Below are 43,480 nucleotides of genomic sequence, written 5' to 3' on the forward strand. Positions count from 1 at the left end.
GAATAATTTCCCCTAAAGATGAAATCTTAATCACTGCCGGCGCTACCGAAGGCATTTTTGCCACCATCCAAGCCTTGGTCAAAGCCCATGAAGAAGTGATTGTTTTAGATCCGAGCTATGATTGCTACGAAGCACCGATTTTGTTGAGTAACGCTAAACCTATTCGTGTTTCCTTAAACAGTGACTTTACTCCAAACTGGGAAGTAATAGCAGCTGCCATAAACGAAAATACCCGACTGATTATCATCAATAATCCACACAATCCTACTGGAAAAATGTGGACAGAAAATGATTTCGAACAATTGGAAAAACTCGTCGACGCCTACCCTAACCTTTTGGTCTTGTCTGACGAAGTATATGAATACATTACGTTTGAACAACCGCATATTTCCGTGCATCACCGACCCCAATTATGGCAACGCAGCATTTCGATATCTTCCTTCGGCAAGTCGTTTCACATTACGGGGTGGAAAATTGGTTACGCAATTGCACCGGAACATTTGATGCGGGAAATAAAAAAAGTACACCAGTTTTTGGTGTTCAGTGTGAGCAGTATTGCCCAACATGCCTTAAATGACTACATAGATTTAGTCGACGTAACAGCTTTAGGAAAATTTTACCAACAAAAAAGAGATTTTTTTCTAGGCTTGATGAAAGACACCAAACTCAAACTATTGCCTTGCGAAGGCACTTATTTCCAAGTGGCTTCTTATGCCGGTATTAGTGAGGAAAACGACATCGATTTCACCAAAAGATTAGTCACCGAATTGGGCGTAGCGACCATTCCGATTTCTATTTTTTATGCTCATGGCTATGATCCTCAATGCATTCGCTTTTGCTTTGCCAAAGACGATCAAACTTTGATACAAGCTGCCGAAAGACTTCGCCGTTTATAATTAAAATAATATATTTACTAAAAATAAAAACTATATGGATTTTTCAGCAAAAATGTTACGCGATAATGCCTTAGCAGACAAAGTAATTGTAGTAACCGGTGGCGGAAGCGGCTTGGGTAAAGCCATGACGAAATACTTTTTAGAATTGGGCGCAAAGGTCGCCATAACCTCTCGTGATTTAGAGAAATTAAAAACTACCGCAGCCGAATTGGAAACCCAAACGGGCGGAAAATGTTTACCATTGCAATGTGATGTGCGCCATTATGACCAAGTGGAAGCCATGTTGGCGGAAGTGTTAAAAACCTTCGGTAAAGTCGATGTGTTGTTGAACAACGCCGCAGGAAACTTCATCTCTCCAACTGAAAGATTATCGGCTAACGCTTTTGATACCATCATCGATATCGTGTTGAAAGGCTCCAAAAACTGTACGTTGGCCTTCGGAAAACATTGGATTAATACCAAGCAAACCAATTGTAATGTATTGAACATAGTAACGACTTACGCTTGGACCGGTTCAGGCTACGTGGTGCCGAGTGCTACTGCTAAAGCCGGCGTTTTGGCCATGACACGTAGTTTGGCAGTAGAATGGGCTAAATACGGCATCCGAATGAATGCCATTGCTCCCGGACCATTTCCTACCAAAGGCGCTTGGGATAGATTATTACCGGGCGACTTAGCCGAAAAATTCGATATGGCCAAAAAAGTGCCGTTACGTAGAGTGGGCGATCACCAAGAACTAGCCAACTTAGCTGCGTATTTGGTTTCTGATTTTTCTGCTTATGTCAATGGCGAAGTGATTACCATTGACGGAGGCGAATGGTTGCAAGGCGCAGGACAGTTCAATATTTTGGAAAAAATCCCTCAGGAAATGTGGGATATGTTAGAAATGATGATTAAGAATAAAGGAAGTAAATAAAAGTGATCAGTCTCCGTCTCAGTCGGTAGATTACTATTGGTCAAATAACTAACTGAAAACTGTGACTGCGACTGTAAAACTCCTCTTGGAAAACTTTACCTAAATGTTAACAAATAAGCCTTGACAAAGCCATAATTAATCGTATTTTTACGGCTTAAAATTGATTAAAAATAAATGGGTAAAATCATTGCAATTGCCAACCAAAAAGGGGGTGTCGGGAAAACAACTACTTCAGTAAATCTTGCCGCATCATTGGGTGTTTTAGAAAAAAAAGTGCTGCTAATCGATGCTGATCCGCAAGCCAATGCCAGTTCCGGATTAGGTATAGATGTGGAAAGCGTTGAAATCGGAACTTACCAAATTTTGGAACACAGCAATTCTCCTGAGGAAGCAACTATTAGTTGTTCAGCTCCAAATGTTTCGGTAATTCCGGCTCACATCGACTTAGTAGCGATTGAGATTGAATTGGTAGACAAAGAAAACCGCGAGTATATGCTGAAACAAGCTTTGGAAAGCATTAAAGACCAATACGATTATATTTTAATTGATTGCGCACCATCGTTAGGCTTGCTGACACTTAACGCTTTAACCGCTGCCGACAGTGTGGTTATTCCTATTCAATGCGAGTATTTTGCTTTGGAAGGTTTGGGTAAATTGTTAAACACTATCAAAAGTGTACAAAAAATTCACAACCCGAATTTAGATATTGAAGGTCTTTTACTCACCATGTACGACTCACGTTTGCGTTTGTCCAATCAGGTAGTAGAAGAAGTGCAAAAGCATTTCAACGATATGGTATTCAAAACCATCATCCAACGCAATGTAAAATTGAGCGAAGCACCAAGTTTCGGGGAAAGCATCATCAACTTCGACGCCACCAGCCGGGGTGCAACCAACTATTTAAGTTTGGCGCAAGAAATCATCAAGAAAAACAGCAACTAAGCCATGGCAAAAGCAATAAAAAAACAAGCCTTAGGAAGAGGATTATCGGCTTTACTGAAAGATCCGGAAAACGACATCAAATCAGTAAACGATAAAAATGCCGACAAAGTAGTCGGAAACATCATCGAATTGGATATTGAGGCCATCGAAATCAATCCGTTTCAACCCCGAACCAATTTCAACGAAGAACAATTACAGGAATTGGCATCCTCTATTAAAGAATTAGGGCTAATCCAACCCATTACGGTTCGCAAATTAGACTTCAATAAATACCAATTGATTTCGGGAGAGCGCCGTTTGCGTGCTTGCAAAATGGTTGGCTTAACTACAGTGCCGGCTTACATCCGAATAGCCAATGACAACGAATCGTTGGTGATGGCTTTGGTAGAAAACATCCAACGCCACGATTTAGACCCGATTGAGATAGCACTTTCTTACCAACGTTTGATTGATGAAATTCAATTGACTCAAGAACAAATGAGTGAGCGCGTGGGTAAAAAAAGGTCAACTATTGCCAACTATTTGCGTTTGTTAAAATTAGATCCGATTATCCAAACCGGAATTCGTGACGGATTCATCAGTATGGGTCACGGACGCGCTATCATCAATATTGAAGACCAGGACGTTCAAACCGATATATACCACAAAATCATCAGTCAGAATCTATCGGTTCGTGAAACGGAAGCTTTGGTGAAAAACTATCAGGACAGTCGCAAACCGACTCCTGCTAAAGCTAAAAAAGGAGAAAGTTTTACTGTGGCGGAAGACCAGAAAAAAACAGTTGCCAATTTCTTTGGCACTAAAATCGATGTGAAAGTAGCAGGTAACGGCAAAGGAAAAATTACCATTCCTTTTCATTCTGAAGAAGATTTCAATCGCATCATCAAACTAATCCAAGGATAGTGAGTCGCTTTTTTTACATACTTTTTTTCTGCTTTCTTTTGGGAAAACCTTCGGTTTATGCCCAGCAAATTGCGGAAGGATTAGTGGCAAAAGACACCACTAAAATGAGAGAGATTGACCCGTTAACACCTTCAAAAGCTGCTTTTTACTCCGCTGTATTGCCGGGATTAGGACAAGCTTACAACAAAAAATATTGGAAAATCCCCATTGTATACGGCGCCTTAGGAACTAGTATGTATTTTTACTTGGACAACAACAAAAAATACCACAATTATCGTGATGCTTACAAAAGAAGATTGGCCGGATTTAATGACGACCAATACCAATATTTAGACGATAGTCGCTTAATACAGGCACAACGATTTTACCAAAGAAACCGCGATTTATCTTTGATGGTCACTTTAGGCTTTTACATTTTAAATATAGTGGATGCCAATGTAGATGCGCATTTGATTCAGTTTAACGTAAATGAAAAACTCTCGGTAGCCCCAGATGTTTACCAAAATGATTTTACCGCTAAACCCAATCTCGGACTAACCTTAAACTATCGATTCTGATGAAAATTGCATTATTAGGCTACGGAAAAATGGGAAAAGTAATTGAAAGAATTGCTTTGGAAAGAGGTCATGAAATTGTTTTAAGAAAAAATGAATTTGATCCCTACGATGGTTTATCAGAAGCCGATGTAGCCATAGATTTTAGTGTACCAACAGCAGCTGTATCCAATATTACGACTTGTTTTTCAAAAAACGTTCCCGTGGTTTGCGGGACAACCGGTTGGCTCGACCGTTATGACGAAATGGTTCGTTTGTGCGAAGAAAAAAACGGTACTTTTTTGTATGGTTCCAACTTTAGTCTTGGCGTTAATTTATTCTTTGAATTGAATGATTATTTAGCCAAAATGATGGCTCGTTTTGCCGAGGTATACAAGGTATCGATGGAAGAAATTCACCATACCCAAAAATTAGATTCTCCCAGCGGCACTGCCATTTCATTAGCCAAAGGAATCATTCAAAACACAGCTTACGATTCTTGGACTGAAGAGCAAGCTGGAAAAAATCAAATTCATATTGAAGCCAAACGCGTCGAAAATGTCCCGGGAACACACAGCGTTTTTTACCACTCCGACGTAGATTTTATCGAAATCAAACACGTGGCGCACAACCGTGAAGGTTTTGCTTTAGGTGCCGTTTTAGCCGCCGAATGGGTTCAAAACAAAAAGGGTGTTTTCTCTATGAAAGACGTACTCAATTTAAAATAGCTAATCAATAATTGTAACAAATACCGGTTATTTTAAACATATAACTGCATAAATTTAAAAACAAGCATTATGTCAGCAACACAATGGTTAATTTTCGTTTTGATTGTTCAAGTCATTCATGGCTTGGGAACTTGGAAACTTTACGAAAAAGCAGGTCGGAAAAGATGGGAAGCTTTTGTCCCGGTTTACAATGCCATAGTGTTGATGAAAATTATCGGAAGACCGACTTGGTGGACCTTATTGTTGTTCATTCCCATCATTAACTTATTAATGTTTCCGGTAGTTTGGGTAGAAACTTTGAGAAGCTTCGGACGCAATTCCACAGCCGATACCTGGTTGGGCATATTGACATTCGGATTGTACATTTATTACATCAATTATACGCAAGAAGTAACTCATATTGTGGAGCGCGATTTAACGCCAAAAACCAAAACCGGAGATACGATCAGTTCATTATTATTTGCGGTTATAGTGGCTACTTTAGTACACACTTACGTAATGCAACCTTATGTAATTCCGTCTTCCTCTTTAGAGAAATCGTTGTTGACCGGAGATTTCTTGTTTGTGAGTAAATTTCATTACGGCGCCAGAACACCAATGACTTCGGTAGCTGCGCCTATGGTTCATGATACTTTGCCTTTAATCAAAATTAAATCGTATTTGTACAACGACCACGATGCCAATTCATGGGAAAACAAATTGCAATTGCCTTACTTCCGTTTTCCGGGATTTGAAAAAATTGAGAATGCCGACATCGTAGTTTTCAACTGGCCGCGAGATACTTTATTCCACATGTACAAGCCGGCCGATCGCCGATACAGCAAACCAATTGACAAAAAAACCAACTATGTAAAACGTTGTGTAGCCATTCCGGGCGATCAATTAGAAATCAAAAAAGGTGTGGTTCACATCAACGGAAAAGAGTTGATTTTGCCGGAAAGAGCCAAACCGCAATTTGGGTTCAACATTAAAATGAAAGAGCCGATTACACAAGCGTTTGTAGACCAATACAGTATAACCGAGTTCAATACTTTAATCCAAATGGAAACCAAGTTATGGGATAATAATTTGGTGCAACAATACTTGGACAAAGAAGGCTATAATTTTGCCGTAATTGAAAAAGACTCCACTAATACCTTCCTAATTGGTGCAGTTGACAAGGATTTGGTAGACAAGTTAAAACTAACATCCTCAAACCTGATGTTCCAGGCTAATCTTACCCAAGAGAAAGCTGATGCATTGAAAACCGACAGCCGTGTAGCCGTAGTTGAACGCTACTTAAAAACCGGTGCGGAAGATGGTATTTTTCCTGATTTCAAAGACGGACATCCTTCGACTACCCGCAATTGGAACAGTGACAATATGGGCCCAATTTACATGCCGGAAGCCGGAAAAACAGTGGCTTTAAACCAGGAAAACTTATCCTTGTACAAAATTATCATCACCGAATACGAAGGCAACACCTTGAAAGTGGTTGGCGATGATATTTACATTAATGATGTAAAAACCAACAATTACACCTTCAAACAAAATTACTTCTGGATGATGGGAGACAACCGAAACAACTCGTTAGACGCCCGTTATTTCGGGTTTACGCCGGAAGACCACATCGTTGGAAAACCGGTGTTCATTTGGATGAGTTGGGACAGCAATGCTTCTGGCCTCAACAAAATCCGTTGGGACAGATTATTCACTACCGTTAGTGGCGAAGGCCAACCACAATCCTATTTCAAATATTTCTTAGGGTTATTGGCATTGTACTTTGTGGGTGAATATTTCTGGAAAAAGAAAAAAGCCAATTAATTTAGAGTATTGGTGAAATGAATAACATTCTGATTCATCCCGGTTATTTTCCTTCTATCAGCCATTTTGTGGCGATTGCTCAAAGTGACTTGGTGACTTTTGAAATGGACGATAATTTTCAAAAACAAACCAATCGCAACCGGATGTATATTTACAGTCCGAATGGTATTCAACTATTAAACATTCCAGTAAAGCATTCCAAAGAAATCCATCAAAAAACCAAAGACGTCAAACTGGAAACCGCATTTGACTGGCAAAAACAACATTTCAAATCCCTTGAAGCCGCCTATCGCACTTCGCCTTTCTTTGAATATTTTGAAGATGATTTGTTGCCTATTTTCCAAAAGAAACATACTTTTTTAATGGATTTGAATTTTGAAACAATGTCGGTGGTGTCTAAATGTTTGGGATTGGAATTCGATTATAACGAAACTACAGAATACTTCCACGAGGTTTCGGATAAGACCGATTTTCGAACTTTAATTAACGGCAAAAAAGACACTTCGGTATTCGAATCTTATACTCAGGTTTTCGAAGAAAAACACGGGTATTTGAACAACTTAAGCATCCTTGACTTATTGTTCAACGAAGGAAGATATGCGTTGGATTATCTGAAAAAACAAAAACTATAACTAGTTTACAAATGCCAAACGCGTCATGATTGGGAAGTGATCTGAATTTTCGAAGCGGGAAAAACTTTTGAAACTCTTTACTTTCATGCGTTTATCGGCAAAAATATAATCAATACGCGCCGGATAATACTTAAAACGATACGTTTGTCCAAAACCCAAACCGGCTTCTTCAAAACAATCACTTAAATCGCCTTTAATATTTCGATAGATATACGAAAAAGCGCTGTTGTTCATATCGCCGCAAATAATAACCGGATAAGAACATTGCTTTTTATGGTTGACTAACAACTCTGCTTGTTTTTGCTGTTTTTTGAAAGCTTCTCTGATTCTGACAAAAAGTTGTTGCGACTTGTTCTTATCAATGGCGTCTACATGCGACTCAATCTCATTGACATCCGGTGAAATCTTTATCGATTGCAAGTGAATGTTGTAAACGCGAATAGTATCTTTTCCTTTTTTGATATCGGCAAAAACCACATTATTCCCTAAATCCGGAATTTTGAAATCGCCTTGATTAAAAATGGGGTATTTGGAAAAAATGGCCTGACCAGTTTTGATTTGCTTGCCTTCCATGAAAATAGCTTTGTATTTATAAGCTCTCAGATTGATATTAGCACTTTCGGAATATTCCTGAAGACAAAGAATATCGGGATTTTTATCGTTTACAAAAGACAAAATGGTATCGCCTACATGATCGTTAGGTAACCATTCGAATAAATTAAATAAACGCACATTGTAACTCATTACCAAAAAATCTTTTTCTTCCTCCGGCAAGTCACGCGAGGAGAATTTGTAAAACTTGTTGATGAAGGTTATACCCAACAGTAAAACCAAACCTGACAAAATAACTTGTCGCTTGAGCTGCATCAACCAATACAAAAAAAACAAAGCGTTTAAGATAAGAAATAAAGGTAAAATGAGCGTCAGCACCGACAACAACGGAAATAACTTTGGCGCTAAGAATGGCAAAGCATAGGCTACGAACGTCAATACAGTCAACACTATATTGAATCCAAACATAACTTTATTAAACCATGATAGCTTTTTCATTGGCACTTATTTTCCGGCTTTGAATAGGAATTCTTTTTCTTCTGTCGTCAAACTGTCGTAACCGGATTGACTGATTTTGTCCAAGATTTCATCAATTTGTTGTTGGGTTTTATCTTTAGTTACTATCTTACTTTCTCTCTTAACCATTGGCTTTTTGGGGTTAACGTGCACTTTTTTGAAAGGCGTAGATTTTTTAGGCGAGAATAGATTCGCGAAAAAATCAATGGTATTGCTCACAAACCGACTCAAATCGGTGCCGTTTTGCAACAACTTGATGTAAATATAACCAAAAAAAGCACCGCTCAAATGGGCTATGTGTCCGCCCGTATTCCCCAATTGAATTTGCAATAAATCGAGTAACAATAAGACGCCGGTAATGTGCCATAACTTGACATTGCCAATTAACAAGAGTCTGATTTCCATTAAAGGCTGATAAGTTGTGGTGGCTACTAAAAGTCCCATGATAGCCGCAGAAGCGCCAACCATAGTAGAGGAAAATCCCAACAAGTAAAAACTCAACACATAAATTAATCCGGCAAAAACGGCGCTCAACAAATACAAGCCCAAGTATTGTTTTTGGGTAAAATAGGTCAAGAACAAACGACTCGAAAAGTGCAACACCATCATATTGAAAAACAAATGCATAAATCCTTGATGGAAAAAAGCATAGGTAACCAGAGACCAAGGTTGGTAAAGTGCCGTCATCGGTTCGGAAGAAACGGCTAACCATGTCGGATAATCAAAAACTCCGGTTTTAAATTGATAGAACAACGGTATCGACAAAATAAAAAGGCCAACATTCCAATAAATCATTTTATTGGTAATGCCACCGATTCGGTATTGCCATTTAAGGTCTTCTAGTATACTCATTTTTAATCCCAACGATTTTTATTGAATGAACTTTTCTTCCAATACCACATCATGATGAAGCCCGTTAAGGCACCGCCTAAGTGTGCAAAGTGAGCTACTCCGGTTCCGCCGCTGCCAAAAATAGAGCTGCCTTTGAAGCCCAAAACCAAATCCAATACCAACAAACCCGGCACAAAATATTTGGCTTTAATCGGCACCGGTATGAATAGCATCATTAATTCGGCATTCGGGAACATGAAAGCAAAAGCAATCAACAAACCGTAAATAGCACCGGAAGCACCTACAGCCGGTGTATTATAGGCATGATACATAGCTTCTAAATCCGATAAGGAAATTATTTCCAATATAGCATTGCTATACTTGCCTTCTTTTACAATTGTATTAATAACGTCTGCCGGAACATTGGCTTGTTGCAAAATTTCCAATCCGTGATGGTATTGATAATAATTCACGCCCATATGCAATAAAGCTGCACCTAATCCGCAAGAGATATAAAAGAAAAGAAACTTCTTTCCACCCCAAAAATGCTCCAAAGCACTACCAAAGGAAACTAGCGCAAACATATTAAAAACAATATGCATCAAATTTGGAAAACGCGCATGCATAAACATACTCGTTAAAGGTTGCCAATAACGGAAGTTAACATTGTCAGGAGAAAAAAGGGCAAACAATTGATAGGTTATATCGCCTACATAATTGGACCCGATGTAAAAAATAACATTAATAATCAGTAACTGCTTAACAGTTTCGGTCATTCGCATCATACGCTGAATTTTTTATCTAAATCTTCCACACTCATGGTGATGAAAGTGGGTTTTTGAAATGGTGATACATTTGGTTCTTTACAAGCAAATAAATTGTGTACCAAATTTTCCTGTTCTTTTTCGGTCAAATACGTTCCGGTTTTGATGGCCAAACTGCGCGCCATCGACTTGGCTATGGTGTCATTTTGCGAAAAACTATTGTCCGGAATACCATCTTCCAAATCACGCAATAACTCTTCCAAAACAATGGCAATCTCACTTTCGGTCACATTGACAGGCAAACCCGAAATTAAGACATGGTCGGCTTCCATCGCTTCGAATACAAAGCCGGTGTTTTCTAAGGAAGTTTTTAATTCTGCTAACAAATCTATTTCAACAGAAGAAAAATACAATGGCAACGGAAATAGTAATTGCTGACTTGAAGCTTGATGCACCGTCATACTGGTGAGAAACTCTTCGTACAAAACCCTTTCGTGTGCGCGGTTCTGATTGATAATCACCATACCGGATTTGATTGGACTGACGATGTATTTTTTATGGATTTGATAAGTACGTTTGACTTCCTGCTCGACTTCAGTTTCTTCAAACAAAGAAGAAGTGACCGCTTCGTTCTCAAACACCATTTCCGACAATTCTTGTCCGGATTGTTTCAAACCAACATACAAACTCTCCCAATTAGGCTGGGCTTCAGCTTTTTTATAAGAAGGTGCCGATGAAAACGACTTATTGGGTTTATCGTCGGCAAACGGATTATAACTTCTGTCTACTTGAATGGTTGGATATTCCGCATCTTTATTTTGGTATTGATAAGGTGTATCTAAATTCGGATCTCGATCGAAATCCAATACCGGTGCTACGTTAAATTGTCCCAAACTGTGTTTGATAGCAGAACGCAAAATGGCGTACAAAGCGTGTTCGTCATCAAATTTGATTTCTGTTTTAGTAGGATGAATATTGATGTCGATGGTATGCGGCGGTACGTTCAAATACAAAAAATAACTGGGTTGCGCACCATCTTTGAGTAAGCCTTCATAAGCCGCCATTACGGCGTGATGTAAGTAACCGCTTTTGATAAAACGATCGTTGACAAAAAAGAATTGTTCTCCTCTGTTTTTCTTGGCAAATTCGGGTTTGCCCACAAATCCTTGTAAGTTTAGAATATCGGTTTCCTCTTTAACAGGCACCAACTTTTCATTGGTTCTCCCCGAAAAAATATTGACAATGCGTTGTCTAAAGTTCGAAATCGGCAAATTGAACATTTCACTACCATTATGGTACATCGTAAAATGAATATTCGGATGTGCCATGGCTACGCGTTGAAACTCATCTACTATATGGCGCTGTTCAACCGTTTCCGATTTTAAAAAATTACGCCGTGCCGGAATATTGAAGAACAAATTCTTCACGGCAAATGAAGTGCCTTTGGGCAAGACCGCCGGTTCCTGTGACATGAATTTACTGCCTTCAATTATGATATGCGTTCCTAATTCTTCCTGGTCTTGTTTGGTTTTCATTTCCACATGCGCAATAGCCGCAATAGAGGCCAATGCTTCACCGCGAAAACCTTTGGTATGCAGTGAAAATAAATCTTCCGCTTGTCGAATTTTAGAAGTGGCATGACGCTCAAAACACAAACGCGAATCGGTGACACTCATACCAACGCCATTATCAATCACTTGTATTAGTGATTTTCCGGCCTCTTTGATGATGAGTTTGATATCGGTGGCTTTGGCGTCAACAGCGTTTTCCAACAACTCTTTGACCACCGAAGCCGGTCTTTGCACTACTTCACCGGCTGCAATTTGATTGGCCACATGATCCGGAAGCAATTGAATGATACTCGACATTTTTTAGTGTTCAGTGTTCAGTAATCAGTGTTCAGTGGAGCTACCGAACTTAGCAAATTTAAGCAAAAAGAATTGGGATTTATAGTTAATCATTCCCTAAAAATAAAAAACCTATTCAAAAGCGAATAGGTTTGTAATATTATCCTAAAATAGAATGGGTTACATTGTTTTTCTTCGCAAATCGGCCATTTTGATAGCGGCTATGGCTGCTTCGGTTCCTTTATTTCCATGTATGCCTCCACTCCTGTCGATGGATTGTTGTTCATTATTATCCGTTAGCAAACAAAAAATCACCGGCACATCGGTTTGTACATTTAAATCTTTGATGCCTTGCGTTACGCCTTCGCACACAAATTCAAAATGCATCGTTTCGCCTTTAATCACACAACCAATAGTAATAACTACATCTACTTCTTGGGTAACAATCATGCGTTGCGCTCCGTAAACCAACTCAAAACTTCCGGGTACATTCCAACGAATTATATTTTCAGGTAAAGCACCACAATCCAACAATGCGGCCTCGGCGCCTTGGTACAAACCATTCGTAATGTGATCATTCCACTCGGAAACGACTATCCCAAACTTAAAGTCTTTGGCATTGGCCAATTGCGACTTGTTGTAATTAGAAAGATTTTTATTAGCTGTAGCCATAATTTATGCTTTTAAACTAAAAAAGGATTAAAGATACACTCCTTAATCCTTTAATGGTATTATTTCATTGTGATTTATTGTGCTAAACCGATTAAAGCATCAACTTGTTGAGCTTCCGGAGCTGAATCAAAATTATCTTTAATATCGGTAAAATACTTTAATGCTTCTGCCTTGTTACCCATAGCTAAAGCAGTTTTACCGGCTTTCATTAAATATCTAGGTCTGGTAAAATCGTTAGTCTGACTGGCATCAGCCGCTTTTACGTAAAACTCTAAAGCTTCTTTTTGCTTGTTTTGTTGCGCGTATGCATCTCCGATAGCTCCTTTTGCTAAAATACTTAAAGTAACGTCTTTTGAATTGAATTTTTCCAAACTGGCAATAGCCTCGGCATATTTTCCTGTATTCAAGTAAGCTACTCCTGCCATAAAATTAGCTTGGTTAGCAGCATCAGTTCCTGAATATTCTTCAGCAATTTTAAGTACTCCAAATTTACCTTCAGAACCATTTAATACTAAATTGTACAAAGAATCTGCTTTCACATCACCATCAACCGCTTTTTGAAAATTTTGCTGTGCAACAAATAATTCTTCAGAAGCTTCTTGTTGGTTTGGCTCAGCGATAAATTTATCATAAGCAAAATAGCCAACCACTACTACCACAACAGCCAATAAAGAACCTAAAATCACTTTTTGATTTTTGGCAATAAAATCTTCTGCTTTTGATGCTGATTGGTCTAAGGTATCAAATGCTTTTGCTGTAGCGCTGTCTTTTTCATCAACATTTACATCTTCAATGAAAGTTTCATCTACTTTTTCTGCTTTTTCTTTCGGTGATTTATATCCTCTTTTGTTAAAAGTTGCCATCTATTTTTAATTTAGTGTGCGCAAAAATAAAATTTTTATTCAAACTCACATAAAAAAATCGACTTAATATTTACTTGAAGAAGAAAATAACTGTTTTTGAAACAGGTTTGGTTGCTTGACTGAGAAAGAAAACACACAAACACTAATTATCTCAATATTTTTAAATAATTTGCAAGGCTTTCTTTTACTTGCTTTGAAAGAAATTAATCTTTTGTAAATAAGATATTTGTATACTAATTTTAAGCGAAACCAAATTGTTTTTAAAACGTCTTTCTGTTCTAAACTATAAAAATTTTTCCAATGCTGCCTTCGAGTTTGATACCAAAATCAATTGCTTCGTAGGCAAAAATGGCATTGGAAAAACCAATATTTTGGATGCGGTGTATCATTTGGCTAACGGCAAAAGCTATTTCAATCCGCTGGCGGTACAAAACATCAAACACGGAGAAGAATTTTTTGTGGTAGACGGTGAATTTGAAAAAAACAATCGCACGGAGCAAATTTTGTGCAGTTTGAAGAAAGGACAAAAAAAAATCCTCAAACGCAACGGTAAACTCTACGAAAAGTTCTCTGACCATATTGGTTTCATTCCGCTGGTGATTATTTCTCCGGCCGACAGGGATTTGATCATCGAAGGCAGCGAAACCCGACGCAAATTCATAGACAGTGTGATTTCGCAATTGGACAGCGGTTATTTACAGCAGTTGATCCAATACCATAAAATCATCAGCCAACGCAATGCACTGCTGAAATATTTCGCCTTAAATCACGTTTTTGAAAAAGACACCTTATCCATCTACAATGAACAATTGGATGCTTTAGGCCAAGTCATTTTTGAAAAACGAAAAGCTTTTTTGGCCGACTTTGTGCCGATATTCAACGCCTATCATCAAACCATAACCGATTCTGCCGAAACAGTGCAATTGGTTTATCAAAGTGATTTGTTCGAGAAAAACACCTTGGCTTTATTAGAAGAAAACCTCAGCAAAGACAGAGCTTTACAATATACTTCCGTTGGGATTCACAAAGATGATTTGTCTTTTGAAATCGACCACTTCCCTATCAAAAAATTTGGTTCTCAAGGACAACAAAAATCGTTTTTGATTGCTTTGAAATTGGCCCAATTCGATTTCGTCAAAAAACAAAGCGGTGAAAAACCCATCTTACTTTTTGACGACATTTTCGACAAACTAGATGAGTTTCGGGTGAGTAAAATTGTGGAGATGGTTAATAAGGAAGAATTTGGCCAACTTTTTATCTCCGATACGCATCCGGAGCGCACTGAAAACATTGTAAAAACCACTCACCAGAGTTATAAAATATTTAACCTTTAATGTTGCGGTATTTTGTACTTTAGCTAAAATTTTTAGATCATGAAAACCCGATTATTTTCCCTGATTTTTATCAGCTTTTTATTCCTTAGTTGTCAAGGACAAACCGCTAAACCGGTGCAAACATTGGATGTAAAAACCTATGCCGAAAAATTAAAAAATATTGAAAAACCGCAATTATTAGACGTTAGAACTCCGGAAGAATACAGCGTTGAACACATAGAAAATGCCACCAATATTAATGTGAACAGTCCTGATTTTGCTGCTAAAACAGCACAATACGACAAATCAAAACCCATTTTTGTGTATTGCAAAGTAGGCGGAAGAAGTGCACAAGCCGCCGATAAATTAGTGGCTATGGGCTTTACCGAAGTGTATAACTTGGAAGGCGGCATTATGAAGTGGACGGCTAACGGTATGCCGATAGCGGGTAAGACCACTAAAGCAGGTGGAATGACAGCTCAAGATTATCAAAAACTAATCAGCTCCGATAAAAAAGTACTGATCAACTTTACGGCCGTTTGGTGTGCGCCTTGTCAGAAAATGAAGCCTTATATTTTGAAAATGCAAGAGGAGTTAAAAGACCAAGTTAAAATTGTAAGAGTTGATGCAGATGAAAATAAAAGCCTAACCGAAGAAATGAAAATTGATGGTTTACCAATGATTATCATTTACGAAAACGGCAAAGAAGTTTGGCGCAATTTAGGCTATATTTCAGAAGAAGATTTAAAAAAACACCTCTAATATGATTACGAAAGAAGCGCTGCAATTTTTAGAGGATTTGATAGCCAACAACAACACCGATTGGATGCATGCCAACAAAAAAAGGTATGAGCAATATAAAAAAGATTACCATGCCTTTATTGCCGGTTTATTGGCTGAGATGAAACTGCTCGATCCTAAATTAGATGATTTGGAGGTCAAAAATTGCACTTTCCGAATCAACCGAGACATTCGTTTTTCAAAAGACAAATCACCTTATAAAACCAATATGGGTGTTTGGTTTACCCAAAATAAATTCCGTAAAAACAGTCCGGGTTATTATGTGCATTTCGAAAAAGGCAACTGTTTTATTGCCGGCGGTGTTTGGTGTCCGGAACCTTCAGAATTAAAACAAATTCGCAGAGAGATTGCTTTTTTTTATGATGATTTAGAGAAAATTGTGGTTGAAACTAATTTTAAAAAGGAGTTTGGTGATTTATCACGAGAAGCAGACAACGTACTGAAAAAAGCCCCAAAAGACTTTGACCCGAACCATCCGGCGATAGAATTTTTAAAATTGAAGAGTTTCACGGCTTCGCATCGTATAGATGAAACACTATTTACCGATAAAAATTTCAATACAACGGTAGCTAAAAAACTGATTGCCCTAAAACCATTAAACGACTTTCTTTACCGCGCTTTGGAAACTGAAGAATAAACTATCCTTTACAAACTCATGCAAATTCAACCCAATTTTTCTTTAAAAGCATTCAATACTTTCGGCATTGAAGCAAAAGCCAAAAGCTTTGTGGCTGTACATACTTTAGACGAATTAAAAACAGTTTTAGCCAACAATACTGCTGAAAAAAAATTCATCTTAGGTGGCGGCAGCAATATGTTGCTTACCCAAGACATTGATGCTTTAGTGATTCATATCGACTTAAAAGGGAAAAAAATTATAGAGGAAGACAATGATTTTGTTTGGGTGGAAAGTATGGCCGGAGAAAACTGGCATGAATTTGTGCTTTGGACCATAGACCAAAACTTCGGCGGTTTGGAAAACATGTCGCTTATCCCTGGGAATGTTGGAACTACTCCGGTGCAAAACATCGGAGCTTACGGGACCGAAATTAAAGATACTTTTGTGTCGTGCGAAGCCATGAAAATCGACAACCAATCGATGAGAACCTTTAGTAAAGAAGACTGTCGTTTTGGGTACCGAGAAAGTATTTTCAAGCAAGAAATCAAAAACCAATACATCATCACTTCGGTGGTTTTTAAACTCACCAAACGCAACCATAAAATCAACACTTCTTATGGAGATATCTTGAAGGAATTGGAGTTGCAAAAAGTAACTGTTCCTACTTTAAAAGATGTTTCTAACGCTGTGATTGCCATTCGCCAGAGCAAATTACCCGATCCGAAAATATTGGGCAACAGTGGTAGTTTCTTTAAGAATCCGGTAATCTCAAGAAGTCATTTTGAAAAAGTACAGGCGCAATACCCGGAAATTAAATTCTTTGACGTGTCGCCTACCGAAGTTAAAGTTCCCGCCGGATGGCTCATTGAACAAGCCGGTTACAAAGGTTTTCGCAAAGGCGATGCCGGTGTACATAAAAATCAAGCGTTGGTTTTAGTCAACTACGGTTCGGCCACAGGACAAGAAATTGTAGCGCTTTCTCGAGAAGTGCAACAAGCGGTATTCGACAAATACGGCATTGCTATTGAAGCGGAAGTGAATGTGATTTAAATTGATTTCCATGTATATACCTGAACTCTATAAAAACGAAAACCGTGAAGACATAGAAAACTTCATTCATCAAAACGGTTTTGCTGTTTTGGTCAATCAAACGCAGGGAAAATTGTGGGCAACACATACGCCTTTACTATTAGAAACCAAAGCCGACGGAACACTCATTTTGGTTGGTCATATTTCCAAACTCAATCCGCAAGCTACCGCTTTTACAGATAATGAAGAGGTATTGGCTATTTTTTCGGGCGCTCATGCTTATGTTTCTTCCTCATGGTACGATCATGAAAATGTACCGACTTGGAATTATTTAGCCGTACACATTTACGGAAAAGTGCGCCTTTACAATCATGAAGAAGCTTTGGGTTTTCTGAAGAAATTGGTCGACAAATACGAAACCCCATCGGAAAATCCGGTTCGAGTAGAAAACTTATCCGAAAAAACCATGCGGGAAGCGCGAGGTATTGTAGCTTTTGAAATTGAAATTACCGGTATCGAAGCCCAAAAGAAACTTTCTCAAAACCGAGACGATAAAAACTACCTTAATATTATCAAAGAGCTCGAAAAAACCAAGGAAAATCAAGCGATTGCTATAGCTGAAGCCATGAAAAAAAACCGATAGGAATTTGTTAAAATTCACTTGATTATTGGTTACAGAATCCCTACATTTGCAGACCTTTTTAAAGATAAAAAAACGCTATGTTATTATCCGTTTTCTGCTTATTCATTGCCGTAGTTGTTATTCAATTTTTGTATTACATTGTCGTATTCGGTAAATTTTCATTTGCCAAACCACAAACTGTAACCCCTAAAAGAGTGCCGATTTCTGTTATTGTTTGCGCTAAAAACGAAGAAGAAAACGTGAAGCAATTTGTGCCACTTTTGGCTGAACAAAACTATCATACCTTCGAAATTGTATTAATAGACGATGCATCAAGTGATAACACTTTGGAAATCTTTGAAGAATTCGAAAAACAATACCCAAACGTTAAATTGGTGAAAGTAGAAAACAATGAAGCGTTTTGGGGCAATAAAAAATTCGCGTTAACTCTAGGAATCAAAGCAGCAAAGTACGAATACTTGTTGTTTACCGACGCTGATTGTTATCCAACCTCCAAAGATTGGATTACCTCGATGAGTGCTCAGTTTACCCAACAAAAGAACATTGTTTTGGGCTATGGCGCTTATGAAAAAATCAGCAATTCTTTTCTGAATAAAATCATCCGTTTCGAAACATTACTTACGGCAACCCAATATTTTTCTTGGGCTAAAATCGGCAAACCGTACATGGGAATTGGTCGTAACATGGCTTACAAAAGAGAAGAATTTTTTAAAGTACGTGGTTTTATGGATCATATGAAAATCCGTTCCGGCGATGATGATTTGTTCATCAACCAAGCTGCTAATGGCGACAATACTACTATTTGTTACGTACAAGACAGTTTTACCTATTCTAAACCCAAAACGAGTTTTAAAGATTGGTTTACCCAAAAACGTCGTCATGTATCGACTGCCAAACATTATAAATTATTTGACCGTAATCAATTGGGATTGTTTTACTTATCACAGTTGTTATTCATCTTGCTGCCAATAGTCTTGTTAGCTTTTCAATACCAATGGATTGCGGTGGTGAGTATTATTGGATTCCGTTATTTATTGGCTTGGCTGACTTTAGGTTTTGCGGCCGGAAAACTCAAAGAAAAAGACGTGATGTATTGGTTTCCGATTATAGAAATTGTTTTGATTTTTACCCAACTAAATGTATTCATCACCAATACGTTTTCTAAACCAGTTCATTGGAAATAAAAAAGTACATAGAGAAAGCGATAAAAGGAGATCAGGTAGCCTTTACCTTTTTGCTCGACCATTATTGGAACGAAGTTTATGGTTTTATGCTCAAACGTACCGAAAACGAGACCGATTCTGAAGACATTACCATAGAAACTTTCTCTAAAGCTTTTGATAAAATAGCAACATACAACTCCGAATTTCAGTTCAACACCTGGTTGATTGCCATTGCCAAAAATGTACATATCGACATGTTGCGCAAGAGAAAATCAAATGTTTTTGTAGAAATTACGGATGAAGAAGACCAACAAGCCTACAACATAGCCGACAGCTCTCCTTCGGCGGAAGACGAATTGATTACCGAACAAAATTTATCCCGTTTGCTCCAATTCATCAAAGAGTTGAAACCACACTACCAAGAAGTCATTCAGTTGCGTTATTTTCAAGAGATGAGCTACCAGGAAATCTCAGAGCAATTGAATGAACCTTTGAGCAATGTCAAAATCAAATTGCTTCGCGCTAAAAAACTTCTGGCAGAAATTATAGAAAGTAAAAAATAATTTTTTATTTAAAAATTCCGCATCACTTCCCAACCTTTTCAGTGAAATTGTTATCTTATAAGAAAATAGTCAAAAGTATTTATACTATTTTAACACTTATGGCGTTATACTATTAAAATCACTGCTTATGTAATATAGATACTTAACTCAAAACAATTAATCATGTCACACGTTAGTATTTATGAAAAAAACTGGATAGATCTGGTTTTTGAAGGCAAAAACAAAGCCTACGGCGCATACCAATTGCGTCAAGAAAACACCAAAACTTCTTTAATGGCTTTTATCGGGGGAATTGCCATTATCTTGTCAATCATTGGTGGCGGTTTGTTCCTTACTTCCTTTGAGGAAGGACCAATTAACCATAACATACCACTTATCAATGATGAACGCATTATTCCTGTAGATATGGATCCTATAAAAGAACCTGAAAAATCTCAGAAGACTGAAGCATCTTCGGCCGCACCGCAAGAGCCAACTACTGTAGAGCCTCAAGATTTGTCAAGAATGGTCGTGACGGAAACCCAACAAGCCAACACGGAAGTTCCAACCAACCAAGAAATTCGAGAAACACCTCCAAAAAATAACGGCAACGGAACGGGAACATTACCCAATGTAGGCAACAATAGTAGCGGAAATGAAAACGAGGGAAATGAAGGAGACACCAATGGAAAAAACGAGCCTGTAACCACCAACAAACTCGACAAACTACCGTTATTCCCGGGTGGTATGGATCGCTTTTACAAATATGTAAGTAATAATATCAATCGTCCAGAAATTAACGAAGAAAACGGCGAAATTAGTATGAGTGTAGTAATGGCGTTTGTCATTGAAAAAGACGGCAGTATGACCGACATACGCGCTTTGAGAAGCACCGATAAAGATTTGGAACGTGAAGCTATTCGAGTTTTAAAATCACTCAAAACAAAATGGGAACCCGGTCTTCAAAACAACAAACCCGTTCGAACGTTATATATGCTACCGATTAAGGTTAAATTATAATTCCTTAAAGCCGCCCAAGAGGCGGTTTTTTGTTGGGCATAATTAGGAAACATTAACATCAATTAGGAAATAAAAGGTTTTAATTTCGATTAAATATTGGTATTATTGCAATCATTTTAAAATCATGAAGTTTTCGCTAGTCGGTTTTTTTCTCACTTCCCTATTGTACTTTTCCGGTCCTGTATCGGGGTGGCACAACAGCTCCTACAATAGCAATGCAAAAAGCGACAGCACCCTAATTACCATTCCGTTTCCGGTTAAATTCGGAAGTGTTTCTGAAGCCTATATTCAGGAAAAAAAACCTAAAATCGATTCTTTTTACAATAAGTTTATCAATTCGCCATTTTACAGCGGAAGTTTCTTGGTAGCCAAAAACGGACGAATCCTTTACGAAGATTACAAAGGACTGTCGAATGCCAAAACGGGGAAAAAAGTCAACGCCCATACCGCAATTCACTTGGCTTCAGTAAGCAAAATTTTAACTGCCACCGCCATTTTAAAATTAGTGCAAGAAGACAATTTGATGCTCGATCAAAAAGTAACCGATTGGCTTCCCAGATTTCCCTATAAAAACACCACCATTCGAACTTTACTGAATCACCGTAGCGGTTTGCCTCATTATTCAAACTTTCCGGGTATTTTAAAGAAAAGTTGGAACCGCAAAAAGGTGCTTTCCAACCAAGATGTGTATGAGTTGTTAGTGAAGCATAAATTCAGATTGGTTTTTAACGACAATACACGTTTTGATTACTGCAATACCAATTACGTAATTTTAGCTTTGATAATTGAAAAAGCTACCGGTTTAAACTACCGCGACGCCATGCAGGAATTGATCTTTAAACCATTGGGAATGAAAAATACTTTTGTTTTCAATTATGAAACTGACCGAGATACGGTTTGTAAATCTTATCGTGGTACCAATATTTTTCCGTGGGATCAATATGACCGATTGTATGGCGACAAAAACATCTATTCTACTCCGAGAGATTTGGTGAAATTTGATTTGGCCACCTATTCGCCCGATTTTATCAAACCCGAATTATTACAAGAAGCCTACACCGGTTACAGTGCCGTGAATGTGGCCAAACCCATAAAAGACTACGGATTAGGTATGCGAATGCGTTATTTGGCCAATGGTGAGAAACTAATTTACCACAATGGATGGTGGCATGGCAACAATACTTCTTTTGTACCGATAAAAAAAGACACGATTACCATTATTTGTTTGGGTAATAAATACTCGAATCGTCCTTACGAAACTTTGCGCATGGCCAATGAATTCTTTTTGAAGAAAAAACCTGAGCCACAATTGGTGCCGGAATTGCCTTATACCGGAGAGTAAATTATTCTTTAACCAAATAAATGCCGTCTTCTTTAATTTCAATCAGTTTGTCCTTATAAAGTGCGCCGATGGCTTTCTTGAAGGTTTTTTTGCTCATCTTTAAAACAGTTTTAATGTCTTCGGGATGACTGTTATCGGTTAAACGAAGAAAACCTCTTCCGGCTCTGAGTTCATCAAGAATTTTTTCGGCATTGGGTTCTACTTTACTATAGCCGAATTTGTGTAGCGTCACATCAATTTTATGATCGGGGCGAATATTTTTAATATAACCGCTTAAACGATCGCCCGGCTTGATATCTTCGTAAACTTCATCTTTATAAAGCAAGCCTTTGTGTTGGTCGTTGATGATTACATTTATCCCAACCTCGGTGATGTGCGAAATAATTAAATCTACTTCATCGCCTACTGCAACCGTCAAATTCTCATTATTCAAAAACTGATTGGTTTTACTCGAAGCTACAATACGATTGGTTTTTTCATCCATAAAGGCAAAGACCAAATAGCGTTTGCCTTTCTCCATAGGACGTGCTTGTTCTTTAAACGGAACAAAGATATCTTTCTCTAAACCCCAATCGAGAAAAGCACCGAATTGGTTGACATAATTCACGCGCAACAATCCAAATTCATCCAATAAAATATAAGGTTCCAAAGTAGTTGCCACCGGTCTTTCTTCATGGTCAAGGTATACAAAAACTATTATTTCATCGCCAATCGCATACGTTTTAGGAACATATTTTAAAGGCAACAATACATCGGTTGATCCGTCGGTTAAAAAAAGTCCGACTTTGGTTTCACGTGCTATAGTCAGGGTGTTGTAATGACCTATTTCCATTTTGAAGGGTTGTAATTTACCTGGCAAAGATAGGCAAATTAAAAACTTGAATTGCTATACAAAAAAATGTAGCTTTACGAAGTGTAACAAAACATAGGCTTACACTACTAACGGGCTATGAGTGACGATTTAGAAAAATCATTTGTAAAACAGCTGAAAGAAAACCAGAATATCATTCACAAGATATGCCGGTTGTACACCAATGGTGAAGACGCTCACAATGATTTGTTTCAGGAAATCACGATTCAATTGTGGAAAGCTTTTCCCAAATTCAGAGGCGAATCAAAGTTTTCCACTTGGGCTTACAGAGTAGCTTTGAATACCGCTATTACTCTGTACCGAAAAAGCACCAGAGCCGTTTCGACCGTGACTTATGAAGGTCAGAAACATTTTTTATCTCAAGAAGATTACAATCACGAAGAAGAAGAGCAAATTAAATTGATGTACCAAGCCGTGCAGCAGCTCAACGATATCGAAAAAGCACTCGTGTTTTTGTATCTCGAAGATAAAGACTACACCGAAATATCGGAAACATTGGGAATTAGCGAAGTCAATGCCCGTGTTAAAATGAACAGAATTAAAGGAAAATTAAAAAAAATATTAAATCCTTAAGGATTATGGAAGAGTTGGATTTATTAAAAAAAGCTTGGCAAAAAGACACCCATTCTTTTGAACAAGTCACGGAAGTAGAAATTTACAAAATGCTGCATAAAAAATCATCCTCTATTGTAAAATGGATATTGGTGATTAGCTTGTTGGAGTTTGGTTTGTCGGCCTTAGTTAGCTTTGCCTTCAATACAGATGAAACCATTAAAAGTTTGCACGCCGAAAGTTTTGAAGTATACTTAAAAGCTTTAACCTACATCAATTATGCTGTAGTGCTGTGGTTCATCTATAATTTTTATAGGAACTACGCTCGCATTTCTACCACTACTTCTACCAAAAAGTTAATGCAAGACATTATTCGCACTCGAAAAACAGTGCAACATTATGTGTGGTTTAATTTGTTTATGATTTTTATCAGCGCCCTATTGGGATTTGCGATGGCTTTTATTTATAATCCTAATATGGACACGCTGCGTTATAAAATTGAGCACGAAGACAATTACAAAACTTTATCCTTAACAATTTGTATGGTGGTGGTTACCATAGTTGTTTTTGTAGGGCTGTTTTGGTTGTTTTACCGATTGATTTACGGTACACTACTAAGAAAACTCAATGCCAATTACAAAGAACTCAAAAAAATTGATTTATAAAATGAAAAAGACCTTCTTATTAGTCTGTTCTCTTTTGATGGGAATAGCTTTCGGACAACAAAGTGAAAAATCTTTGCTCTGGAAAATATCGGGTAACGGACTCCAAGAACCTTCTTATCTGTTTGGTACTATTCACATTACCTGTGATGCTTCATTATCAGAAAAAGTCAAAACGGCTTTGGACAAAACCCAACAATTGTGCTTGGAACTCGACATGGATGATCCCAATATGCAAGCCGCCATGATGAGCAGCATGATGATGAAAAACGGTGTCACCATGAAATCTTTATCCCAACCGGAAGATTTTAAAATCGTGGATGCTTTCTTGACTGCTTCTGTAGGCTTTTCCGCAGAAATGATTAATCCGGTTAAGCCCTTTATGGTAACAGCCATGCTTTATCCTAAAATGTTAGGTTGTGACATCCAATCGGTAGAAGGCGAATTGATTAAAATTGCCAAAGCACAAAGTGAAGAAGTCATAGGATTAGAAACCGTTGAGGAGCAATTGGCCGTTTTTGATGCCATTCCATACCAAGAACAAATGAATGAATTGGTAAAAACCGCCAAAGACAACATGCAACGGGACAAAGCTGAACTGGCTGAAATGATGGCGCTTTACAAAACGGAAGACGTAGAAGCCATGATTGCTTTTACTGAAAAATCGCCTAATGTAATGACCTCAAAATACAGTGATATCATGTTAAAAAACAGAAACCAAAACTGGATTAGTCGGATGACTGCTATAGCCAAAAACAAACCCACTTTCTTTGGCGTTGGCGCCGCTCACTTGGGCGGAAAAGACGGTGTCATTGCTTTACTTAGAAAAGCCGGTTATACTGTTGAAGCGGTGAATTAAGATTACGGATATTAGAAATTTTTGTTAAACTTGAGCAATTAAATCCGTTTGACAAGTCAAGCTCTACATTTAAATTATCATTACAATATCTCTTCAAATAAAAAATCCCTTCACTACGAGGGGATTTTTTATTATTCTACTTTATCAATATCGTCTTTTTCTACTTGCCATTTGCGCAGCTTATTCAAACGCTCTTGCTCTTCAATTTCCTCGGCAGGAATAACTTTTAGAAACGATGAATGTTGTTCAATAGCATATTCTACTTTTTCAACAATTTGCTCGATGGTTTCGTTATCATAGTCAATTACCAAAGGCTCTTTGATGATGAAGGATTGCAGGATATTTTTCTTTTTAACTCTCAACCCTTTTTTATCAAACGAACGGCGGAAACCATCAATTACTATGGGAACTACTATAGGCTTGTGCTTTTTGATTATATGCGCTGTTCCTTTGCGAACCGGTTTGAAAGATTTGGTAGTGCCTTGCGGAAAAGTAATCACCCATCCGTCTTCTAAAGCTATACGGATATTTTCGGTATCGTTGGGATTTACTTCTCGTTTTTCGGTTACGTCTTTTCCACCCGAGCGCCAAGTGCGTTCTACAGTAATGGCTCCAACATAGGCTAAAATTCGCGGTAACAAACCGGCTTTCATGGTTTCGCTGGCGGCTACATAATAAATATTCATCTTAGGTTGCCACAAATAACCCACGTTTTTAATATTGTCAACACGTCCTGAAAGACTGGCATTAAACACATGAAACATGGCTACTACATCGGCAAAATAGGTTTGATGATTGGAGATGAAAAGCACATTTTTATCGGGTAAGCCTTTGATGATTTCGGAACCTTCAATATGCAATTCGTTGAATCCACGGTAACGGCGATGGGTTAACACCCCAAAAATGCGGATCAACCATTTTTTTATAAAAAGTATATGACCAAAAGGATTTCTTTTCAACAATCCCATAATTTCTTTATTTAACTCCGTGCCATACAAAAAATTCGAACGGGGTTGCAAATCTAAAAAACTTAAACTTATAAAACCAATTTAAGCGTATCTTTCAATTCACTTAACATCATGGCGGTAGCGCCCCAAACAAAATGTTCGTTTACCTGAAATCCGGGCACTTCAATACTCCCGGCATAAGAAGTCTTCATAATGGTATTGACGATAATAGCATCATTCATAAAATCGGTTAAGGGAAACTCTACCAAACCGGCTACTTCTTCTTCTTGAAGAACAAAATCAAGATCGCTTGTGCTGTAGCCCAGAAAAGGATAAACCATAAAATTACTCGGTGGGATATAAACTTCTGTAAACGGTCGAACTAATGTAACATGCTTAGGATGAACTCCAATTTCTTCGTGAGTTTCACGCAAAGCTGTATGGCTTAAATCGGCATCAGATGCTTCAACTTTTCCTCCCGGAAAGGCTATTTGAGAGGAATGAACACCATTATAACTGGTGCGAAGTATCAAGGCTAAATGAGTTTGACTCGCTTTAGGATAAAAAAGCATCAATACAGCGGCACGTTTGGGTATAACTTTAGTAAAATCGATGGCTTTCAGCAAATCCAATCGGTTAGTCGGAGCCATTTTTGCATGAGCTTGTGTTGCCGGTAGCTCGGCATTTTGTATTTTTGGCGTGTATTTTAAAAACTCTTCGAAGTGCATTTGGACCGGTTTAGAAATATAAAGTTACCTTAAAAAAATAAAGCCTCACACTTTTATCCTCATAAAATGTATAGTAAAGAAGAAGCACAACAAATAAAAAAGCAGTTTTGGACAGCCTTTGCCGAAGCTTATCCTCGCAAATGGTTGTTGTATGATACTAAGATTAAAGACGTTACTTTTAAATTTTACATCGACAACAAAAAAGCTCAAGTGCTTTTAGACATAGAACCGAAAGACGAGGAAAAAAGAAAAATTTACTACGAAAAAATAGAATCGCTCAAAACGATATTACACGAAGACTATCTACCGGAAGCCATTTTAGAACGTAATTTTTACTTGGATAACGGCAAAGTTATCAGTCGGATTTGGATTGAAAAATTAAACGTGAGTTTAAACAACCGCAGCTATTGGCCAGAGATTTTTGAGTTTTTCAGCGAAACGATGACAAAATTTGAATTGTTCTTTTTTGAGTTTGAAGAATACATCAAAGATTTAGAAATGAATACCTAACGAAGAACTATATCGGTAACTACTTCTTTACCCAACTCTTCATTAATCATTTTAATGATTTTTTGTTTGCCATAGCTTAATTCTTCTCTCAAAACAGCAGATGTCAAGGCTACGTATAGAGTCGAACCTTTTAAAAACACTTCTTTGGTATAACTGTTAACACCATTCCCCATCAACGATTTCCACGCTTGCTGCACATCAATCTTGTCCATGCCGGCTTGGAGTTTATTGGTTTCGATAAAAGCTTTTAAAACATCGCCTATCGAACTTTCGTTACTGAGTCGTTTGGCCATTACTTTAAAGAAAAAGGTTTAAATTTTTTATAAGTATAGATAATATTTTGCTTGTTTTTTAAAATGAGAGTAGAATCTTCAACGGCAATAATTTCCTCATTCCATTTACCGTAAGCGGTTTTACACTCTAAAAAAAAGGCCTCATCAAGTTGAATCACCTTGAGGCTTTCTTTGATACCGTTGGTTTTAAATGTTCCGTCAAATTGTGGCATCACCTTTTGGCGAAAACCGGCATTGTCTTTTACTTCAAAAAAATCGATGGTTTCATTGACTTTATACTCTTTGGTTTCGCCGTTACCAAGCTCGACTTGTTTGATCTCCCAATACCCGTTAAGTTTGGTTAAATCTTCTTTCTTTACTGCCGTTTGACAAGAAAACAACAACAAAGCAATCGCTAGAACAAGACTGTATTTCATGATTGAAATGAATTATAAAGAACCACAAATTTACTTTTTTTGAGCGCAAAAAGTAATGAAAATCAAAATTAATATTATCAACATTAAACTATTTTATACATTTATAGTCCTACGAAAAATTAACTATTATGAAAAACTTTTGCCTCCTCGTACTTTGCTCATTATTAACTTACAGCTGTAGCTCTGATTCTGCTGAAAACCAACCGATAACCGAAACGATGTATTTTCCGCCCAATGATGGTAGTACTACTTGGGAAAGCAAATCGATAGCCGATTTAAATTGGAATCAAAATGCGGTGCAACCATTATTGGATTATTTGGAATTAAAAAACACCAAATCATTCATCATCTTAGTGAATGGTAGAATCGTGATGGAAAACTATTTTAACGGACACTCGGCAACCACTCCATGGTATTGGGCCAGTGCTGGAAAAACCTTAACCACAACTGTAACCAGAATTGCACAAGACGAAGGGTTGCTCAACATCAATAACAAAGTTTCTGATTATTTGGGAACGGGTTGGACCAGCGCCCCATTGGCTAAAGAAAATCTAATTACTTGTAAAAACTTATTGTGCATGAATTCCGGGTTAAATGATGCTTTAGGTGATGATGTTTCTCCGGCCAATTTACAATATGTAGCCGATGCCGGAACCCGATGGGCTTATCACAACGTGTATGTGAAATTGCAAGATGTAGTAGCCCAAGCCAGTGGGCAAAGCTGGACCAATTACTTCAACACCAAACTAAGAGACCGTATCGGAATGACCGGTGGTGCTTGGATTAACAGCAACGGGTTAAGCGTTTATTGGAGCACTACCCGAAATATGGCACGTTTTGGATTGTTGTCGTTAAATCAAGGAAAATGGAACGGTACCACTATAGTAAACAGCACTTATTTTAATCAAGCCACTACCACTTCACAAACTTTAAACCAAGCATATGGTTATTTGTGGTGGTTAAACGGAAAATCTACCTATCGTTTGCCTGGACTTCAGTTACAATTTAACGGCACTTTGGTTCCAAATGCTCCAAGTGATATGTATGCGGCTTTGGGTAAAAACGATCAAAAAATCTACGTGGTGCCAAGCAAAAAAATGGTCATAATCCGTATGGGAGAAGTGGCCAATCCGGAGAATCCGACTTTTGCATTATCAGGTTTTGACAATGAGTTGTGGGATAAAATAAATGATTTATACCAATAGTTTATTTACGATTAATAAGTCGCATCACGCCATATACAAAAAGCACAAAGGCTAGCAAACGCAATCCCATAAAGATATTGGGCAAAGGCTTTTCAATGAAATAACTTAAGACAACTATTAAAACGCTGATTCCAATAAGTTTTATTGGAGATGATTCTGTGAAAAAAGATAGCAATTTATTCATAATTCTTACTTAAAAAACGAATCTACGAATTCATATTTATTAAAAACCTGTAAATCTTCAATACCTTCACCAACGCCTATATATTTTACAGGGATTTGGAATTGATCTGAAATGCCTATTACTACACCACCTTTGGCAGTACCGTCTAACTTGGTTACTGCTAAACAAGATACTTCGGTAGCAGCGGTGAACTGTTTGGCTTGTTCAAAAGCATTTTGCCCGGTTGAACCGTCTAATACCAATAAAACATCGTGAGGCGCATCTTCTACTACTTTTTGCATTACACGCTTTACTTTGGTCAACTCGTTCATCAAATTGACTTTATTGTGCAAACGACCGGCTGTATCAATAATCACAATATCGGCGTTTTGGGTGACAGCACTTTGCAAAGTATCAAAAGCCACTGAGGCCGGATCACTACCCATTTGTTGTTTGACTAATGGTACGCCTACTCTGTCTGCCCAAATTTGCAACTGATCTATCGCTGCGGCACGGAAAGTATCGGCTGCGCCTAAAACCACTTTATAACCGGCTTTTTTGAATTGATAGGCTAACTTACCAATAGTGGTGGTTTTTCCAACTCCATTTACACCGACTACCATTAATACATAAGGTTTCTTGTTGGCCGGAATGGTAAATTCAGTTTCTTCACCCGATTGGGTTTCCGAAAGTAAAGCGGCTATTTCTTCGCGAAGGATTTTATTGAGTTCCTCGGTTCCCATGTATTTGTCTTGCGCTACGCGGGCTTCAATTCTTTCGATGATTTTTAAAGTAGTGTTCACGCCTACATCTGAGGAAACCAAGACTTCTTCTAAATTGTCGAGAACCTCATCATCTACTTTAGACTTTCCGGCTACTGCTTTAGTTAATTTGGAAAAAAAGGAAGTTTTAGTTTGCTCCAGACCTTTATCTAAAGTCTCTTTTTTTTCGGAGGAAAATATTCTTTTGAAAAAACTCATTGTATCGGATTGTAAATTCGAATTTGTTAGACACCCGAGTCTCGCATACAAACGAAACCAATTGGTGGAGCAAATATAAAAATAAAAAAGCTACTTCCGAATGAAAGTAGCTTTGATGTATAGAGTTTGAAAAATTATTTCTTGTTTAAGAAACTATCTACATCTTCAGGAGACATGATTGACTCTTGGAAAGTGTAAGCACCAGTTTTTGGTGATCTAACCATTTTAATAGCTTTGGTTAATCTTTTAGATGCGGTTTGTAACGTTGCAACGGTTTTCTTTGCCATGACTTATAATGTTTTATTTGAAATTTCTACCAAGTAAAAACCTCTAAATTATTTAATTTCTTTATGAACAGTCATTCTCTTCAAGATTGGATTAAATTTTTTAATCTCTAATCTGTCCGGAGTATTCTTTTTGTTTTTCTTGGTGATGTAACGAGAAGTCCCAGGAAGACCTGTTGCTTTGTGCTCAGTACACTCTAAAATTACTTGGATTCTATTACCTTTCTTTGCCATCTTACTTTATTTTTAAGGATTTCAGATTATTTAATAAATCCGTTAGCTTTTGCATTTTTCAATACTGCAGCCAATCCGTTTTTGTTGATTGTTTTAATTGTAGACGCAGCTACTCTTAACGTAATCCATCTGTCTTCTTCAGCAAGATAGAAACGTTTTTTAACTAAGTTAACAGAAAATTTTCTCTTAGTTTTGTTCATAGCGTGAGAAACGTTATTTCCTACCATCGCTTTTTTACCTGTAAGGTCACAAACTCTTGACATTATGCTTTTCTTTTATCGTTATTCAAAATCAGGGTGCAAACTTACAGAAAATAAATCATTGTAGCAAAAAAAATACTGCAGATTTTTTTCTTTTTTTTCTTTCGCATTTCAAACACCCTAACGAACCGTCCTATTTGATTAATAATCAGCAATAAAAAGCTTTTAGTGAGTGCTTTTTAAAATTTCTTGCTGTAATAACTCCAAGGCTTTGTTTGCCGTTCTATCGATGACTTTTTCTCGGGGTTGACCAAAATTAAATTCGGAAACTACAACTTCATTCGGAGTAGCTATAGCAATAAAAACAACCCCTACAGCCGCACTTCCGGGTTCCGAAGTCGGACCGGCATTTCCGGTAGTAGCAATAGCATAATCGGTTTGGAGCAATCGCTTGACATTTGACGCCATAGCCACAGCTACAGCAGCACTGACAACGTCGTTTTTTTCAATAAGTTCGGAATCGATATCGAGTAAACTTACCTTGGTTGCTTTGGAATAGGAAACCACACTGCCTTTGAAATAAGCAGAAGCTCCGGCAACTGAAGTTATCATTTGCGCTATTTTACCACCGGTACAACTTTCGGCAGTGGCCAAACTTTTCCCATGAGCCGCCAGCAATTTTCCAACCACTACTTCTATCGTTTCCTCTTCATCAAAACCAACAATGATATCACCGATGATTTTCGATAAGGAGTCGACATTTTCTTTTACGGCGTTTTCTAAAACATCTTTATTTTCCCCTCTGGCGGTGAGTCGCAATCGCACCCTACCCGGCGCCGGGAGATAGGCCAACTTGATAAAAGAAGGCAAGTTGTTTTCCCATGTTTCAATGCGTTCTGCCACCATACTTTCGCCTTGACCGTAAGTCAGTATGGTTTTATGAATGATGTAAGGTCGTTTGTATTCTTTAACCAATTTCGGCACAATCTCAAAGTCTACTAAGTACTTCATTTCATAAGGTACTCCGGGTAAAGAAATAAAAACGGTATTGTCTTTTTTCATCCACATGCCCGGTGCTGTTCCCATTTTATTGAAAAGCACTTCGCCTTTAGAAGGTACCAAGGCTTGTTCTTTGTTTAACTGATTGATAGGGCGTTTATAAAAACCTTCGATGATTTCGGTAACGTGTGCTAAAACCGCTTGGTCTTCTACCAAAACATCGTCAAAATAATCGCAGAAAGTTTTTTTGGTGATATCGTCTTTGGTTGGTCCGAGTCCACCGGTGATAATGACCAAATCGACTTGATTTTGAAGTTTTTTAAAAGTTTCTAAAATGTGCTTTTTATCATCGGATATAGAGAGCATTTCGTGGGTTTGAATGCCAATTCTGTCTAAAGCTTTGGCAATATAACCCGAGTTAGTGTCTACAATTTGTCCGATTAAAATCTCGTCACCAATGGTGACTATGGTTGCTTTCATTTTAGGTACTGAGTTACTGAGATACTAAGGCGCTAAGGTTTTGAGGTAACTTGTATACAGAGTTGCCAAGTAAAAAACGGAAAACTGACTAGCCCCGGTTGGAGTGTAAATCCTCGAAGAGATTGAAACGGAAAACGGGAATTGCCATTCCTGATAATTCCCAAACGTTTCGCTCCCAATTTTTAAATCTCGAAATCCTTTTTGATTTCTTTTACAGCCTTTTCCACTTGGCTTTTGACACTTTCGAAGGTATCGATAATTTCTTTGCGTTTGCCTTCTCTTTTGGTCCAGGCCTCTACTTCTAAAATTTCCTGATGGGCAACTGTCATGCCTAATAAATCTAATGAAGGCTTGATTTTGTGCGCATAAGAATAAGCCAATTTATGGTCTTTTTCTTTGACACCTTGTTCCACAAATTTTAAGTCTTCGGGAACTTCGGTAACGAAAAGTGTGATGATTTGCATTACGAATTCAGGATCGTTGTCTGAAAGCGCATATACTTTTGCTAGGTTGTAGTTAATTGCCATTATTTAATTTGTAATCTTAGTACTTTTTTGTTTTCTATGAATCCTTCCAAAACGTCGTTAGGCGACACTTTGGCAACGCCTTCCGGAGTTCCCGTAAAGATAACATCTCCTTTTTTGAGGGTAAAAAACTGAGAAACGTAAGCAATAATTTCATCAATTTTCCACAACATCTGGGCGGTATTTCCTTTTTGAACGGTTTGTCCGTTATTGGTTAATTCAAATGTAATATTTTCTGTGGAACTAAATTCATTTTTCGGGAGAAAGTCACCAATAATCGCTGAACCGTCAAAAGCTTTGGCTTTTTCCCAAGGCAAGCCTTTTTCTTTTAATTTGCTTTGTAAATCACGAGCGGTAAAATCGATACCCAATCCTATTTCGTCATAGTACTTGTGGGCAAATTTCGGATCGATGTATTTGCCTAATTTGTTAATCTTAACAATCACTTCGATTTCATGGTGAATGTCTGCACTAAACTCAGGAATTACAAACGGTGCTTTATCCGGCAAAACTGCCGAATCCGGTTTTAAAAAAATAACAGGTTCGTCCGGGCGCTCATTTTGGAGTTCCGCTATGTGATTGGCGTAATTTCTTCCGATGCAGATGATTTTCATGTGGCTAGTAATTGGTAATTGGCAATTAGTAATTAGTGAAAAACTGCTAATCACTAATTACTAGTCACTAATCACTTAATTTTTAGTGTTTAACTTTCTCAATTTAATTCCGGTTAATACTTTTTTGGTGTATAACGGAAATTCGGCGTTTTGTATCCAACCGAAATAGCCCGGTTCTTTATCAAATACATCGTCTACCAGACTGCCTTTGTGTTTTCCGAACGTGAAAATTTCTTGTCCTTTATCATTCAAAGCAATAAAACCGGCAAAATCAACCGATTTTTTGCGCGTGGTAAATTCCGACAAAGCTTTCATATCGTTTTCCAAATCGGTATAGCGATCCAATTGCGCTTTTAAGATTTCGTAAGTAGCCATCGTATCGGCTTCGGCACTGTGGGCGTTTTCCAGACTTTGATTGCAATAAAACTTGTAAGCAGCGCTCAAGGTTCTTTCTTCTTTTTTGTGGAAAATCGTTTGCACGTCTACTGAAACTCGGTTTTTCATATCGAAATCGACTTCCGCGCGCAATAATTCTTCGGCCAAAAGGGGAATGTCAAAACGATCGGAGTTGAATCCGGCCAAATCCGAGTCTTTAATCATTTGATGTACTTGTCCCGAAAGTTCTTTAAACGTAGGTTCATGGGCTACTTTTTCGTTAGAAATACCATGAACTGCTGTGGCTTGTGGCGGAATGGGAATGGTAGGATTCACCAACCAAGTTTTGCTTTCTTTATTGCCGTTAGGATAAACTTTAAATATTGAGATTTCGACGATTCTGTCTTTGGCTACGTCAATACCGGTGGTTTCTAAATCGAAGAAGCAAATCGGTCGGGTGAGTTTTAATTCCATTCTTATTGTTTGAGCGGACAAAGATAAAATATTGCCATTACCGTTGGTCGATATCTTAATAAAGATTTATGATTTGTGAATAATTTTTTCGAGGGTGAAACCCATTGGAATTTTGGCGAACTGTTTACTTTGGTAATTCGAATTTGTTCATTAAAAAATCCATTTTCCGATGCCAATCTTCTAAAAACTGATTCGGCGCTTTGATGGTAATTTCAAATTCTCCGGAATTGTTTTGGTCAAGTGTTATTTTTTGAACCTTGAGCGGCTGATCGTCTTCTAATAAAAAAATCACTGTTACTTCTAAAGCTTGTGCCAAACGCTGCAAATAGTCGTGTTTAATGCTTTTACCTTGTTCCCAATTGCCGATGGTAACCTGACTAACTCCAACCCGGTAAGCCAGTTCTTCTTGAGACCATCTTTTTTGCTCTCTAAGGCGGCGGATTTTAGTTCCTGTAGTCATAATCAGGTTAATTTTTAGATGAGTTCAAAACAACAATTATACACTAACAACGTGACTTTTAAAACTTTATTATGTGAATTATCGTGTTATTTTATTGCGAACCGATGTCTTTATAAGAAAACTAATCATTATTCTACTAAAATTTATAAGACTTCTTTTTGAAAGAATGCAAACAAGATTGCAACTTTAACTCCCGAAACTTTAAAAAAAAACAAAGGCGAAAACACTACGTAATCTCAAAACCTTACCTTATGAATTCCATTGTAAAACGTAGTCTGTCTTTCCGAAATCAATCGGTTATGACCATTTTGTTGATTCCGTTGCTAACAACAGCACAATCCGATCTAACCGCCATCGTGAAAGGCGGAGAAATTTTAGTTGGCGGTTTAATTACGCTGCTATCGTCTTCTAAAACCAATCCCAACACCACAACAGTTGAAAGTGTTTGCATCAAGAATAAGCTGAATGATAAAATCACTTTAATTATTACCAAACAAACAGCAGAAGGAGAAGAAATTCAAAAAGAACTGGTCATTCAAAAAGACAGCAAAGAGTGCTTTTATGATTTACCAAAAGGCGTTTACAGCTATGAAATTTTATTGTCTGATAACGAAATTTTTAAAAAAGGAGAATATCGATTTAAAGAAAAGACGGTTATCATCATCAAAGATGAAAACAATGATGAAAACAAAGAAATCGCAAGAGAAACAAAAAGAGACAGCTTAAAACCCATCCAAACAAAAACCCCAACCGGATAGTTGGGGTTTTCTATTTTTAATATTCTCTATTCACATCAAAAGCTTCTAAATATTCGGCTACGCGTTTAACAAAGCTGCCACCAAGCGCGCCATCTACAACCCTGTGGTCATAACTGTGCGACAAGAACATCTTTTGACGGATACCGATAAAATCGCCTTCGGGAGTTTCGATTACCGCAGGTACTTTTCTAATGGCGCCCAACGCTAAGATGCCTACTTGCGGTTGGTTGATGATTGGCGTTCCGAAAACCGATCCAAAAGTTCCGACATTGGTTACCGTATAAGTACCGCCTTGCGTATCGTCTGGTTTTAGTTTACCGGCTTTGGCGCGATTGCCTAAATCGTTTACGGCTTTGGCCATGCCTACTAAGTTTAATTGATCAGCATTTTTGATCACCGGAACAATAAGATTACCGTTGGGTAACGCTGCCGCCATTCCAAGGTTGATATTTTTACGTTTGATAATAAAATCACCGTCTACGGATATGTTCATGCCCGGGAAATCTTTCAAGGCTTTCGCTACGGCTTCCATAAAAATTGGTGTAAAGGTCAACTTCTCGCCTTCTCTCTTCTCAAAAGCATTTTTAACGCGGTCTCTCCATTTTACAATGTTGGTCACATCAACTTCAATAAACGATTGTACGTGCGCCGAAGTTTGTACCGAAGCTACCATATAACCCGAAATCAACTTGCGCATTCTGTCCATTTCCACAATCTCGTCGCCGCCATTTACTGAAACAGGAACGGCTTGCGTTATCGGTTGTCGGTTGTCGGTTGTCGGTTGCGCTACCGGTTGTTGAACCACTGCCGGTTGGCTTCCTCTGTTTTTAATATAACTTAAAATATCTTCTTTGGTCACACGGCCGTCTTTTCCGGAACCGGCTATGTTCTCTAATTCTGTAATTGAAATACCTTCCGCAGTAGCTATATTTTTTACCAATGGAGAAAAGAATTTATCCGATGATTTAAAATCAGCCGGAGCAGCGGTAGCTACAGCCACTTCAACAGTATTTGCGACCTCAGCAACCGGAGCAGCAACGGTTTCCGCTACCGGAGCAGCCGCAACTGAACCGCCTTCAGTTTCAATAATGGCTATGGTTTGCCCAACTTTTACCACATCATTGACCTGAAATAAAACCTCAGCCAAAACACCCGAAACTTCACTCGGCACTTCGCTGTCGACTTTATCGGTCGCGATTTCCAAAACCGCTTCATCAGCGCTGATAGCATCGCCAACATTTTTTAACCAATTGGTAATCGTTGCTTCTGCAACACTTTCACCCATTTTGGGTAATTTCAATTCGAACTTTGCCATATTGATAATCTAAAGTTGTATTTTGTTGTTTCGATTGCAAAATTAATAAAAGAAATCAGGATTTAACTGTAATTCTATATTTTTTGTTGCAAATCAATTTGTTTGTTTCTACTAAAATCTGCAATCTGTTTGCTGCATTCTTAAATCTTTATCACTTCACCTCTATCGTTACTGTTGTTGCTTCCGATGATGAAATCACTTGCTACCGGTAACAATTTAAAAGTAAACGACTTGTTTTTGTTTTCTTCCAAAAAGGCAATGGATTTTTTAAAACCTAAATAATTGGTATCTAAAATGACCTCTGTATTCTTAGCCTTCGAAATCGTTTGCGAAATTACTATTTTCCCGTTTTCTAATGGTATTCTTTCGACACTTTTTTGCAGTTTGTGAGCTAATTTTTCTTTTAACGCTTCATTATCAGAAACTAAAAGATAGTTTTCAGGATTGACTTTGGGTTGTGCTTTTCCTTGAAAAACTTTGACTAATGAAAAAAATACAATACCTATTTTCATGAAAAATGAAAAGAAAAAAGACACTTTAAAATGTTTTTTATAAAAGAAATTCATGGCTTCTTGAAACCTTTTCATGTAAGTTCCGTCACGAACTGTACTTTCGCCTTTGTAATGGATTACCGTTGTTTCATGGAAATAATAGTTGGTTTTCCCTTTTTGCAAAGCCATATAACTTAAGTCAATATCATCCGAATACATAAAACAGTTTTCATCAAAACCTCCTAAATCATTATATAATTCTCGCTTCATAATCATAAAAGCGCCGACTAAAATATCGACTTCACCACTTTGATTATCGCTCAAATGCTGGGCATAATATTGGTTGAATAACCTTGTCTTTGGAAAGATTTTATACCATCCGAAAATCTTGGTAAAAGCTACCCAAGGCGTTGGAACACCACGCTTGCTCTCGGGTAAAAAGTTTCCGGCACCATCGATGAGTTTGCAACCTATTATTCCGAGTTGGGAGTTAGGTGTTGGGTGTTGGGAGTTTAAAATTTTTTCAAAAGTATCTTCAGCTACAACCGTGTCAGGATTTAAGATACAAAGATATTCTCCTTTGGCTTGCTTTACTGCGATGTTGTTGCCTTTAGGAAAGCCTAGATTTGCTTTATTTTCGATGAGTTTAATGTGAGGAAAACGCTGTTTCATCAACGCGCAACTGTCGTCAGACGAATGATTGTCAACGACTATAATTTCGGCCTCCAAGTTTTGAATGGCTTTTTCCACACTCAAAACACACTGCTCCAAAAAGTAGCGCACATTATAATTCAGAATGATGACCGATAGTTGCATTGGACAAATATAATTTGAAAATTTGGAAATTTGAAGATTTGAAAATGATGGTTAACTTAAAGATTTTGATTGCTGTTTAAATAGCTTACTTTTGCTCACTGTAATTTTCAAATTACCTCATTTTCAAATTTTCAAATTAAATGAATTACCTTTCAGTAGAAAATATATCAAAGTCCTTTGGCGAAAGAACCTTATTTAAAGACATTTCTTTTGGCATCAATAAAGACCAAAAAATCGCATTTATTGCCAAAAATGGTTCGGGTAAAACCCAGATTATGCGTATGATCAATGGCGATGACGAACCCGATACCGGTCAGATTATCATTAGAAAAGGAATCAAAATGGCATTTCTTTCGCAAAACAATAACCTACAAGACGAACTGACCATTGAAGAAAGCATCTTCGCCTCCGACAATGAAATTCTGCACGTGATTGAACGTTACGAAAAAGCCCTAGAAAATCCGGAAGACGAGGAGAAATACCAATTGGCTTTCGATGAAATGGACCGCCACAACGCTTGGGATTTCGAAACACAATTCAAACAAATTTTGTCGAAATTAAAGTTAGACGATTTAAAACTAAAAGTGAAATCGCTTTCCGGTGGACAAAAAAAACGTTTGTCCTTGGCAATTATTTTGATTAACCGACCGGATTTGTTGATTTTAGATGAACCAACTAACCACTTGGATTTGGAGATGATTGAATGGTTGGAAAGTTACTTCGCCAAAGAAAACATCACGTTGTTTATGGTAACACACGACCGCTTCTTTTTGGAACGCGTTTGTAACGAAATCATCGAGTTGGACAACGGCAAACTCTACTCCTACAAAGGCAATTATTCATATTACTTGCAAAAGAAAGAAGAGCGAATCGCCATGGAAAACTCCACGATTGACAAAGCTCAAAATCTTTTCACCAAAGAATTGGCTTGGATGCGTCGCCAACCCAAAGCGCGAACCACCAAATCCAAATCGCGCCAAGATGACTTCTACAAGATTAAAGCTGTAGCCGAAAGCCGAAGAAAAGAAAATGTGGTCGAGCTCGAAATCAACATGGAACGCATGGGCAGCAAGATTATCGAGTTGCACAAGCTCTATAAAAAGTTCAAGGATAAAGTTATTTTAGACAATTTTACTTATGACTTCCAACGCGGCGAACGCATTGGAATTATTGGAAAAAACGGTACCGGAAAATCGACTTTCCTCAATATCCTTACCAAAACCATGGTACCCGATGCCGGAAAAGTGGTGATTGGCGATACAATTAAAGTAGGTTATTACACCCAAAGTGGCATCAACCCAAAACCGGGACAAAAAGTAATCGACATCATCAAAGAATATGGCGAATACATTCCGCTAACCAAAGGCAAAATCATTTCGGCTTCACAATTGTTAGAGCGCTTTTTATTTGATGCCAAAAAACAATACGACTTTGTGGAAAAGTTAAGTGGTGGCGAATTGAAACGATTGTATTTGTGTACGGTTTTGATTCAGAACCCAAACTTCTTGATTCTCGATGAGCCTACGAATGACTTAGATATAGTAACGTTAAACGTTTTGGAAAGTTTCTTGTTGGATTATCCCGGATGTTTATTGGTGGTTTCCCACGACCGCTATTTTATGGATAAAATTGTAGACCATTTATTTATATTTAGAGGCGAAGGACAAATTGAAGATTTCCCCGGTAATTACTCCGATTTCAGAGCTTACGAAGATTCGGCGGAACCCAAAACATTGTCAAACGTTTCTACCGAGAAAGTCAATTGGAAACAAAACAATCCAACGACTTCGGGCTTGAATTTCAACGAACAAAAGGAATTCAACAAAATCGAACGCGAAATCAAAGACTTGGAATACGAGAAAAAACAAATCGAAAACCAATTCGCCGAAGGCAAAGTAGCTGATGCTGACATCACCAAAAAAGCCCAGGAATTAGAAGTGATTATCAAAAAACTAGAAGCTAAAGAAGAGCGTTGGTTTGAGTTAAGTTCAAAAATGGAATAAAGAGCTGTCAGCTTTTAGCCATCAGCAAAAAAAGCTAACTGCTAAAAGCTAACTGCTAAAAGCTATATAAATGCTTCAACAAATAAAATCATACCTAAACTTCCTCTACCACTCCAAAAAACAACACGGAGTGCATTCGCCGTTTGTATTTGATTTGGTGACGAAATGTTTTTATGATAAGAAACAATATGCCGAATATTCGATTTTAAAGAAGTATAGACAATCTCTTTTAGAAAACAAAAACACTATCGAAGTAACTGATTTTGGCGCTGGTTCAAGGGTTTTTAAAAGCAACATTCGAGCTATAAACCAAATCGCTCAAACCGCCGGAATTTCACCCAAACGAGCCGAATTACTGTTCAGAATCACCAATTACTTCCAACCCAAAAACATCTTGGAAATCGGAGCTTCATTAGGTTTAGCGACATCCGCCTTATCATTAGGAAACCCGAAAGCTAAAATCATCACTTTAGAAGGTTGTGAAAACACTTTGGCTGTAGCTCAAAAACAATTTGAAACCTTTGAATTGAATAACATCTATACGGTAGCAACAGAATTTAATTGCTTTTTAAAAAACCAACAACCGACAACCGACAACCGACAACTCATTTACTTTGACGGCAACCATTCTAAAGCAGCAACGCTATCCTATTTCGAATTGTTACTACCAACCATCACCAATGAAACCATATGGATTTTCGACGATATTCATTGGTCGAAAGACATGGAAAAAGCATGGGAAGTCATCAAAAATCACCCAAAAGTATCCGTCACTATTGACACTTTTCAATGGGGATTGGTGTTCTTCAGAGCCGAGCAGGAAAAAGAGCATTTCGTGATTCGTGCCTAAAAAAAATGATGACCATTGCTGATCACCATTTCTCGAATTAACAAACCAATTCAAAATAATTATTCTTTTGCTTCTTCATTTTCTCTTGCTTTTGCTCCAATTCTGTTGACCTTAAACATAGGCGCAAATTTAAATTTGATAGCAGCTATTTTGGTGTTGTCTTCAGAAGTCAGACCTTCTTTTTCAACCGTGTTTTTTCTGCTGTCTAAAGCTTCATAAATCAATTTTACTTCATCGTAATCTTCTCGGGTAAAATTCTCTTTATTGGCTTTGTAAGCCTCAAAGAAAGTTTGGTATGCTTCTAAAATATTGTCTTTATTCACCCAACTGAAATTCATGTCTTCTCCCAATTTACCGGCGCCAAAGAAAGTATCCCTAAGCGCTTGATTCGGATTGACTTTTACGGGAACTTTTACCGCTTCAACCGAAGTTCTGATCACAAAATACCTTGCATCAATAGAATCCAATCTTGATTGATTGCGAAGTTTCACATCTTCTCCCAAGGAAGCAATTGCCTCTTTGGACGCGGCAGATCTTTGGTTATAATCTGCAGCAATTTGATCCCAATTGGCTTCAACCTCTTGTGCATTTACATTTTCAAGCGAATCAATATAGCTTTCCAAAGAAGCAATTTTATCGACGGCTGCAGTTTCAACTTCGTTGTTTTTACAAGAAACCAAACTCACTAATGCAGTAAAAAATACTCCATATCTAATTATTCTGTTTTTCATCATTTTAAGTTTTTAATGTTGGTGTAAAATTACCCACTGTCAACGGCTACTCTATTACACAATTATCTGCAATTGTTGCATAATTCATTGATTTAAAATTATCGCTCACTTTGTAACATTATCGTTATATTTACTACTTATTTCAAAATTCAATTCTCAGTAAACAATGGCTAATCCCTTAATCAAGATCAAAGACCTTAAACGCGATTTCCAATTAGGAAGCGAAACCATCTACGTTTTAAAAGGTATCGATTTACAAATCAACAAAGGCGAATACGTGGCCTTGATGGGACCATCGGGTTCCGGAAAATCAACTTTGATGAACCTTTTGGGTTGTTTGGATACGCCTACATCGGGAACTTACATTTTGAACGGTAAAGATGTCAGCCAGATGCACGATGATGATTTGGCTGAAATACGCAACAAAGAAATCGGATTCGTATTCCAAACCTTCAATCTTTTACCCAGAACAACAGCGCTAGACAACGTGGCTTTGCCTATGATTTACGCCGGTTATTCAAAATCAGAAAGAAACGAACGCGCTACAGAAGTGCTGACACAAGTTAATTTAGCCGACAGAATGGACCACCAACCCAACCAACTCTCCGGTGGACAACGCCAGCGTGTTGCGATTGCCAGAGCTTTGGTCAACAAACCTTCCATCATTTTGGCCGATGAGCCAACAGGGAATCTAGACAGTAAAACCTCCGTAGAAATCATGCACTTGTTTAACGACATCCACAAAAATGGCAATACGGTCATTTTGGTTACTCACGAAGAAGACATCGCCCAATATGCCCACAGAATCATTCGTCTGCGTGACGGCATCATCGAAAGCGATACCCAAAACGTCAATCATTTATAATAAATTTTGGAGCGAAACGCTTGGGATTTATCTGTATTCCCTATTCCTGCTTTCCGTCTCGTCCCAAAAGACAAGACTGCAATCAGGGCTAGTTGGTAATCTATTGGCAAGCTTGTCAACTTTAAAACTTCAGTGCCTTAGCACCTTTAAAAAAAACTCAGTACCTTAGCACCTTAGTACCTTAGCACCTTTAAAGAATGAAAGTCTACACCAAAACCGGCGACACCGGTACCACTGCTCTTTTTGGCGGTACACGCGTCCCAAAACACCATATCCGTATTGAAAGTTACGGCACCGTTGACGAACTCAACTCTCACATCGGTTTAATCCGTGACCAAGACATCAATGTTTTGTATAAAAATGTTTTGATTGAAGTCCAGGACCGCTTGTTTACCGTTGGCGCCATTTTGGCCACACCACCGGAAAAAGAAACCCTGAAAAACGGTCAACCCCGATTAAACATCAACCGCATTTCAGAAGAAGACATCGCTTTTCTGGAAAACGAAATCGACTTAATGGACACCGCTTTGCCACCTATGACACATTTTGTCTTGCCGGGCGGACATACAACCGTGTCATATTGTCACATTGCCCGCTGTGTTTGCCGTAGAGCAGAGCGTTTGTCTGTACATTTACACGAGTTAGAACCGACCGACGAACAAGTAATTAAGTACTTAAACCGACTTTCTGACTACCTTTTTGTCTTGGCACGGAAGTTGTCCTTTGACCTGCAAGCCGAGGAAGTAAAATGGATTCCGAGGAAGTAGTACGCAGTATTCAGTAAACAGTACTCAGCGGTTCAATTGTACACAAATTGACCACTAAAAACTAACCACTGATTACTGAAACAAGACGTTCTTACACTTACTTAAAAATAAATCAAAAAAAACTTGACTTTTTCAGTATAAAATTTATTTTTGCATAAACTAAAATCGACAGAAGATGTATTGG

General features: G+C 37.9%; 50 protein-coding genes. 27 read left to right on the plus strand and 23 right to left on the minus strand.

Annotated elements, in window-relative coordinates:
- From ACIQ32_RS02725 to ACIQ32_RS02760, 8 genes are all read left to right on the plus strand, one after another.
- On the plus strand, positions 1 to 896 hold an 896-nt coding region (locus tag ACIQ32_RS02725; RefSeq protein ID WP_396194135.1), incomplete at its 5' end, for an aminotransferase class I/II-fold pyridoxal phosphate-dependent enzyme.
- A 34-nt stretch (positions 897 to 930) separates the two neighbouring features.
- A complete protein-coding gene (locus ACIQ32_RS02730; RefSeq protein WP_396194136.1) occupies positions 931 to 1,812 on the plus strand; it encodes an SDR family oxidoreductase in 882 nt (293 codons plus the stop codon).
- Positions 1,813 to 1,986: 174 nt separating this feature from the next.
- Positions 1,987 to 2,754: a ParA family protein gene (locus tag ACIQ32_RS02735; RefSeq protein ID WP_396194137.1), complete on the plus strand. Its 768-nt coding sequence runs from the start codon at positions 1,987 to 1,989 to the stop codon at positions 2,752 to 2,754.
- Positions 2,755 to 2,757: 3 nt separating this feature from the next.
- Positions 2,758 to 3,657: a ParB/RepB/Spo0J family partition protein gene (locus ACIQ32_RS02740; protein ID WP_396194138.1), complete on the plus strand. Its 900-nt coding sequence runs from the start codon at positions 2,758 to 2,760 to the stop codon at positions 3,655 to 3,657.
- Complete coding sequence (locus ACIQ32_RS02745; protein WP_396194139.1) at positions 3,657 to 4,214, plus strand: DUF5683 domain-containing protein; 558 nt, start codon at positions 3,657 to 3,659, stop codon at positions 4,212 to 4,214. The genes ACIQ32_RS02740 and ACIQ32_RS02745 overlap by 1 nt, the downstream gene beginning before the upstream one ends.
- Positions 4,214 to 4,918, plus strand: coding sequence for a 4-hydroxy-tetrahydrodipicolinate reductase (gene dapB / locus ACIQ32_RS02750; RefSeq protein ID WP_396194140.1), 705 nt, complete (start codon positions 4,214 to 4,216; stop codon positions 4,916 to 4,918). The genes ACIQ32_RS02745 and dapB overlap by 1 nt, the downstream gene beginning before the upstream one ends.
- A 69-nt stretch (positions 4,919 to 4,987) precedes the next feature.
- Positions 4,988 to 6,721: a signal peptidase I gene (gene lepB / locus ACIQ32_RS02755; RefSeq protein WP_396194141.1), complete on the plus strand. Its 1,734-nt coding sequence runs from the start codon at positions 4,988 to 4,990 to the stop codon at positions 6,719 to 6,721.
- A gap of 17 nt (positions 6,722 to 6,738) precedes the next feature.
- Positions 6,739 to 7,353, plus strand: a complete 615-nt coding sequence (locus tag ACIQ32_RS02760; protein WP_396194142.1) for a WbqC family protein — start codon at positions 6,739 to 6,741, stop codon at positions 7,351 to 7,353.
- On the opposite strand, the gene ACIQ32_RS02765 is transcribed toward ACIQ32_RS02760, so the two are convergent.
- From ACIQ32_RS02765 to ACIQ32_RS02790, 6 genes are all read right to left on the minus strand, one after another.
- Positions 7,354 to 8,403 carry an endonuclease/exonuclease/phosphatase family protein gene (locus tag ACIQ32_RS02765; protein WP_396194143.1) on the minus strand — a complete coding sequence of 350 codons (1,050 nt, stop codon included), beginning with the start codon at positions 8,401 to 8,403 and terminating at the stop codon, positions 7,354 to 7,356.
- A 6-nt stretch (positions 8,404 to 8,409) separates the two neighbouring features.
- Positions 8,410 to 9,273, minus strand: coding sequence for a rhomboid family intramembrane serine protease (locus ACIQ32_RS02770; protein ID WP_396194144.1), 864 nt, complete (start codon positions 9,271 to 9,273; stop codon positions 8,410 to 8,412).
- Positions 9,274 to 9,275: 2 nt separating this feature from the next.
- Positions 9,276 to 10,037: a rhomboid family intramembrane serine protease gene (locus ACIQ32_RS02775; protein ID WP_396194146.1), complete on the minus strand. Its 762-nt coding sequence runs from the start codon at positions 10,035 to 10,037 to the stop codon at positions 9,276 to 9,278.
- Complete coding sequence (gene mutL / locus ACIQ32_RS02780) at positions 10,034 to 11,884, minus strand: DNA mismatch repair endonuclease MutL (protein WP_396194147.1); 1,851 nt, start codon at positions 11,882 to 11,884, stop codon at positions 10,034 to 10,036. The genes ACIQ32_RS02775 and mutL overlap by 4 nt, the downstream gene beginning before the upstream one ends.
- A gap of 159 nt (positions 11,885 to 12,043) precedes the next feature.
- The gene (gene ribH / locus ACIQ32_RS02785; protein WP_396194148.1) at positions 12,044 to 12,535 is read right to left on the minus strand and encodes a 6,7-dimethyl-8-ribityllumazine synthase; all 492 of its coding nucleotides are present in this window, start codon (positions 12,533 to 12,535) and stop codon (positions 12,044 to 12,046) included.
- A 74-nt stretch (positions 12,536 to 12,609) separates the two neighbouring features.
- On the minus strand, positions 12,610 to 13,398 hold the full coding sequence (locus ACIQ32_RS02790) for a tol-pal system YbgF family protein (protein WP_396194150.1): 789 nt from the start codon (positions 13,396 to 13,398) through the stop codon (positions 12,610 to 12,612).
- 254 nt (positions 13,399 to 13,652) lie between these two features.
- On the opposite strand from ACIQ32_RS02790, the gene recF reads away from it, so the two are divergent.
- The 9 genes from recF to ACIQ32_RS02835 all read left to right on the plus strand — a co-directional run bounded on the left by recF (position 13,653) and on the right by ACIQ32_RS02835 (position 21,870).
- A complete protein-coding gene (gene recF, locus ACIQ32_RS02795; protein WP_396194151.1) occupies positions 13,653 to 14,732 on the plus strand; it encodes a DNA replication/repair protein RecF in 1,080 nt (359 codons plus the stop codon).
- 39 nt (positions 14,733 to 14,771) lie between these two features.
- Positions 14,772 to 15,473: a rhodanese-like domain-containing protein gene (locus ACIQ32_RS02800; RefSeq protein ID WP_396194152.1), complete on the plus strand. Its 702-nt coding sequence runs from the start codon at positions 14,772 to 14,774 to the stop codon at positions 15,471 to 15,473.
- 1 nt (position 15,474) lies between these two features.
- A complete protein-coding gene (locus ACIQ32_RS02805; protein WP_396194153.1) occupies positions 15,475 to 16,149 on the plus strand; it encodes a DUF2461 domain-containing protein in 675 nt (224 codons plus the stop codon).
- An 18-nt stretch (positions 16,150 to 16,167) separates the two neighbouring features.
- A complete protein-coding gene (gene murB, locus ACIQ32_RS02810) occupies positions 16,168 to 17,181 on the plus strand; it encodes a UDP-N-acetylmuramate dehydrogenase (protein WP_396194154.1) in 1,014 nt (337 codons plus the stop codon).
- A gap of 10 nt (positions 17,182 to 17,191) precedes the next feature.
- Positions 17,192 to 17,803, plus strand: a complete 612-nt coding sequence (locus tag ACIQ32_RS02815; protein WP_396194156.1) for an FMN-binding negative transcriptional regulator — start codon at positions 17,192 to 17,194, stop codon at positions 17,801 to 17,803.
- 77 nt (positions 17,804 to 17,880) lie between these two features.
- A complete protein-coding gene (locus tag ACIQ32_RS02820; RefSeq protein WP_396194157.1) occupies positions 17,881 to 18,987 on the plus strand; it encodes a glycosyltransferase in 1,107 nt (368 codons plus the stop codon).
- Positions 18,978 to 19,529: an RNA polymerase sigma factor gene (locus tag ACIQ32_RS02825; protein WP_396194158.1), complete on the plus strand. Its 552-nt coding sequence runs from the start codon at positions 18,978 to 18,980 to the stop codon at positions 19,527 to 19,529. Before ACIQ32_RS02820 ends, ACIQ32_RS02825 begins: the two co-directional genes overlap by 10 nt.
- Positions 19,530 to 19,691: 162 nt before the next feature.
- Positions 19,692 to 20,528 (plus strand): energy transducer TonB, encoded by an 837-nt coding sequence (locus ACIQ32_RS02830; RefSeq protein ID WP_396194159.1) that lies wholly within the window; start codon positions 19,692 to 19,694, stop codon positions 20,526 to 20,528.
- A 124-nt stretch (positions 20,529 to 20,652) separates the two neighbouring features.
- Entirely contained in the window at positions 20,653 to 21,870 is a 1,218-nt protein-coding gene (locus ACIQ32_RS02835; RefSeq protein ID WP_396194160.1) for a serine hydrolase domain-containing protein, read from the plus strand.
- Between the two features lies 1 nt (position 21,871).
- Here the strand turns inward: ACIQ32_RS02835 and ACIQ32_RS02840 are convergent, their stop codons facing one another.
- Positions 21,872 to 22,702, minus strand: a complete 831-nt coding sequence (locus ACIQ32_RS02840; protein ID WP_396194161.1) for a S1 RNA-binding domain-containing protein — start codon at positions 22,700 to 22,702, stop codon at positions 21,872 to 21,874.
- Positions 22,703 to 22,819: 117 nt separating this feature from the next.
- On the opposite strand from ACIQ32_RS02840, the gene ACIQ32_RS02845 reads away from it, so the two are divergent.
- From ACIQ32_RS02845 to ACIQ32_RS02855, 3 genes are read left to right on the plus strand one after another with little or no spacing between them, the layout of a single operon-like run.
- A complete protein-coding gene (locus tag ACIQ32_RS02845; RefSeq protein WP_396194162.1) occupies positions 22,820 to 23,314 on the plus strand; it encodes an RNA polymerase sigma factor in 495 nt (164 codons plus the stop codon).
- A gap of 5 nt (positions 23,315 to 23,319) precedes the next feature.
- Positions 23,320 to 23,958, plus strand: a complete 639-nt coding sequence (locus tag ACIQ32_RS02850) for a hypothetical protein (RefSeq protein ID WP_396194163.1) — start codon at positions 23,320 to 23,322, stop codon at positions 23,956 to 23,958.
- 1 nt (position 23,959) lies between these two features.
- Positions 23,960 to 24,814 carry a TraB/GumN family protein gene (locus ACIQ32_RS02855; RefSeq protein ID WP_396194164.1) on the plus strand — a complete coding sequence of 285 codons (855 nt, stop codon included), beginning with the start codon at positions 23,960 to 23,962 and terminating at the stop codon, positions 24,812 to 24,814.
- A 131-nt stretch (positions 24,815 to 24,945) separates the two neighbouring features.
- Here the strand turns inward: ACIQ32_RS02855 and ACIQ32_RS02860 are convergent, their stop codons facing one another.
- On the minus strand, positions 24,946 to 25,782 hold the full coding sequence (locus tag ACIQ32_RS02860) for a lysophospholipid acyltransferase family protein (protein WP_396194165.1): 837 nt from the start codon (positions 25,780 to 25,782) through the stop codon (positions 24,946 to 24,948).
- 68 nt (positions 25,783 to 25,850) lie between these two features.
- The gene (locus tag ACIQ32_RS02865) at positions 25,851 to 26,489 is read right to left on the minus strand and encodes an NUDIX hydrolase (protein WP_396194166.1); all 639 of its coding nucleotides are present in this window, start codon (positions 26,487 to 26,489) and stop codon (positions 25,851 to 25,853) included.
- Positions 26,490 to 26,555: 66 nt separating this feature from the next.
- On the opposite strand from ACIQ32_RS02865, the gene ACIQ32_RS02870 reads away from it, so the two are divergent.
- Positions 26,556 to 26,999 carry a DUF4268 domain-containing protein gene (locus ACIQ32_RS02870; protein ID WP_396194167.1) on the plus strand — a complete coding sequence of 148 codons (444 nt, stop codon included), beginning with the start codon at positions 26,556 to 26,558 and terminating at the stop codon, positions 26,997 to 26,999.
- Here the strand turns inward: ACIQ32_RS02870 and ACIQ32_RS02875 are convergent.
- Both ACIQ32_RS02875 and ACIQ32_RS02880 read right to left on the minus strand, forming a co-directional pair.
- On the minus strand, positions 26,996 to 27,292 hold the full coding sequence (locus tag ACIQ32_RS02875; protein ID WP_396194168.1) for a DUF721 domain-containing protein: 297 nt from the start codon (positions 27,290 to 27,292) through the stop codon (positions 26,996 to 26,998). The genes ACIQ32_RS02870 and ACIQ32_RS02875 overlap by 4 nt on opposite strands.
- Positions 27,292 to 27,708, minus strand: coding sequence for a hypothetical protein (locus ACIQ32_RS02880; protein ID WP_396194169.1), 417 nt, complete (start codon positions 27,706 to 27,708; stop codon positions 27,292 to 27,294). The genes ACIQ32_RS02875 and ACIQ32_RS02880 overlap by 1 nt, the downstream gene beginning before the upstream one ends.
- 128 nt (positions 27,709 to 27,836) lie before the next feature.
- On the opposite strand from ACIQ32_RS02880, the gene ACIQ32_RS02885 reads away from it, so the two are divergent.
- Positions 27,837 to 28,913, plus strand: a complete 1,077-nt coding sequence (locus ACIQ32_RS02885; protein ID WP_396194171.1) for a serine hydrolase domain-containing protein — start codon at positions 27,837 to 27,839, stop codon at positions 28,911 to 28,913.
- A 189-nt stretch (positions 28,914 to 29,102) separates the two neighbouring features.
- Here ACIQ32_RS02885 and ftsY read toward each other — a convergent pair whose 3' ends face one another.
- From ftsY to ACIQ32_RS02930, 9 genes are all read right to left on the minus strand, one after another.
- Entirely contained in the window at positions 29,103 to 30,056 is a 954-nt protein-coding gene (ftsY, locus tag ACIQ32_RS02890; protein ID WP_396194172.1) for a signal recognition particle-docking protein FtsY, read from the minus strand.
- Between the two features lie 134 nt (positions 30,057 to 30,190).
- Positions 30,191 to 30,343 carry a DUF4295 domain-containing protein gene (locus ACIQ32_RS02895; protein WP_396194173.1) on the minus strand — a complete coding sequence of 51 codons (153 nt, stop codon included), beginning with the start codon at positions 30,341 to 30,343 and terminating at the stop codon, positions 30,191 to 30,193.
- 48 nt (positions 30,344 to 30,391) lie between these two features.
- Positions 30,392 to 30,574 carry a 50S ribosomal protein L33 gene (gene rpmG, locus ACIQ32_RS02900; protein WP_112112007.1) on the minus strand — a complete coding sequence of 61 codons (183 nt, stop codon included), beginning with the start codon at positions 30,572 to 30,574 and terminating at the stop codon, positions 30,392 to 30,394.
- 26 nt (positions 30,575 to 30,600) lie between these two features.
- Positions 30,601 to 30,837, minus strand: coding sequence for a 50S ribosomal protein L28 (rpmB, locus tag ACIQ32_RS02905; RefSeq protein WP_396194174.1), 237 nt, complete (start codon positions 30,835 to 30,837; stop codon positions 30,601 to 30,603).
- 162 nt (positions 30,838 to 30,999) lie between these two features.
- Entirely contained in the window at positions 31,000 to 32,253 is a 1,254-nt protein-coding gene (locus ACIQ32_RS02910) for a CinA family nicotinamide mononucleotide deamidase-related protein (protein ID WP_396194175.1), read from the minus strand.
- 182 nt (positions 32,254 to 32,435) lie between these two features.
- On the minus strand, positions 32,436 to 32,780 hold the full coding sequence (locus ACIQ32_RS02915) for an Hpt domain-containing protein (RefSeq protein ID WP_396194176.1): 345 nt from the start codon (positions 32,778 to 32,780) through the stop codon (positions 32,436 to 32,438).
- Positions 32,780 to 33,391, minus strand: a complete 612-nt coding sequence (locus tag ACIQ32_RS02920; RefSeq protein ID WP_396194177.1) for a fumarylacetoacetate hydrolase family protein — start codon at positions 33,389 to 33,391, stop codon at positions 32,780 to 32,782. Before ACIQ32_RS02920 ends, ACIQ32_RS02915 begins: the two co-directional genes overlap by 1 nt.
- Positions 33,392 to 33,466: 75 nt before the next feature.
- Positions 33,467 to 34,240, minus strand: a complete 774-nt coding sequence (locus tag ACIQ32_RS02925; protein ID WP_396194178.1) for an exonuclease domain-containing protein — start codon at positions 34,238 to 34,240, stop codon at positions 33,467 to 33,469.
- A 124-nt stretch (positions 34,241 to 34,364) separates the two neighbouring features.
- Positions 34,365 to 34,700, minus strand: coding sequence for a helix-turn-helix domain-containing protein (locus ACIQ32_RS02930; RefSeq protein WP_396194179.1), 336 nt, complete (start codon positions 34,698 to 34,700; stop codon positions 34,365 to 34,367).
- 251 nt (positions 34,701 to 34,951) lie between these two features.
- On the opposite strand from ACIQ32_RS02930, the gene ACIQ32_RS02935 reads away from it, so the two are divergent.
- The gene (locus ACIQ32_RS02935) at positions 34,952 to 35,458 is read left to right on the plus strand and encodes a hypothetical protein (RefSeq protein WP_396194180.1); all 507 of its coding nucleotides are present in this window, start codon (positions 34,952 to 34,954) and stop codon (positions 35,456 to 35,458) included.
- A gap of 16 nt (positions 35,459 to 35,474) precedes the next feature.
- Here the strand turns inward: ACIQ32_RS02935 and ACIQ32_RS02940 are convergent, their stop codons facing one another.
- Complete coding sequence (locus tag ACIQ32_RS02940; protein WP_396194181.1) at positions 35,475 to 36,773, minus strand: dihydrolipoamide acetyltransferase family protein; 1,299 nt, start codon at positions 36,771 to 36,773, stop codon at positions 35,475 to 35,477.
- 140 nt (positions 36,774 to 36,913) lie between these two features.
- Positions 36,914 to 38,080 (minus strand): glycosyltransferase family 2 protein, encoded by a 1,167-nt coding sequence (locus tag ACIQ32_RS02945; protein WP_396194182.1) that lies wholly within the window; start codon positions 38,078 to 38,080, stop codon positions 36,914 to 36,916.
- 140 nt (positions 38,081 to 38,220) lie between these two features.
- Here ACIQ32_RS02945 and ACIQ32_RS02950 point away from each other — a divergent pair, with 140 nt between their 5' ends.
- Together ACIQ32_RS02950 and ACIQ32_RS02955 are read left to right on the plus strand one after the other, a co-directional pair.
- Complete coding sequence (locus tag ACIQ32_RS02950) at positions 38,221 to 40,083, plus strand: ABC-F family ATP-binding cassette domain-containing protein (protein ID WP_396194183.1); 1,863 nt, start codon at positions 38,221 to 38,223, stop codon at positions 40,081 to 40,083.
- Positions 40,084 to 40,153: 70 nt separating this feature from the next.
- Positions 40,154 to 40,933, plus strand: coding sequence for an O-methyltransferase (locus ACIQ32_RS02955; protein ID WP_396194184.1), 780 nt, complete (start codon positions 40,154 to 40,156; stop codon positions 40,931 to 40,933).
- A gap of 59 nt (positions 40,934 to 40,992) precedes the next feature.
- Here the strand turns inward: ACIQ32_RS02955 and ACIQ32_RS02960 are convergent, their stop codons facing one another.
- Positions 40,993 to 41,664: a hypothetical protein gene (locus tag ACIQ32_RS02960; protein ID WP_396194185.1), complete on the minus strand. Its 672-nt coding sequence runs from the start codon at positions 41,662 to 41,664 to the stop codon at positions 40,993 to 40,995.
- Between the two features lie 166 nt (positions 41,665 to 41,830).
- Here ACIQ32_RS02960 and ACIQ32_RS02965 point away from each other — a divergent pair, with 166 nt between their 5' ends.
- Positions 41,831 to 42,529, plus strand: coding sequence for an ABC transporter ATP-binding protein (locus tag ACIQ32_RS02965; protein WP_396194186.1), 699 nt, complete (start codon positions 41,831 to 41,833; stop codon positions 42,527 to 42,529).
- A gap of 197 nt (positions 42,530 to 42,726) precedes the next feature.
- Entirely contained in the window at positions 42,727 to 43,296 is a 570-nt protein-coding gene (locus tag ACIQ32_RS02970; protein WP_396194187.1) for a cob(I)yrinic acid a,c-diamide adenosyltransferase, read from the plus strand.
- Positions 43,297 to 43,480: the final 184 nt, after the last annotated feature.

This window comes from Flavobacterium sp. (assembly GCF_044373165.1).
In the GTDB taxonomy this organism is placed as follows: Bacteria; Bacteroidota; Bacteroidia; order Flavobacteriales; family Flavobacteriaceae; genus Flavobacterium.

Excerpts from the sequence above, each read along its gene's own strand:
- ACIQ32_RS02730 (WP_396194136.1), top strand. The coding sequence starts at position 931 with ATGGATTTTTCAGCAAAAATGTTACGCGATAATGCCTTAGCAGACAAA.
- ACIQ32_RS02735 (WP_396194137.1), top strand. The coding sequence starts at position 1,987 with ATGGGTAAAATCATTGCAATTGCCAACCAAAAAGGGGGTGTCGGGAAA.
- ACIQ32_RS02740 (WP_396194138.1), top strand. The coding sequence starts at position 2,758 with ATGGCAAAAGCAATAAAAAAACAAGCCTTAGGAAGAGGATTATCGGCT.
- dapB (WP_396194140.1), top strand. The coding sequence starts at position 4,214 with ATGAAAATTGCATTATTAGGCTACGGAAAAATGGGAAAAGTAATTGAA.
- lepB (WP_396194141.1), top strand. The coding sequence starts at position 4,988 with ATGTCAGCAACACAATGGTTAATTTTCGTTTTGATTGTTCAAGTCATT.
- ACIQ32_RS02760 (WP_396194142.1), top strand. The coding sequence starts at position 6,739 with ATGAATAACATTCTGATTCATCCCGGTTATTTTCCTTCTATCAGCCAT.
- ACIQ32_RS02765 (WP_396194143.1), bottom strand. The coding sequence starts at position 8,403 with ATGAAAAAGCTATCATGGTTTAATAAAGTTATGTTTGGATTCAATATA.
- ACIQ32_RS02770 (WP_396194144.1), bottom strand. The coding sequence starts at position 9,273 with ATGAGTATACTAGAAGACCTTAAATGGCAATACCGAATCGGTGGCATT.
- ACIQ32_RS02775 (WP_396194146.1), bottom strand. The coding sequence starts at position 10,037 with ATGATGCGAATGACCGAAACTGTTAAGCAGTTACTGATTATTAATGTT.
- mutL (WP_396194147.1), bottom strand. The coding sequence starts at position 11,884 with ATGTCGAGTATCATTCAATTGCTTCCGGATCATGTGGCCAATCAAATT.
- ribH (WP_396194148.1), bottom strand. The coding sequence starts at position 12,535 with ATGGCTACAGCTAATAAAAATCTTTCTAATTACAACAAGTCGCAATTG.
- ACIQ32_RS02790 (WP_396194150.1), bottom strand. The coding sequence starts at position 13,398 with ATGGCAACTTTTAACAAAAGAGGATATAAATCACCGAAAGAAAAAGCA.
- ACIQ32_RS02800 (WP_396194152.1), top strand. The coding sequence starts at position 14,772 with ATGAAAACCCGATTATTTTCCCTGATTTTTATCAGCTTTTTATTCCTT.
- ACIQ32_RS02805 (WP_396194153.1), top strand. The coding sequence starts at position 15,475 with ATGATTACGAAAGAAGCGCTGCAATTTTTAGAGGATTTGATAGCCAAC.
- murB (WP_396194154.1), top strand. The coding sequence starts at position 16,168 with ATGCAAATTCAACCCAATTTTTCTTTAAAAGCATTCAATACTTTCGGC.
- ACIQ32_RS02815 (WP_396194156.1), top strand. The coding sequence starts at position 17,192 with ATGTATATACCTGAACTCTATAAAAACGAAAACCGTGAAGACATAGAA.
- ACIQ32_RS02820 (WP_396194157.1), top strand. The coding sequence starts at position 17,881 with ATGTTATTATCCGTTTTCTGCTTATTCATTGCCGTAGTTGTTATTCAA.
- ACIQ32_RS02830 (WP_396194159.1), top strand. The coding sequence starts at position 19,692 with ATGTCACACGTTAGTATTTATGAAAAAAACTGGATAGATCTGGTTTTT.
- ACIQ32_RS02835 (WP_396194160.1), top strand. The coding sequence starts at position 20,653 with ATGAAGTTTTCGCTAGTCGGTTTTTTTCTCACTTCCCTATTGTACTTT.
- ACIQ32_RS02840 (WP_396194161.1), bottom strand. The coding sequence starts at position 22,702 with ATGGAAATAGGTCATTACAACACCCTGACTATAGCACGTGAAACCAAA.
- ACIQ32_RS02845 (WP_396194162.1), top strand. The coding sequence starts at position 22,820 with ATGAGTGACGATTTAGAAAAATCATTTGTAAAACAGCTGAAAGAAAAC.
- ACIQ32_RS02850 (WP_396194163.1), top strand. The coding sequence starts at position 23,320 with ATGGAAGAGTTGGATTTATTAAAAAAAGCTTGGCAAAAAGACACCCAT.
- ACIQ32_RS02855 (WP_396194164.1), top strand. The coding sequence starts at position 23,960 with ATGAAAAAGACCTTCTTATTAGTCTGTTCTCTTTTGATGGGAATAGCT.
- ACIQ32_RS02860 (WP_396194165.1), bottom strand. The coding sequence starts at position 25,782 with ATGGGATTGTTGAAAAGAAATCCTTTTGGTCATATACTTTTTATAAAA.
- ACIQ32_RS02865 (WP_396194166.1), bottom strand. The coding sequence starts at position 26,489 with ATGCACTTCGAAGAGTTTTTAAAATACACGCCAAAAATACAAAATGCC.
- ACIQ32_RS02870 (WP_396194167.1), top strand. The coding sequence starts at position 26,556 with ATGTATAGTAAAGAAGAAGCACAACAAATAAAAAAGCAGTTTTGGACA.
- ACIQ32_RS02875 (WP_396194168.1), bottom strand. The coding sequence starts at position 27,292 with ATGGCCAAACGACTCAGTAACGAAAGTTCGATAGGCGATGTTTTAAAA.
- ACIQ32_RS02880 (WP_396194169.1), bottom strand. The coding sequence starts at position 27,708 with ATGAAATACAGTCTTGTTCTAGCGATTGCTTTGTTGTTGTTTTCTTGT.
- ACIQ32_RS02885 (WP_396194171.1), top strand. The coding sequence starts at position 27,837 with ATGAAAAACTTTTGCCTCCTCGTACTTTGCTCATTATTAACTTACAGC.
- ftsY (WP_396194172.1), bottom strand. The coding sequence starts at position 30,056 with ATGAGTTTTTTCAAAAGAATATTTTCCTCCGAAAAAAAAGAGACTTTA.
- ACIQ32_RS02895 (WP_396194173.1), bottom strand. The coding sequence starts at position 30,343 with ATGGCAAAGAAAACCGTTGCAACGTTACAAACCGCATCTAAAAGATTA.
- rpmG (WP_112112007.1), bottom strand. The coding sequence starts at position 30,574 with ATGGCAAAGAAAGGTAATAGAATCCAAGTAATTTTAGAGTGTACTGAG.
- rpmB (WP_396194174.1), bottom strand. The coding sequence starts at position 30,837 with ATGTCAAGAGTTTGTGACCTTACAGGTAAAAAAGCGATGGTAGGAAAT.
- ACIQ32_RS02910 (WP_396194175.1), bottom strand. The coding sequence starts at position 32,253 with ATGAAAGCAACCATAGTCACCATTGGTGACGAGATTTTAATCGGACAA.
- ACIQ32_RS02915 (WP_396194176.1), bottom strand. The coding sequence starts at position 32,780 with ATGGCAATTAACTACAACCTAGCAAAAGTATATGCGCTTTCAGACAAC.
- ACIQ32_RS02920 (WP_396194177.1), bottom strand. The coding sequence starts at position 33,391 with ATGAAAATCATCTGCATCGGAAGAAATTACGCCAATCACATAGCGGAA.
- ACIQ32_RS02925 (WP_396194178.1), bottom strand. The coding sequence starts at position 34,240 with ATGGAATTAAAACTCACCCGACCGATTTGCTTCTTCGATTTAGAAACC.
- ACIQ32_RS02930 (WP_396194179.1), bottom strand. The coding sequence starts at position 34,700 with ATGACTACAGGAACTAAAATCCGCCGCCTTAGAGAGCAAAAAAGATGG.
- ACIQ32_RS02935 (WP_396194180.1), top strand. The coding sequence starts at position 34,952 with ATGAATTCCATTGTAAAACGTAGTCTGTCTTTCCGAAATCAATCGGTT.
- ACIQ32_RS02940 (WP_396194181.1), bottom strand. The coding sequence starts at position 36,773 with ATGGCAAAGTTCGAATTGAAATTACCCAAAATGGGTGAAAGTGTTGCA.
- ACIQ32_RS02945 (WP_396194182.1), bottom strand. The coding sequence starts at position 38,080 with ATGCAACTATCGGTCATCATTCTGAATTATAATGTGCGCTACTTTTTG.
- ACIQ32_RS02950 (WP_396194183.1), top strand. The coding sequence starts at position 38,221 with ATGAATTACCTTTCAGTAGAAAATATATCAAAGTCCTTTGGCGAAAGA.
- ACIQ32_RS02955 (WP_396194184.1), top strand. The coding sequence starts at position 40,154 with ATGCTTCAACAAATAAAATCATACCTAAACTTCCTCTACCACTCCAAA.
- ACIQ32_RS02960 (WP_396194185.1), bottom strand. The coding sequence starts at position 41,664 with ATGAAAAACAGAATAATTAGATATGGAGTATTTTTTACTGCATTAGTG.
- ACIQ32_RS02965 (WP_396194186.1), top strand. The coding sequence starts at position 41,831 with ATGGCTAATCCCTTAATCAAGATCAAAGACCTTAAACGCGATTTCCAA.
- ACIQ32_RS02970 (WP_396194187.1), top strand. The coding sequence starts at position 42,727 with ATGAAAGTCTACACCAAAACCGGCGACACCGGTACCACTGCTCTTTTT.